Origin of the sequence: Nocardioides sp. NBC_00850 (genome assembly GCF_045207335.1) — a bacterium.
Taxonomy (GTDB): domain Bacteria; phylum Actinomycetota; class Actinomycetes; order Propionibacteriales; family Nocardioidaceae; genus Nocardioides.
In genome coordinates, this window is the sequence record NZ_CP108845.1 from 4060846 (window position 1) to 4118516 (window position 57671).

General features: G+C 70.7%; 52 protein-coding genes (2 of these 52 only partly in view). 13 read left to right on the forward strand and 39 right to left on the reverse strand.

The annotated features are described in order from the left end of the window. The 8 genes from OH802_RS19755 to OH802_RS19790 all read right to left on the reverse strand — a co-directional run. Positions 1–157 carry the 5' portion of an FHA domain-containing protein gene (locus tag OH802_RS19755; protein ID WP_160023650.1) on the reverse strand. It extends 326 nt beyond the left edge of the window, so the window shows 157 of its 483 coding nt (coding positions 1–157); it begins with the start codon at positions 155–157; its stop codon lies beyond the left edge, outside the window. Between the two features lie 101 nt (positions 158–258). Further along, entirely contained in the window at positions 259–645 is a 387-nt protein-coding gene (gcvH, locus tag OH802_RS19760; RefSeq protein WP_378833691.1) for a glycine cleavage system protein GcvH, read from the reverse strand. A gap of 93 nt (positions 646–738) precedes the next feature. Continuing rightward, on the reverse strand, positions 739–2085 hold the full coding sequence (locus OH802_RS19765) for a DUF881 domain-containing protein (protein WP_406021291.1): 1347 nt from the start codon (positions 2083–2085) through the stop codon (positions 739–741). Between the two features lie 19 nt (positions 2086–2104). Next, positions 2105–2437, reverse strand: coding sequence for a small basic family protein (locus OH802_RS19770; protein ID WP_008359542.1), 333 nt, complete (start codon positions 2435–2437; stop codon positions 2105–2107). Beyond that, positions 2434–3363, reverse strand: a complete 930-nt coding sequence (locus OH802_RS19775) for a DUF881 domain-containing protein (protein WP_406021294.1) — start codon at positions 3361–3363, stop codon at positions 2434–2436. The genes OH802_RS19770 and OH802_RS19775 overlap by 4 nt, the downstream gene beginning before the upstream one ends. Further along, positions 3356–4078 (reverse strand): CDP-alcohol phosphatidyltransferase family protein, encoded by a 723-nt coding sequence (locus tag OH802_RS19780; RefSeq protein WP_406021296.1) that lies wholly within the window; start codon positions 4076–4078, stop codon positions 3356–3358. Before OH802_RS19780 ends, OH802_RS19775 begins: the two co-directional genes overlap by 8 nt. 9 nt (positions 4079–4087) lie before the next feature. Next, entirely contained in the window at positions 4088–5146 is a 1059-nt protein-coding gene (locus tag OH802_RS19785; RefSeq protein WP_406021298.1) for a hemolysin family protein, read from the reverse strand. Then, positions 5146–6489, reverse strand: a complete 1344-nt coding sequence (locus tag OH802_RS19790) for a hemolysin family protein (protein WP_406021300.1) — start codon at positions 6487–6489, stop codon at positions 5146–5148. The genes OH802_RS19785 and OH802_RS19790 overlap by 1 nt, the downstream gene beginning before the upstream one ends. A 288-nt stretch (positions 6490–6777) precedes the next feature. Between OH802_RS19790 and OH802_RS19795 the strand changes: the two genes are divergently transcribed. Next, positions 6778–8391, forward strand: a complete 1614-nt coding sequence (locus OH802_RS19795; RefSeq protein WP_406021302.1) for a GMC oxidoreductase — start codon at positions 6778–6780, stop codon at positions 8389–8391. 164 nt (positions 8392–8555) lie between these two features. Here OH802_RS19795 and OH802_RS19800 read toward each other — a convergent pair whose 3' ends face one another. The 8 genes from OH802_RS19800 to OH802_RS19835 form a co-directional block, all read right to left on the reverse strand. Then, positions 8556–8891 (reverse strand): DUF1048 domain-containing protein, encoded by a 336-nt coding sequence (locus OH802_RS19800; RefSeq protein ID WP_406021304.1) that lies wholly within the window; start codon positions 8889–8891, stop codon positions 8556–8558. Positions 8892–9016: 125 nt separating this feature from the next. Further along, positions 9017–10309 (reverse strand): DUF222 domain-containing protein, encoded by a 1293-nt coding sequence (locus tag OH802_RS19805; protein ID WP_406021306.1) that lies wholly within the window; start codon positions 10307–10309, stop codon positions 9017–9019. 539 nt (positions 10310–10848) lie between these two features. Beyond that, complete coding sequence (locus tag OH802_RS19810; protein ID WP_406021308.1) at positions 10849–11598, reverse strand: GntR family transcriptional regulator; 750 nt, start codon at positions 11596–11598, stop codon at positions 10849–10851. After that, entirely contained in the window at positions 11579–13159 is a 1581-nt protein-coding gene (locus tag OH802_RS19815) for a dipeptide ABC transporter ATP-binding protein (protein WP_406021310.1), read from the reverse strand. Before OH802_RS19815 ends, OH802_RS19810 begins: the two co-directional genes overlap by 20 nt. A gap of 1 nt (position 13160) precedes the next feature. Further along, positions 13161–14945 carry a gamma-glutamyltransferase family protein gene (locus OH802_RS19820; protein ID WP_406021312.1) on the reverse strand — a complete coding sequence of 595 codons (1785 nt, stop codon included), beginning with the start codon at positions 14943–14945 and terminating at the stop codon, positions 13161–13163. Continuing rightward, entirely contained in the window at positions 14942–15838 is an 897-nt protein-coding gene (locus OH802_RS19825; RefSeq protein ID WP_406021314.1) for an ABC transporter permease, read from the reverse strand. The genes OH802_RS19820 and OH802_RS19825 overlap by 4 nt, the downstream gene beginning before the upstream one ends. Continuing rightward, a complete protein-coding gene (locus OH802_RS19830) occupies positions 15835–16788 on the reverse strand; it encodes an ABC transporter permease (RefSeq protein WP_406021316.1) in 954 nt (317 codons plus the stop codon). The genes OH802_RS19825 and OH802_RS19830 overlap by 4 nt, the downstream gene beginning before the upstream one ends. Then, positions 16788–18428: an ABC transporter substrate-binding protein gene (locus OH802_RS19835; RefSeq protein WP_406021318.1), complete on the reverse strand. Its 1641-nt coding sequence runs from the start codon at positions 18426–18428 to the stop codon at positions 16788–16790. Before OH802_RS19835 ends, OH802_RS19830 begins: the two co-directional genes overlap by 1 nt. A gap of 135 nt (positions 18429–18563) precedes the next feature. Between OH802_RS19835 and OH802_RS19840 the strand changes: the two genes are divergently transcribed. After that, positions 18564–19685 (forward strand): calcium:proton antiporter, encoded by a 1122-nt coding sequence (locus tag OH802_RS19840; RefSeq protein ID WP_406021320.1) that lies wholly within the window; start codon positions 18564–18566, stop codon positions 19683–19685. A 4-nt stretch (positions 19686–19689) separates the two neighbouring features. Here OH802_RS19840 and OH802_RS19845 read toward each other — a convergent pair whose 3' ends face one another. The 3 genes from OH802_RS19845 to OH802_RS19855 are packed head-to-tail and all read right to left on the reverse strand — an operon-like array spanning position 19690 to position 25291. Continuing rightward, positions 19690–23049 carry an ATP-binding protein gene (locus OH802_RS19845; protein WP_406029350.1) on the reverse strand — a complete coding sequence of 1120 codons (3360 nt, stop codon included), beginning with the start codon at positions 23047–23049 and terminating at the stop codon, positions 19690–19692. 2 nt (positions 23050–23051) lie between these two features. Next, positions 23052–23723: a DUF4194 domain-containing protein gene (locus tag OH802_RS19850; RefSeq protein WP_378834646.1), complete on the reverse strand. Its 672-nt coding sequence runs from the start codon at positions 23721–23723 to the stop codon at positions 23052–23054. Between the two features lie 56 nt (positions 23724–23779). Next, positions 23780–25291 (reverse strand): DUF3375 domain-containing protein, encoded by a 1512-nt coding sequence (locus OH802_RS19855; RefSeq protein WP_406021322.1) that lies wholly within the window; start codon positions 25289–25291, stop codon positions 23780–23782. Between the two features lie 99 nt (positions 25292–25390). Here OH802_RS19855 and OH802_RS19860 point away from each other — a divergent pair, with 99 nt between their 5' ends. Next, complete coding sequence (locus OH802_RS19860; RefSeq protein WP_406021324.1) at positions 25391–26569, forward strand: Ig-like domain-containing protein; 1179 nt, start codon at positions 25391–25393, stop codon at positions 26567–26569. Here OH802_RS19860 and OH802_RS19865 read toward each other — a convergent pair. The 3 genes from OH802_RS19865 to OH802_RS19875 all read right to left on the reverse strand — a co-directional run bounded on the left by OH802_RS19865 (position 26566) and on the right by OH802_RS19875 (position 29261). After that, the gene (locus OH802_RS19865) at positions 26566–26991 is read right to left on the reverse strand and encodes an SRPBCC family protein (RefSeq protein WP_406021326.1); all 426 of its coding nucleotides are present in this window, start codon (positions 26989–26991) and stop codon (positions 26566–26568) included. The two genes, OH802_RS19860 and OH802_RS19865, sit on opposite strands and share 4 nt — an antisense overlap. 44 nt (positions 26992–27035) lie before the next feature. Further along, positions 27036–27488, reverse strand: a complete 453-nt coding sequence (locus OH802_RS19870; RefSeq protein ID WP_406021328.1) for a hypothetical protein — start codon at positions 27486–27488, stop codon at positions 27036–27038. Between the two features lie 96 nt (positions 27489–27584). Then, positions 27585–29261 (reverse strand): putative PEP-binding protein, encoded by a 1677-nt coding sequence (locus OH802_RS19875; protein ID WP_406021330.1) that lies wholly within the window; start codon positions 29259–29261, stop codon positions 27585–27587. A 106-nt stretch (positions 29262–29367) separates the two neighbouring features. On the opposite strand from OH802_RS19875, the gene OH802_RS19880 reads away from it, so the two are divergent. The 5 genes from OH802_RS19880 (at position 29368) to OH802_RS19900 (ending at position 34097) form a co-directional block, all read left to right on the forward strand. Further along, on the forward strand, positions 29368–30150 hold the full coding sequence (locus OH802_RS19880) for a DeoR/GlpR family DNA-binding transcription regulator (RefSeq protein WP_406021332.1): 783 nt from the start codon (positions 29368–29370) through the stop codon (positions 30148–30150). After that, the gene (locus OH802_RS19885; RefSeq protein ID WP_406021334.1) at positions 30147–31100 is read left to right on the forward strand and encodes a 1-phosphofructokinase family hexose kinase; all 954 of its coding nucleotides are present in this window, start codon (positions 30147–30149) and stop codon (positions 31098–31100) included. The genes OH802_RS19880 and OH802_RS19885 overlap by 4 nt, the downstream gene beginning before the upstream one ends. After that, positions 31097–33157: a fructose-specific PTS transporter subunit EIIC gene (locus OH802_RS19890; RefSeq protein WP_406029352.1), complete on the forward strand. Its 2061-nt coding sequence runs from the start codon at positions 31097–31099 to the stop codon at positions 33155–33157. The genes OH802_RS19885 and OH802_RS19890 overlap by 4 nt, the downstream gene beginning before the upstream one ends. 29 nt (positions 33158–33186) lie before the next feature. Next, on the forward strand, positions 33187–33444 hold the full coding sequence (locus tag OH802_RS19895) for an HPr family phosphocarrier protein (RefSeq protein ID WP_406021336.1): 258 nt from the start codon (positions 33187–33189) through the stop codon (positions 33442–33444). A 77-nt stretch (positions 33445–33521) separates the two neighbouring features. After that, entirely contained in the window at positions 33522–34097 is a 576-nt protein-coding gene (locus OH802_RS19900; protein WP_406021338.1) for a DUF5134 domain-containing protein, read from the forward strand. Between the two features lie 20 nt (positions 34098–34117). On the opposite strand, the gene OH802_RS19905 is transcribed toward OH802_RS19900, so the two are convergent. The 8 genes from OH802_RS19905 to OH802_RS19940 form a co-directional block, all read right to left on the reverse strand. Beyond that, positions 34118–35395, reverse strand: coding sequence for a pyridoxal-phosphate dependent enzyme (locus tag OH802_RS19905; RefSeq protein ID WP_406021340.1), 1278 nt, complete (start codon positions 35393–35395; stop codon positions 34118–34120). 2 nt (positions 35396–35397) lie between these two features. Next, positions 35398–36777 (reverse strand): alanine racemase, encoded by a 1380-nt coding sequence (locus OH802_RS19910; RefSeq protein WP_406021342.1) that lies wholly within the window; start codon positions 36775–36777, stop codon positions 35398–35400. After that, entirely contained in the window at positions 36774–37991 is a 1218-nt protein-coding gene (locus OH802_RS19915) for a copper chaperone (protein ID WP_406021344.1), read from the reverse strand. Before OH802_RS19915 ends, OH802_RS19910 begins: the two co-directional genes overlap by 4 nt. A 3-nt stretch (positions 37992–37994) precedes the next feature. Then, on the reverse strand, positions 37995–39179 hold the full coding sequence (locus OH802_RS19920) for an aminotransferase class V-fold PLP-dependent enzyme (protein WP_406021346.1): 1185 nt from the start codon (positions 39177–39179) through the stop codon (positions 37995–37997). An 18-nt stretch (positions 39180–39197) separates the two neighbouring features. Beyond that, positions 39198–39362, reverse strand: a complete 165-nt coding sequence (locus OH802_RS19925) for a hypothetical protein (protein ID WP_406021348.1) — start codon at positions 39360–39362, stop codon at positions 39198–39200. A 281-nt stretch (positions 39363–39643) separates the two neighbouring features. Beyond that, positions 39644–40600 (reverse strand): formylglycine-generating enzyme family protein, encoded by a 957-nt coding sequence (locus OH802_RS19930; RefSeq protein ID WP_406021350.1) that lies wholly within the window; start codon positions 40598–40600, stop codon positions 39644–39646. Beyond that, positions 40546–41883: a threonine aldolase family protein gene (locus OH802_RS19935; protein WP_406021352.1), complete on the reverse strand. Its 1338-nt coding sequence runs from the start codon at positions 41881–41883 to the stop codon at positions 40546–40548. Before OH802_RS19935 ends, OH802_RS19930 begins: the two co-directional genes overlap by 55 nt. Continuing rightward, on the reverse strand, positions 41867–42013 hold the full coding sequence (locus OH802_RS19940; RefSeq protein WP_355225610.1) for a hypothetical protein: 147 nt from the start codon (positions 42011–42013) through the stop codon (positions 41867–41869). Before OH802_RS19940 ends, OH802_RS19935 begins: the two co-directional genes overlap by 17 nt. Before the next feature lie 144 nt (positions 42014–42157). Between OH802_RS19940 and OH802_RS19945 the strand changes: the two genes are divergently transcribed. From OH802_RS19945 to OH802_RS19965, 5 genes are all read left to right on the forward strand, one after another. Continuing rightward, a complete protein-coding gene (locus OH802_RS19945) occupies positions 42158–43258 on the forward strand; it encodes a flavin-containing monooxygenase (RefSeq protein ID WP_406021354.1) in 1101 nt (366 codons plus the stop codon). Between the two features lie 32 nt (positions 43259–43290). After that, a complete protein-coding gene (locus OH802_RS19950) occupies positions 43291–44913 on the forward strand; it encodes a LuxR C-terminal-related transcriptional regulator (RefSeq protein WP_406021356.1) in 1623 nt (540 codons plus the stop codon). A gap of 115 nt (positions 44914–45028) precedes the next feature. Then, on the forward strand, positions 45029–45703 hold the full coding sequence (locus OH802_RS19955; protein ID WP_406021358.1) for a hypothetical protein: 675 nt from the start codon (positions 45029–45031) through the stop codon (positions 45701–45703). Beyond that, positions 45700–47076 carry a glutamate decarboxylase gene (locus OH802_RS19960; RefSeq protein WP_406021360.1) on the forward strand — a complete coding sequence of 459 codons (1377 nt, stop codon included), beginning with the start codon at positions 45700–45702 and terminating at the stop codon, positions 47074–47076. The genes OH802_RS19955 and OH802_RS19960 overlap by 4 nt, the downstream gene beginning before the upstream one ends. 97 nt (positions 47077–47173) lie before the next feature. Continuing rightward, positions 47174–49168, forward strand: a complete 1995-nt coding sequence (locus OH802_RS19965) for a HelD family protein (RefSeq protein WP_406021362.1) — start codon at positions 47174–47176, stop codon at positions 49166–49168. 15 nt (positions 49169–49183) lie between these two features. On the opposite strand, the gene OH802_RS19970 is transcribed toward OH802_RS19965, so the two are convergent. The 9 genes from OH802_RS19970 to OH802_RS20010 all read right to left on the reverse strand — a co-directional run. Next, the gene (locus OH802_RS19970; RefSeq protein ID WP_355017292.1) at positions 49184–49693 is read right to left on the reverse strand and encodes a flavin reductase family protein; all 510 of its coding nucleotides are present in this window, start codon (positions 49691–49693) and stop codon (positions 49184–49186) included. Between the two features lie 10 nt (positions 49694–49703). After that, entirely contained in the window at positions 49704–50429 is a 726-nt protein-coding gene (locus tag OH802_RS19975) for an alpha/beta hydrolase (protein WP_406021364.1), read from the reverse strand. Between the two features lie 12 nt (positions 50430–50441). After that, complete coding sequence (locus OH802_RS19980; protein WP_406021366.1) at positions 50442–51566, reverse strand: LLM class flavin-dependent oxidoreductase; 1125 nt, start codon at positions 51564–51566, stop codon at positions 50442–50444. A 67-nt stretch (positions 51567–51633) separates the two neighbouring features. After that, positions 51634–52635, reverse strand: a complete 1002-nt coding sequence (locus OH802_RS19985) for an ABC transporter ATP-binding protein (protein WP_406021368.1) — start codon at positions 52633–52635, stop codon at positions 51634–51636. After that, entirely contained in the window at positions 52632–53681 is a 1050-nt protein-coding gene (locus OH802_RS19990) for an ABC transporter ATP-binding protein (protein ID WP_406021370.1), read from the reverse strand. Before OH802_RS19990 ends, OH802_RS19985 begins: the two co-directional genes overlap by 4 nt. Continuing rightward, complete coding sequence (locus tag OH802_RS19995; protein ID WP_406021372.1) at positions 53668–54537, reverse strand: ABC transporter permease; 870 nt, start codon at positions 54535–54537, stop codon at positions 53668–53670. Before OH802_RS19995 ends, OH802_RS19990 begins: the two co-directional genes overlap by 14 nt. Next, positions 54534–55589 carry an ABC transporter permease gene (locus OH802_RS20000; RefSeq protein ID WP_406021374.1) on the reverse strand — a complete coding sequence of 352 codons (1056 nt, stop codon included), beginning with the start codon at positions 55587–55589 and terminating at the stop codon, positions 54534–54536. The genes OH802_RS19995 and OH802_RS20000 overlap by 4 nt, the downstream gene beginning before the upstream one ends. Further along, positions 55586–57154, reverse strand: a complete 1569-nt coding sequence (locus tag OH802_RS20005; RefSeq protein ID WP_406021376.1) for an ABC transporter substrate-binding protein — start codon at positions 57152–57154, stop codon at positions 55586–55588. Before OH802_RS20005 ends, OH802_RS20000 begins: the two co-directional genes overlap by 4 nt. 74 nt (positions 57155–57228) lie before the next feature. Next, positions 57229–57671: the 3' end of an LLM class flavin-dependent oxidoreductase gene (locus tag OH802_RS20010; protein ID WP_406021378.1), read on the reverse strand. The gene runs 904 nt beyond the window's last position; 443 of the gene's 1347 nt are visible here — the last part of the coding sequence; its start codon lies beyond the right edge, outside the window; its stop codon occupies positions 57229–57231.

Below are 57671 nucleotides of genomic sequence, written 5' to 3' on the forward strand. Positions count from 1 at the left end.
CCGCCTCGACCGGGCTCAGCACCCGGTCAGAGGTGTCGGCGTCAGCCCCGAGCTGAATCGTCGAGGTCTGGTCGGTCCCGGTCAGGCTTACGCCACACTGCGAGCAGAACCGCGCTTCGTCGGGGTTCTGGCTGCCGCAAGCGGGGCACACGGACATTTTTGAGCTCCAGGTTCATCGAGGGCCGGGCACCTACCCTCAAGTGAACGTTGAGGGATGGTATCCGCAACCTATCAGGTCGGCCCAGGTGTTCGGTTGAGTTACGCGTCGAGTGATGCCTCGTACGCCGCGGCGTCGAGGAGGCTCTCCAGCTCGGCAGGATCGGACGGAGTGACCTCGAACAGCCAGCCCCCGCCGTAGGGGTCGTCGTTGACCAGCTCGGGCGTGGCGTCGAGCGATCCGTTGACCGCGACGACCTCGCCGGAGATCGGCGCGTAGATGTCGCTGACCGACTTGGTCGACTCCAGCTCGCCGCAGCTCTCGCCGGACTTGATCGTGTCGCCGAGGGCGGGCATCGACACGTAGACGATGTCGCCGAGGGCGTCCTGGGCGTAGTTGGTGATCCCGATCCGTACGGAGCCCTCGGTCTCGCCAGGGTTGCGCAGCCACTCGTGCTCGCTGGTGTACTTCAGGTCCTCGGGGTACACGGCCATCTCCTCATCAGGCGTACTGGTCTGGCCGCGGAAGATCGTCCCGCGAGCCGGTTGTCGAAACCCTACTGCGCCCCACCGACGAAACGGTCAGCGGGACACGGTGTGAATCGACTCGATGTCGATCTTCTCCTCCGACTCCACCTTTACCTCGGCGCCCTGCTCCTCGAGCTGGTCCTGCGGGCCCTGGTAGAAGTCGATCGCGCCGGCCAGCGTGTCGGGCGGGCCGATCACCTGGAGGCGGTAGGGCGGGCTGATCAGCTCGCCGCCGACGTTGAGTCCCTCGGCGGGCTGGCTGACCTCGATCGAGGACGACGCGACCAGGCGTACGGCCTCGCCGTCGGCCCCCTCGATCTCCATCGCCTCGGCACCGCTCGTACGCAGCTCCTCGATCAGGTCGAGGAGCGCGGTGAGCCGTATCGGGTCGGCGCCGGGCTCGATCTCGATCGTGATGCCCGGACCGCTGACCGGCACCGTCCCGGCGATCACCCGGAGCGTGTCGACCTGCTCCTCGGCACGCTGCAGCGCGGTCTGCTGCTGGAGGGTCTGGTCCTCGAGCTCGTCGCGGGTCGCCTCGAGCTCCTCGATCTGCTCCTGGGCCTTCTGCGTGGTGCCGGCCAGGCCGGAGAGGATGTCGATCAGCTCCTGCTCGCGCAGACCGGCGTACGTCGAGTCCTCGGTGTTCGTCTGGACCTGCACCACGGCGGCGTAGCCGAGTACGCAGAGCAGGACCGCCACGGCCACCTGGCCGCGCCGGAAGTGGGTGAGCGCGTCGAAGAGCCGCGCCCGGCCGACCAACGGCGCAGGCTCCTCCTCGGGCTCGTCGGACTCCTCGGGCTCGTCGGACTCGTCGGGCTCATCCGACTCAACCGAATCATCCGACTCGTCAGTCTCCGCGGCCTTCTCGTCTGCAGCCGTGTCCTCGACCTCGTCGAGCTCTGTGACCTCAGCGACCTCGTCGCCCTTCTCGACGTCATCGGCGGCCGGCTCCTCGGCCTCCGCCGACTCGACAGGCTCTACAGGCTCTACAGGCTCAGCGGGCTCGACGAAGTCGACGGGCTCGACAGGCTCGACATCGTCCGCCTTGTCGGTGGGCTCGACCGATTCGTCCTCCGCGACCCCCGCGTCGTCCGACTCTTCGGGCTCCTCCGCGGCGCTGTCCTCGGCCACCGGCTCCTCAGGCTCGTCGACAGCCTCATCGGACGCGGATTCATCGGACTCAGCCTCAGCGGGCGCGTCCGCCTCCGGCGGCTCCTCGTTCTCGGCAGCGTCGGTCGTCTCGACAGACTCCGCCGGTGCCTGCTCAGCAGGCGGCGTACCAACGTCTGAGGCCTCGGGCGTGGCGACGTCCTCGGTGACGGTCTCCTCCGGAGGCGTGGCGGGCTTCTTCGCCGGTGCCTTCTTCGCAGGAGTCCGCTTGGCCGCGGTGCGCTTCACCGGTGGCCTCCTCTTCCGGTCAGGCATGGAAGATGTGCCTCCGGATGGCTGCGACGTTCGTGAAGATGCGGATGCCGAGGACAACGATGACGCCGGTGGACAGCTGGCCGCCGACGCCGAGGCGGTCACCGAGGTAGACGATGCCGGCGGCGATGACGACGTTGCTGATGAACGAGACGACGAAGACCTTGTCGTCGAAGATGCCGTCCATGAACGCGCGCAGCGCACCGAAGACGGCGTCCAGCGCGGCGACGACGGCGATCGGCAGGTAAGGCGCCAGGCCGACAGGCACCTCGGGCTGGAAGAACAGTCCCAGCACGATGCCGATCACTAGGCCGATGACGGCGATCATTCTTCGCGGTCCCCTTCGCTGTTCTCTTCGGAGTCTTCGTCGGTGTTGTTGGTGGGCTTCTCGGAGCCCTGGGTGCCCTTGTCCTTGGACTTGGCCCCGAGGTGGGTCAACTCCAGCAGATCAGGAGGCGCCGCGGGAAGGGTCAGCCGGTCGATGTTCTCGACGTCGTAGGGCATCCCGTAGTCCTGCGTCGTGGTGTGAATCATCGCGCCGGAGACCGTCTCGGCGAAGCGTGCGGCCAGCGTACGCGTGTCGCCGACGGCCGACACCTCATAGGGCGGCGAGAGCGAGACGTCGTTCATCCGGAGGGTGGCACCGGAGGTGATCACGCCGCTGCGCGGGGTGACCCGCTGGCCGTCGACGGCGACGGCGGTCGCACCCGCCTGCCACAGTCCGTTGACGATCACGGCGAGATCGTAGTCGCGGACGGTGCCGCCCTCGCTGCCGTCGGCGGCGTTGTCGATCGTGATCCTGATCCCCGAGCCGGTCACCGGGGCGAACCCGGTCTCCTCCGCGGTCGTCGCGGCGGACGAGGATGCCGACTCGGCCCGCAGGCCGAGCGCGTTGAGCGCCGCCTCGCGGCTCTGGTTGCTCTCCCGCAGCTCGGAGATCTGCTGGTGCAGGTCGGAGATCCGGTCCTGGCGCTGCTCGATGCGGTCGACCAGGACCTGCCTGCTGGTCTGGCGGATGTCCTCGTTGCGGGAGGTCTGCACCGCGGCGGTCGTGGCCAGCAGCGCGAAGAGCCCGACGACCACCATCGCCCACAGGCCCGGCCGGCGACGCCGCGTCGGCTCCTCCCCCGTGGGCTCGCGCCGCGCGGCGGCGGCCATGTAGTCGGAGTCGATCGCCTGGTCGGTGATGCGGTCGAGCAGTGGCTTGGTGACGTAGGCCCGCAGGTCCTCGGAACCGGGGATCTGGTCAGGCACGGGTCGCCCCGCCCTTCTCCAGCGGCGGCGTGGTGGCCATCAGGCGCCGCGCCTCCTGGGCGTAGAGCACCAGGCTCCACCACAGCAGCAGGATCCCCCACAGCGCGAAGGCCCAGCCGAACGCCTGCGCCACCTGGATGGGCAGGCTCGGCTCCAGGCCGAGATCGAGGGTCTCGGGGATGTCGTGGCTGAGGTAGAGCAGCGGGAAGGAGGCCAGCATGCAGAAGGCGGCCACCTTGCCGAGAAGATGGACGGGCAGCGTACGCACTCCGCGGCTGCGCAGCGCCGGGATCATCGCCAGCAGGCCGACGAGCCGCAGCGGCACCAGCAGCGCGATCGGCCACGGGATCACGTCGATCTGCCAGAGCGCGAGCGTCGCCGCCAGGACGAAGACGGTGTTGGCCACCACGTCGAGCAGCTCTCCCGAGCGGCGGCTTCCGAGCTGCTTGCGGTTCAGCCAGCTGTCGAGGAGGTCGGTGACGATCGCGAGACCGAACGCGGACAGCGCGATCGTGTCGTCCCCGGCGATCATCACCGCCCACAGCATCACCGGCGCGTAGACCAGCCGCAGGATGCTGAGCAGCTTGCCGAGCACGGGCTGGTTGCGGTCGGCCGAGCCCTGCGGTCGCCGCGCGTCCCGGCCATGTTGCAGGCGGGGATCACCGGATCGACGGTTGGGCATCTGCGGGCTCTCCTTGGTCACCAGACGCGGCACGAGCCAACCCTAGTCGGTAGCCGTTGAGTCGTCGGCGTGGGCGGCGTCGCGGATCTCGCCGACCAGCTCCTCGATGACATCCTCCAGCGTCGCCAGCCCGATGGTGCTGCCGTCGTCACGGACGACCCGGGCCAGGTGGGCGCCGCGGCGCTGCAGGGTCTCGAGGGTCTCGTGGAGCGCGTCGTCGGGAGTGACCGTCGCGAACGGGCGGATCCACTTGTTCTGGACGGGCTGCCGGCGGCGTACGTCATCGGGCTCGAGTACGTCCTTGATGTGCAGGTAGCCGACCAGGTCACCGTTGTCGCCCGCGACCGGGAACCGGCTGTAGCCGGTCGAGGCGCACACCGCCTCGATGTCGGAACCCGAGGCACCCCGCGGCACGATCGTCCAGTCCGAGATCGGGATGGTGACCTTGGCGACGGTCTTCTCGGTGAAGCCGAGCGCGCCGGCCAGTCGGCCGTACTCGTCCTCCTCCAGGAGCCCCTCGCCGCGGGACTCCTCGACCATGGCGGCCACCTCCGCGCGGGTGAAGGCGGAGCTCACCTCGTCCTTGGGCTCGATGCCGAGCGCTCGGACGCAGACGTTGGCGGCGTAGTTGAAGGCGACGATGATCGGGCGCAGCACGTAGACGACCGCGTAGATGGCCGGGCCGAGGACCAGGGCGGCCTTGTCGGGGCCAGCCAGTGCGATGTTCTTCGGCACCATCTCGCCGACCACCACGTGCAGGTAGGTGACCACGAGCATCGCGATCACGAAGGCGACCGGGTGGTGGAACGCCTCTGGCAGTCCGATCAGGTCGAAGCCGGGCTCGAGCAGGTGGGCCAGCGCCGGCTCGGTGATCGCCAGCAGCAGCACCGAGCAGACGGTGATGCCCAGCTGAGCACCGGCCATCATCAGGCTGATGTTCTCCATCGCGCGCAGAGTGATCCTGGCCATCTGCGAGCCGGCCTGGGCGGCGGGCTCGATCTGGCTGCGCCGGGCCGAGACCAGGGCGAACTCCGAGCCGACGAAGAAGGCGTTGGCGAGCAGCAGCACCAGGCCGAGCACGAGTCCCATAGTGGTGCTCATCAGCCGATCACCTGCATCGAGATCCGGTCGATCCTGCGCCCGTCCATGATCTCCACGGTCAGCTTCACGTACCTCGCGTAGACGTCGTCATCGTCGGAGTCGGGCGGCGGAGTGCCGGGCACCGTCAGCTCGGCGCTCGCTCCCGGCTCGGGGATGCGGCCCAGCAGGCTCAGCATCAGACCGGCGACGGTGTCGTAGTCCTCGCTCTCCGGCAGCGCGACACCGGTGATGTCCTCGACCTCGTCGGGCCGCAGCAGGCCCGACAGCGACCAGCCGCCGTCACGGCGCAGCCGCGCGCGGGCGCTGAGCGGGTCGTGCTCGTCTGCGATATCGCCCACGATCTCCTCGATCACGTCCTCGAGGGTGACGATTCCGGCCTGATCGCCGTACTCGTCGAGCACCACGGCCAGCTGGAACCCCTCGGCGCGCAGCAGCGCCATCAACGGGTCCAGGCGCAGCGAGTCGGGCACGACCACCGGCGGCACCATCAGGTGCTTGACCTTGGCCGTCGGCCGCTCGTGCACCGGCAGCGCCACTGCCGCCTTGACGTGCACGGTGCCGACCACGGCCTCGTTGTCGTCGAGCACCGGGAAGCGGGAGTTGCCCGTACGCCGGGTGAGCTCGATCAGCGCCTCGGCGCGGTCGTTGTGGTCCAGGCTGTGGACGCGTACGCGCGGGGTCATGATCTCCCCCGCCGTGCGGGTGCCGAACTCGACCGAGCGCTCCATCAGCTCGGCGGTGTCGGCGTCCAGGGTGCCCTCGTGGGCGCTGCGCTGGATCAGCGAGGAGAGCTCGGCCGAGCTGCGCGCCGAGCGCAGCTCCTCCTGCGGCTCCATGCCCAGGCGGCGCACGATGGCGTTGGCGGTGCCGTTGAGCACCTTGATCGGGCCACGCATGAGCCGGGTGAAGGCCCGCATCGGGCCCTGGGTGACGCGCGCCGTCTCCAGGGGCAGGGCCAGCGCGAGGTTCTTGGGGACGAGCTCACCGAAGAGCATCGTGACGATGGTGGAGAGGGTCAGCGCGATGGCCACCGCGATCCCCGCCACCGCGGCCTCGGGCAGGCCGGTGGCGAGCAGCGGGGCGTCGATCAGCTCGGCGATCGCCGGCTCCGACATCCAGCCGATGCCGAGGTTGGTCACGGTGATGCCGACCTGCGCGCCGGAGAGGTTGCTGGAGAGCTCCTTCATCGCGCGGAGCACGCCTTGGGCGCGCTTGTCGCCCTGCTCGGCGGCCATCTCCACCTGGGAGTGGTCGACCGTGACCAGAGAGAACTCGGCAGCCACGAACACGCCACACGCGGCCACCAGCAGCAGCGCCAGGAGGATGAACAGGACCTCGGTCATCGCACCAACCTCGACGGGCACGGCTGCGAATCACTCAGCGGGCATGGATATTGGCCGGGTTGCGGTCCGTCCATCGGGGTTCAGATCGTCCTTAGCTGTTGGAAGTGCGGTCAGCCTACATGGCTGTGGTTGCGCCTCCTGCGTTGCTGTGCCGGGCTCTCCGGGACGTGTCGCGTTCCGGACACAGTTGTCCAGAACGGGGCTGTGAACCTTGACACACCTCGCCCGTTCGTCAACTCTTACGCGGCAGTAACCGACGATTCACGAGCCGAGGGAGTCCCCTTGACCATGTCCTCTGCCTCACGACGTACGTTCCTGGCCGGTGCTGCCGGCGCCGCCGGTGCCGCCGCGACCGGGCTGCTCGCCGGGCCGGCCGCAGCCACCTCGCCCCGTCGCGTACGACTGGTGCGGGAGGAGCACCGGGCGGTCGTCATCGGGTCCGGGTTCGGTGGCGGGGTGGCCGCGCTGCGGCTGGCCGAGGCCGGCGTACCGGTGACGGTGCTCGAGCGCGGCCGCCGCTGGCCGACGGGGCCGGACGCGCAGACCTTCCCGACGGTGCGCTCGCTCGACAAGCGGGTGCTGTTCCACACCACCGCACCCGAGGCGCTCAAGCCGCTGCAGAGGCTGCTCGGCACTCCCCTGAACTTCGGCCCGTACGTCGGCCTGCTCGAGCCCGTCCTCGGCCAGAACATGCTGGCCATGTGCGCGGCCGGCGTCGGCGGTGGCTCGCTGGTCTACCAGGGCATGACGCTGCAGCCCTCCGCCGAGGTCTTCAACACCTGGTTCCCGAACGAGCTCGACTACGAGCTCATGGACAGGGTCCACTACCCACGCGTGGCCAAGATGCTCGGCGCCGCGACCGCACCCGACGAGCTGATCGCCTCGGACAACTACCGGGTCTCGCGTACGTTCGGCGAGCGCGTGGAGGCTGCCGGCTATGACCTGCGGAAGATCCCGATGCCGATCGACTGGTCGTACGCGCTCGCGGAGCTGCGCGGCGAGATGGCTCCCTCCTATACCAACGGCGACTGCGCCCTGGGCGTCAACAACGGCGGAAAGCACTCCGTCGACGTCACCTACATCGAGCAGGCCGAGGCCACCGGCCTGGTGCACGTCGCCACCCGCCACAACGTGACGAGCGTGGCCCGGGCCGCCGACGGCCGCTGGGAGGTCCACGTCGACCGCACCAACGACGCCGGCGACGTGGTGGAGCAGAAGATCCTGACCACCCGCGCACTGGTCATGGCGGCCGGCTCGCTCAACACCAGCAAGCTCCTGGTCCGCGCCGCAGCGACCGACACCATCCCGGATCTTCCCGAGAAGCTCGGCCAGGGCTGGGGCACCAACGGTGACCGGATCTACATGTGGCGCCCGTTCGACGAGAACCTGACCGGTACACAGGGTGGTCCCGTCGTCTACCAGAGCCAGGACTGGGCCGATCCGACCACGGCCAACACCGTCATCCAGGCATCGCTGCCACCACTCCCCCTCGGCCTCGACCTGGGCGCCACGATGCTGGTCGGCTTCGGCGTCAGCGCCGACCGCGGCAGCTTCCGCTACAGCTCGCTGACCGACTCGGTGAGCCTGCGCTTCCCCTTCAGCGGCGACTCGGCGAGCTATCGCGCCATCCACGAGCGGGTCTCGAAGATCAGCGGCGGCCTCGGCGCCCTGATCGACACCAACAGCATCGTCAACAGCACCTGGCACCCCCTCGGCGGCGCCAACATGGGCACCGTCTGCGATCTCGACGGCCGGGTACAGGGCCAAGACGGCCTCTACGTCCTCGACGGAGCGCTCATCCCCGGCACCACGGGAGCGTGCAACCCGTCGATGACCATCGCCGCCGTCGCCGAGCGCGCGATGGACAACATCGTCGCCAAGGACGTCGGGGCGGTCATCTGACGGGTGCCGCGTGGAGCCGTTTCGGTCTCGCCAGGATCTTGCAATGCAAAATTCTGCAGTTTTTGCCGAAAGGGGGTGACAACCCCTTGGGTGATGCGGCAGCATTGTTCTTGCCCCGCTGGTGACCCGAGACGCCAGCGGGGCTCTTACGTTTTCCCGCCACCTCATGCCAGCTTCTGGGCGATCTTGTTGAGGTTGGTGCGGAGCTTGGTGCGGTAGGCGTCGTGCTGCTCGGGCAGTCGTGCGTCGCAGAAGGCGGCGAGGTCGGTCCCGGTGACCTCGATGACCGAGGTTCCGTTGGCGGCCTCGGTCTCGAAGAGGTCGAGGATCTCGCGGAGGATGGCGACGATGTCCATGCCGTCGCCGGCGGTGAAGCGCCACATGTAGCTCTTCATCTCTGCGTAGACGGTGCGGTAGTCGGCGGGTAGTTCGGCGGCGCGGGCTTCCATGCGCTTCCAGTCCTTCTTGTCCCCTACGAGGCGGCTCAGCAGGTTGTTCATGGTGGTGCTCCCTTTGGATCGGTTGGTGTGTTTCCGGGCCCCTTGTGTGGGGCCGTGAAAGAAGCGTGCAGCCCTGACGTAGCGTCAAGGTCAAGCACCGATCCGAAGAAAGTTTCTCGGAAGCCTCAGGCTGCGAGGATGTGATCGCGGAGTACGCGGCGCAGCCTGCGTTCTGCCGGCGACAGTGGTGGGTCCGGTGGCCAGGTGTCGGGTGGTGGGCTGATGTAGGTGTGCCCGGTGGGTGTGGTGGTGATGATGGTGCCGTCGGGTTCTGGTCTGGCCTGCCAGCCGAGGGCTTCCTTGGCCTGATTGCATCTTTCGCACAAGCCCTGCAGGTTGTCGGCGCTGGTGGTGCCGCCGTCTGCGTGGCGTTTGACGTGGTCGATGTTGCGGATGGGGGCGTCGCAGCCGTTGGTGCGGCAGATCCCGCCGTCGCGGGTGGCGATGAACTCGGCCAGCCCGTCGGGTGCCTTCCTGGAGCGGGATTCCATCGCGACCAGCCGTCCGGCGGGGTCGGTGAACAGTCGTCGGACGAACACCTCCGCATCAGCCAGCGCCTCGCGGGCCCAGGCGGCGGGGACGGGGCCGTAGCCCTCGACCATGGCCGGCTGATCGGCGTCATTGGTGAGCGTGTCGGCGGTCATTACGATCTTGACCTCGATCCGAGGCTTGGCTCCGGTGGTGCTGCGGCCGGTGATCCGGTCGACGAGGGTGTCGGCCATGACCTGGCCCCGGGTCCGCTCGTCGCCTGCTGCGTGGGCAGCCTTGGCCGCTTGATCGAGGGCAGCGAAGACGGCGACGCCGTCCTTGACCGGGAGCAGGGCGCCGAGCCAGGTCATCGTGTCGGGTGCCGGCCGCAGGCTGACCCGGCGGTCCTTCTCGGCGTTCGCGGCCCTGGCGACGACGGATGCTTGGTCGAGGGTGATGGCGAGCTTCTTGGCTGCGTTCTCGAGCTGGCGTAGCCCCATAGCCACCGCCTTGGCAGGCTCACCATCCGGACCGGCGGCGCAGAGCTCGTGATCGATGACCCGCCGGTCCTCGACCGACAAGCAGGCGGTTTCGCGGGCCAGGATGGTGGCCTGCCATTGCGAGAACAGCCCGGCCTTCATCAGGGCGAAGGTGTGCGGCATCTCGTCGGTCAGGATCTTCGCCAGCCCGAGCAGCTTGGCGCCCTTCTCGGGCGAGACCCGCCGTGCCAGCGCGACCTGGGAGGCCACCCCTTCGCCAAGCCTCCGGGCAGGAACCCCGGCCTCGGCCTGGCGGGCCCGGACGGCCTCGTCGAGACGTACCGCCGCTTCTGCCTGCACGGCCTCAGCGGTGCACTTCATCGCTTCGAGACGCGAGATCCAGTCCACCAGCTCACTCTCGGACGCGCCCGGAGGCGGCCCTGCGAGGAGGTGGTCGATGGTCTCGTACATGCGCCTTATTATATGCGATCGAGCACCCAGCCGCGACCTATTTACGCAGGTCAGATGACAGTTACGCAGTCAGCGAACAAACACATGAACTCCGCGCCACTCTCTCGCCGCCGCCCCGATACAGGCGAAATCTTTCTCGATCGGGTGCCGAGTCAAGGACCGCGAAGCGGCCGGCGAAGCCGGCGCCCGAAGGGCGTCCTTGACGCGGCGCGCGATCGAGAAACACTCAAAGACCGGGTCGGCGGCGAACCCTGAAACGAAGAACAGCCGCTAAGCGAGCCTTCCCCAACAAGAACCGTGTTGGTCTCGACACGCCTCCGCCTAGCGGCTCCGGCGGCTCGACCAGCAGAGCAACGGCGGCTCGACCAGCAGAGCAACGGCGGCTCGACCAGCAGAGCAACGGCGGCTCGACCAGCAGAGCAACGGCGGCTCGACCAGCGGAGCAACGGCGGCTCGACCAGCGGAGCAACGGCGGCTCGACCAGCGGAGCAACGGCGGCTCGACCAGCGGAGCAACGGCGGCTCGACCAGCAGAGAGCCTCAGCCAGGCGGACGCCCAGCACCCGGCACTGGCGGAAGGGTCCTCAGCTCCTTGACCTTATCCGGCGGAGCGCTGCGCAAGGCGTACCCGATCCGCGACTCCCGTACGTGCCAGCCCATCAGCTCGGCGGCGCGGTCGCAGTCACCCGCGTCGATGGCGGCCAGGATGCGCCGATGGTCGGGCCAGAGCCGCTTGCCGCGGGAGAAGGTGTCGAGGGCGTAGAGCCACTCGATCTTGTGGGAGAGCTGACGCAGCAACGTGGCCAGGGTCTTGCTGCCGCTGAGCTCGGCGACCAGGATGTGGAAGCGGTCGTTGAGCGCGACCAGGGGCTCCAGATCGTCACGGGCGACCCACTCATCCCCCTCGTCGAGGATCTGCGCGAGCTCGCGCCGGATCTCGAACCAGGCCTGGTTGGGCTCGGGCTGGTCGAAGAGACCTCTGGCCCGTTCCGCGGCACGGCGTGCGGTCGCGATCTCGAGCGCCTCACGGACGGCGAAGAGGTCGTCGGCCTCGTCGAACGGGACGTGGCCGACCTTCGACCCGATGTGCGGCGTGGACTCGATGAACCCCTCCGCCTCCAGTGCTCGCAGAGCCTCACGCACCGGCACCCGGCTGACGCCGTAGCGCTGCGCCAGGAACGCCTCGGTCACCCTGGTCCCGGGGGTCAGCTCCCCGGCGATGATGTCGCGGCGTACGGCTGCGGTCAGGGCACCGGCCGGGCGACCTCCCTCAGCCTGCGAGAGCCGCACCGGGGATCGCTTCCAGCAGCTCGGCGGTGTAGGCCGAGGTCGGCGCGGTGAAGATCTGGTCCACGGTGTCGTGCTCGACGACCCTGCCCTTGTGCATGACCACGACTCTATGTGCGATCTGGCGTACGACGGCGAGATCGTGGGTGATGAACAGGTAGCTGAGACCGAGATCGCGCTGCAGGTCGGCCAGCAGGGTGAGGATCTGGTCCTGGACGAGCACGTCGAGGGCGGAGACCGCCTCGTCACAGATCACCAGCTCCGGGTCGAGGGCCAGCGCGCGGGCGATCGCGACCCGCTGCCGCTGGCCCCCGGAGAGCTCGCTGGGTCGTCTACCGGCGACGGACTCAGGCAGCGCAACCTGGTCGAGGAGCTCGCGTACGCGGCCCCGCCGGTCCTTCCGCTCGCCGACCCGGTGGATGTGCAGCGGCTCGGCGACCAGCTGGGCGACGGTGAAGGTGGGGTCCAGGGAGCTGTAGGGGTCCTGGAAGACCGGCTGTACGCGTCGGCGTAGATCGGCCCGCTCCGCGCGCGATGCCCCGGCGATGCTGCGGCCGTCGATCCGCGCGGTGCCGGAGGTCGGTGTCTCCAGGCCGAGGACCATCTTGGCGATGGTCGACTTGCCCGATCCCGACTCCCCCACGACCGCGGTCGTGGTGCCGCGCTCGACGGAGAAGGAGGCATGGTCGACGGCACGGAAGGTCCCGCTGCGACGGCCGCGGAGCCTGAACTCCTTGACCAGATCCTCCACCACGAGGATCGGATCGGTGCCCTCCCGACGTGGCGGCGTGCTGCCCTCCCGCTCCAGCGACGGGGACGCCGCGATCAGCCGCCTGGTGTAGTCGTGCTGCGGGTCCCTGAGGAGCTGGGCCGCCGGCCCGGTCTCGACGATGCCGCCGTCGTGCATCACGACCACCCGGTCGGCCCGGTCCGCCGCGAGCCCCAGGTCGTGGGTGACGAAGAGCAGCGAGGTGCCGTGGGCGCCGACAAGCGTCTCGAGGTGGTCGAGGATGCGCCGCTGCACGGTCACGTCCAGCGCGCTGGTGGGCTCGTCGGCGATCAGCAGCTTCGGCTCGCGGGCCAGCGCCATCGCGATCAGGACGCGCTGACGCATACCCCCGGAGAACTCGTGCGGATACTGTCCCGCCCTGCGCTCCGCCTCGGGAATTCCCGCCTCGGTGAGCAGCTCGAGTACCCGCGCCTCGACCGCGGCGCCGCGCAGCCCGGCGGCGACGAGCGCGTCGGCGATCTGAGCACCGACCCTCATCGCGGGGTTGAGGTTGGTCATCGGGTCCTGCGGGACCAGGCCGATTCGCTCGCCCCGCAGCCCCCGCCAGGCCTTCTCCGTACGTCCCGTCAGCTCGTCGTCGCCGAGCCTGATCGAGCCGCCGGTGACATGCCCCGTTCCGGGCAGCAGGCCCAGGATCGCCGCGACCAGCGTCGACTTCCCCGAGCCCGACTGGCCGACGACGGCGACCCGCTCGCCGTGACCGACGGTCAGGTCGACGCCATGGAGCACCTCGGTGCGGCCGAAGGCCACCCGGAGGTCGGTGACAGACAGCATCTCAGCGTCCGACGGCATAGCCCTGTGCCCCTCTCGGGTTGGCGGCGGCCGAGAGCGTCCCGGTCGCCGGGTCCCTGGTCACCGCGGAGAGCCGGCCCAGCGACCAGTCGCCGGCCGCCTCGACAGCATGGCCGCGCTCGCGCAGGCTCGCGATGAGTGCCTCGCCGAGCCTGTCCTCCACGACGGCTCCCGCAGGCGTCCAGGTGCGCGGCCAGAAGGACCCGGGGAACGAGGTCGAGTGGAGCGCGGGCGCGTCGATCGCCTGCTGCGGCGTGTAGCCGCCCACGAGAGTGCGCAGCAGGTAGAGCAGCTGCCATTGGTCCTGCTGGTCACCGCCGGGAGAACCCACCGCGGTGACCGCCTCACCGTCGCGCAGCACCAGCGTCGGGGTGAGCGTCGTGCGCGGTCGGCGCCCGGGCTGCAGCGTGGACGGAAGACCGGGCTCCAGCCAGGTCATCTGCAGCCGGGTGCCGAGGCAGAACCCGAGAGCCGGGATCGTCGGCGAGGACTGCAGCCAGCCGCCTGACGGGGTCACCGCGATGATGTTGCCCCACCGGTCGGCGACATCGATGTGGCAGGTGTCGCCGCGTACGTCCCCGGTCGGCGAGACGGTGGGCTCACCGACGCCGGCCGCCGCGGCGGCCGGATCGTAGGTCTCCCTCAACGGCGGGAGCTCCTTGGCGTCCAGGCCGGGACGGACCTCCCGGCTGGCCACGTCGCCGATCAGGGCACGGCGGGTGGCGGCGTACTCCTGGGAGAGCAGGACCGCCATCCGCTCCGCGTCGGCGCCGTCACCGTAGTGGGCGTCGCGGTCGGCGAAGGCCAGCTTGGTCGCCTCCAGGATCGTGTGCGCCCCCTCGGGCGTGCACGGGTCGAGCAGCGCGTCGTCCAGCGGGTCGAGCAGGTTGAGGATCTGGAGCAGGACAGGCCCCTGCGTCCAGGCCCCGGCCTTGGCGATCGTGTGACCCCGGAAGGACGTACTCACCGGCGTCTCGTACGCAGCGGAGAACCCGGCCATGTCGGCTGTTGTGATCACCCCGGAATGATCGGTTCCGGAGGCGTGGCGGTGGGGGGTGCGCACGAACTCCTCGATCGCCTCGGCGACGAAACCGCTCCCCCAGGCCGCCCGGGCGGCATCGATCCGCGCCTGTCTGGTCGCGGCCCCCTCGCCCGCGGCGACCAGCCGATCCAGCACCGAGGCGTAGGCCTCGTTGCGGACCATCGTGTCGGGCTCCGGCAGCTCGCCGTCGACGAGCCAGTGGTCGGCCGAGGTGGGCCAGTGGTCGCGGAAGAGGTCGGCGACCGTGGCGATCGTCGAGACGGTGCGGCCCAGGATCGGGTGACCGTTGCGGGCGTAGTCGATCGCGTAGGCGAGGATGTCGCCGAGCTCCCAGGTGCCGTGGTCGCGCAGCAGCATCAGCCAGGCCTCGACAGCACCGGGGACGGCGGCAGCGAGCGCCCCCGCCCCGGGGACCAGCTCGAGCCCCTCGGCGCGCATGTGCTCGACCGAGGCTCCCGCCGGAGCGGGCCCCTGACCCATCAGGACCGTCGGCTCGCCGCCGGAGGTCGCGAAGATCCCGACGAGATCACCGCCCGGTCCGTTGAGATGGGGCTCGACGACGTGCAGCACGAAGCCACCGGCCACGGCAGCGTCGAAGGCGTTGCCGCCACGCTCCAGCACCGCTTGCGCGGCCCCGCTGGCCAGCCAGTGGGTCGAGGCGACCATCCCGAACCTGCCGAGCAGGTCTGGTCGGGTCTTGAACTCGGAGGCAGGTGTGTAGGTCATGACGTCCTCTCGTCGTTGGCCGGGTCGAGGCTGTCGCGCAGCCCGTCCCCGAAGAGGTTGAAGCTGAGACAGATGATCGCGATCAGCGCACCGGGGAAGACACCGAGCCACGCGTCCTGGGCCAAGTATTGCTGCGCGTCCGAGAGCATCACCCCGAGGCTCGCCTCGGGCGGCCGGATACCGAGCCCGAGGAAGGAGAGCACCGCCTCCCCCAGCACCGCGGAGGGCATGATGATCGTCGCCTGCACGATGATCGCGGACATGGCGTTGGGCAGGATGTGTCGTCCCATGACGCGCAGGCTGCTCGCGTTCATGGTCACCGCGGCCGCCACGAAGTCGGTCGTCCGCAGCCGCAGCGCCTCGCCGCGTACGACCCGGATCATCTGCGGCACGTGCGCGATCCCGAGCGCCAGGACCGCGTTGGACAGGCTCGCCCCACGGATCGCGGCGAGGCCGACCGCCAGGATCAGGAACGGGAACGCGAGCGCCACGTCGGTGAACCGGGACACCAGCGCGTCGGCCCAGCGCCAGGACCCGGCGATGAGGCCGAGCGGCACCCCGACGACCGTCGCGAGCAGCACCGACAGCACCCCGACCTGCAGGGACGCTCGAGCCCCGTAGAGCATCCGCGAGAGCGTGTCGCGGCCCAGGTTGTCGGTGCCGAGCGCGAACCCGATCGTGCCGGGCCGTTGGAACGGTGCGTCGAAGTGGGTCGTCGTCGGGCCGTAGGGCGCGAGCACCGGCGCCAGCACGGCGGCCAGCACGACAAGACCGAGGACCACGCCGCCGGCCATGGCGGTCCGGTTGGACCGCATCCGTCGCCACCAGGTGCTGGGCCCGGCGTACGCCTGTGTCGTGGTCACGGTCTTGGTCTTGGTCACGGTCGTGGTCATGCGGCACCTGCCACGCGGATCCGGGGGTCGAGGACGGAGTAGAGCACGTCGACGGCCAGGTTGATCAGGACATATCCGACGGTGATGATCACGACGACGGCCTCGATGACCGGATAGTCGCGGGTGAACACGCTGTTGAGCGTGAGCTTGCCGAACCCGGGCAGCCCGAAGATGCTCTCGGTGACCACCGCCCCCGAGATCAGCCCGCCGAGCTGCAGCCCGACGATGGTGACCACGACCAGGAGCGAGTTCCGCAGGCCGTACGCCAGCAGCACCCGCCGCCCGCCCAGCCCCTTGGCGCGGGCGGTGCGGACGAAGTCCGAGCCCATCGTCTCGATCATCGAGGCACGGGTCTGCCGCATCACCGCGGCGGCGATCGCGAGCGAGAGGATCAGCGCCGGCAGGGTCAGGTGGTAGATCGCATCCACCGGGTTCTCGAGCATCGGCACGTAGCCGGAGGCCGGGAAGAGCGAGAGCCGCACCGACAGGTAGAGGATCGCCAGCAGCCCGAGCCAGAAGCTCGGCACCGAGAGCCCCACCATCGCGACCCCGTTGGCCAGGAACTCCGGCCACCGGCCGCGGCGCCGCTCCGCGACGACCCCGAGGGCGAGCCCCACGACGACGGCGATGAGCAGCGCGTACGCCGCCAGCCACAGGGTCACCGGGAGCGTGCTGCCGAGCAGCTCGGTCACCGGCGTGCCGGTGCGCAGCGAGCGCCCGAAGTCACCGTGGACGTAGTTCTGGACCCAGGTGGCGTACTGCACCCAGAGCGCCTGGTCGAGGCCGAGATCGGCGCGGACCGCGGCGACCCGCGCCGGGCTCGCCTCCTCCCCCGCCATCGCCAGCGCGGGGTCGCCGGGCAGCATGCGTACGCCGGCGAAGATCACCACCGAGGAGAGCACGATCGTGAGCAGCGAGTGCCACGTCCTGGTGAGGAGATAGGCCCCCATCAGCCGGCCAGGTAGGCGGCGCCGCTGATGCGCACCACGCCGTCGGAGAAGACGGAGACGCCGGCGATCTGCTTCGACAGCCCGGTCAGGTTCCGCTGACGGTAGAGGTAGACGATCGGGTTGTCCTCCTGGACCTGGGCGATCGCCTTGCCATAGAGATCGGCGCGCTTGGCGGTGTCCGTCTCCGAGGACGCGTCGGTGAGGAGCTCGTCGACCTCGGCGTTGCTGTAGCCCATGGTGTTCTGGCCCGCGCCGGTGGTGAGGAAGTTGAAGGTGTTGCCGTTGGGGTCGACGCGGCCGGACCAGCCCAGCTGCATGGCCTCGAAGGCACCGCGGTCGTTGTTGTCCAGGAGCGTGGTGTACTCCACCGGCTCGATCCGCAGGTCGAAGCCCGCCTCCTTGACCTGGGCCTGGAGCGCCTGCGCGAACTGCAGGCTGCTGGGGGTGTTGGAGGTCTGCATCGTGACCTTCAGCGGGGTCGTGACGCCCGCCTCCTCGAGCAGCTTCTTGGCTCCTGCCAGGTCGTGCTCCGGGCACGCCTGGGATGCGTCGGTGGCGTACTCGCTGCTGTCGGCGATCGGCGAGCAGGTCGGGTCGTAGTAGCCGTGGAAGACGCTCTGGACCAGCTGCTCGCGGTCGACCGCCATCGAGAACGCCCGGCGTACGTCCTTGCTCTTCGCGATCGGGGTGCCGATCTGCGCAACCGGGGTGCCGACACCGTTCTGGTTGCCGATGTTGATCTGGACGCCCTGGTAGCCGAAGGAGCCCACCTGCATCATCGACAGTTCGCTGTCCTTGCGGAGGTCGGCCATGTCCGCCGGCGCGAGCGAGTCGGCGACCTGGACGTCGCCCGACTTGAGGTTGGCCGCCCGGATCGAGGCGTCCGTCATGATCCGGTAGACGATCTTGTCGAGGTGGACGTTCTCAGCGTGGTAGTAGCCGGGGTCCTTCTCGACCGTGATGGAGGTGCCGGGCACCCGGTCGACGAACTTGAACGGCCCGACACAGGTCGGGTGGTCGGCGAAGTTGTCGCCCAGGTCCTTCAGCGCTGTGGGCGACATGATCATCCCGGCACGGTCGGCAAGGGAGGCCGTCAGCGGCGAGAACGGCTCCTTGAACGTCAGCCGCACCTCGTACGGCCCGCTCGCCTCGACCTCGCTCAGCGTCCCGAGCTCGCTGGCACGCGAGGAGTCCGGCTTGGTGAGGTTCCGCTTCAGCGTGGTCACCACGGCTGCCGCGTCGAACGGCGTCCCGTCGGCGAACTTCACGCCTTCCTTCACCGGGAAGGTGGCGACCAGCCCGCCTTCGGAGAGCTCGGGCAGCGCGGTGGCCAGCATCGGCACGATTCCGCCGTCGGCGTCGATGTCGTAGAGCTTCTGGCAGACGGTCTCCATCACGTAGCGCGTGTAGAGCGAGGACGACGTGGTGGGATCGAGCGCGTCCGGGTCGGCGGAGAGGCCCATGGTGAGCGTCCCACCCTCCTTGATCTCCTTGTCGCCGATCCCGATCGTGGTGACGACGTCACCCGCGACCTTGTCGGAGGACTCGGTCGAGGTCTTCTGGACCTCGCTGCAGGCACTCGCGCTCAGGGCGAGGGCGAAGACGGCGGCGTACGCAGCAAGGCGGGGTATCCGAGGCATGGCTGCTCCTGGGGGGGGTGGGGGAACGCGGGCAACGAACTGAATGCAATCATCAAGGATTCACCACGGTTGTATACAACGTGTGCCGATTGGGTAAATCCGCCGAAGCGACCCCCTGGCGGTTAAGGTCGCCCCATGAGTGCGCCAGCGGTCCGGGGCCGCCTGCAATGGTCATTGGTCGTGCCGATCCTCGCCCTGGTGGTGTTGGCCTTCGCGTGGCTACGCCACGACCATTGGACGATCCTGGCTGTGGTGGCGGCGGTGCTGATCGGTGCGGTGCTGGGCGCGGTCCACCACGCCGAGGTCGTCGCTCACAAGGTCGGCGAGCCGTTCGGCTCGCTGATCCTCGCGATCGCGGTGACCGTGATCGAGGTCGGCCTGATCGTGATGCTGATGACCAGCGGTGGCGACAACACCAGCACCTATGCCCGCGACACCGTCTTCGCCGCGGTGATGATCACCCTCAACGGCATCGTCGGGCTCTCGCTCATGGTCGGTGCCCTCAAGCACGGGTTGGTCAGCTTCAACGCCGCCGGCACCGGGTCGGCGGTCGCGACCGTCATCGCCCTGGCCGGTCTCACCCTGGTGCTGCCGAGGTTCACGACGTCGGCGCAGGGCCCGCAGTACTCGACGTCGCAGCTCGTCTTCGCCGCCATCGCCTCGCTGGCGCTCTACGTCGCCTTCCTCTTCACCCAGACGGTCCGCCACCGCGACTTCTTCCTCCCCGTCACCAGCGACGAGCACGGCCGGATGACCGGGCTGGTCGACCTCGACAAGGACGGTCACGCCGACCCGCCCTCGGCGGGCGAGGCCGTCCTCAGCCTGGCCCTCCTCCTGGTCTCCCTCGTCGCCGTGGTCGGCCTGGCGAAGGTCCTATCCCCCACGATCGAGAGCACCGTCAAGAGTCTCGGGTTCCCCTACGCGGTCGTGGGCGTCGTGATCGCTCTCCTCGTCCTCGCTCCCGAGTCGATCGCCGCGGTCCGCAACGCCTCCCGGGACCGGGTCCAGACCAGCCTCAACCTCGCCTATGGCTCCGCGATGGCATCGATCGGACTCACCATCCCGGCCCTCGCCGTCGCGATGATCTGGCTCACCGGCCCTCTCGAGCTGGGCCTCGAGCCGACCCAGATCGTGCTGCTGGTCATCTCCGTCTTCGTCACCGGGCTCACCGTCGTCCAGGGCCGCGTCTACGCCCTGCAGGGGTTCGTCCACCTGGTCCTGCTGGCCGCGTTCCTGTTCCTCTCGATGCAGCCCTAGCCGGTCACGAGGCCGGGACCTCGTCGAGGCCGACCTCGAGCTTCGGGAACGAGTGGCCCTCGGCGTCCTTGAGCACCGTGTACTGCACGTCGACGTGCGGCTCGATGGCGCTGTGCTTGTCGTTGGGGGCGCCGATGATGAGCTGGAAGCCGAGGCCCCGCCACGCGCCGATCGCGCGGCCGGTGAAGCGGGCGTCGGCCTTGATCAACGCCTCGTCGAGGAAGACCGGTGCGTAGCGCGGCCGGTCGGCTCCGGCGTCGCCGAGCTGGTAGCGAAGCGCGGCGCCGACGATGAAGGCGACCAGCTCCTGCGACTCGCCGCCGGACTTCTCGCCGATGTGGTCGTAGAGGGCGACGTGCTCACCGGTGTCGGCGGTGACCTTCTCGGCGCTGACGCGGACGTGGTTGCGTACGTCGATCAGGTCGGCGAAGTCGGGTGCCGTCCGCCGCATGCGGTCGATGAGCCGGGACATCCGGGTGTAGGCCTGCTCCCGGGTCTCGTTGGACGAGGACTTCTCGATCAGGTCGCGCACGGCGCGGAGCTCCTTGCGGAAGCGGCCACGCACCGCCGACTGGCCCTCCTGGGTGTCGATCCGGAGCCGGTGGCCATCGTCGTTGAACGGCAGCTCGGCGAGGATCTGGTTGATCGGGTCGATCCGGTCCCGGATCTCACGCACGGCCCGCGACAGGGTCGAGTCGAGGTTGGTCAGGTCGTTGCCCGACAGCTTGAGCAGCGAGTCGCGCCACTCGACCTCGAGCTCGTGCAGGCCGCTGGTCTGGAGCTCGTCGAGGAGACGGTCGAAGTCGGCGTAGGAGGCATCGGGATCGGTGTGGAGGTTGGGGTTGGGCCAGCGCTCCAGGAACGCCTCGAAGGTCTGCCGCAGCTGGACGCGGGCGGCCCCGATCGTCTCCTGTGCGGCGTCACGGTCGGTCTCGAGGCTCTCGCCCGCGCGGGCGAAGACGGCGTCGAGCTCGGCGAGCGCGTCCTCGCGCCGGCCGGCCTCCTCGCCACCTGCCGCCTTGAAGAGCTGCTCGAGATAGTCGGCCTGGGCCGGGGCGACATCGGTGCCCGACGCCGCCGCGTCCTCCAGCGCGTCCTTGGCACGGTCGACCTGCTCGACGACGTCGCTCCAGCGCACGTCGAGCTCCTTGACGGCGCTCTTGGCGGCACCGATCCCCTCGCGCAGCGAGTCGACCTTGGCGCGGGCGCTCTTCAGCCGCTCCTGCAGCGTGGCGATCTCCGGGTTGTCGGCGGTGACCTCCTCGATCACCGAGGCCCACCGGTCCCGCTCGGCCTCGGCACCGGCGACGTCGACCTGGTCCCAGGTGAGCGCGGTGACCGCCTTGAAGGACGTACGCCGCAGGTCGAGCTCCTTGATGGCGCGCTCGGCCTCGGCGACCGCCATGCTCGCCGTCTCCGCATCCTTGCGCGCCGTCTCGAGGAGCTCGGTGAGCTCGGCGACGCGGCGGGTGTTGGTGAAACCGAGCACGTTGCCGGCCCCGTGACCCCCGTGGGCCCCGCGCGTCCCCTGCGAGACCTGGCCGGTCACGGTCAGCGCCATCCGGTGCTGAGCGAGCAGCGCGGGCGTCTGCACGCACACGTAGCCGTGTCGCTCCGTCAGCCGCTGCTTGAGCCAGCCGGTGAACACGCCCCGGCGGTAGTCGAGGCGCCCCGGAAGAGTGCCCTCGTCCAGACTGTGCACACCGTCCTGCATGCCGGTGCGGACGGCCTCGTAGCGGATCCGGGTGCGCTGCCGTACCGACTCGATCGCCGCCCGGAAGGCGCCGACATGAGCGGCGTCGACGAGCATCGTGGTGGCGAACCCGCCCAGGGCCAGGTTGAACGCCTCGCGCCAGGCCTCGTGCTCGGTGCGCACCTCGACCAGCTCGCCGACGAACGGCATCTCGGCCGGGCTCAGCCCGGCCGCCTCCGCCAGCACCGCACGGGCCGCGCGCAACGGCTCGGGGATGTTGTTCTTGGTCTTCTCGGCATCGGCGAGCTCGCTCTCGAGCCGGCCGACCAGGCCGATCGCTTCCGCCTCGGCCGAGCGGGCGGCGGCATAGGCGTTGAGGGCGGTCGTGCGAGCGCCGTCGTCGACCAGCGCCTCCTGCGCGGTCGCCTGAAGGGTCTCGAACTCATCCGGGGTCGTGGCCACCGCACCGAGGACGGCGAGCTCCTTGTCGAGCGCCTCGCGGGCGCGGCGTACGTTGTCGACCCGGGTCTCGGCGGACCTGATCTCGCGGGTGGCCTCCTCGAGGCGCCGGCCGCCGGAGGCGGCGACCGTGACCGCGAGGCCGTCACGCTCGGACTCGGCGGCGTCGATGAGCGCCTGCTTCTCCGCGACCGCCTTCTCCGCGGCGTTCTTGCGGGCGCTGAGGTCCGACTCCAGCTCGCTGAGCAGGTCGACCCGCTTGCCGGCCCGCCAGAGCCCCGCGGGGGTGGCCTCGTCATCGAAGACGCCGATCCCGTCGATCACCTCGAGCCTGGCGGCGGCGTCCTCGATCGCCGACCTGTGCTCGCGGATCGGCGTCAGCGCACGCACCTGCTGCTGCGCGGTGACCATCCGGTCGCGGGTCGCGGAGAGCTCGTCGAAGTGGGCGACGACCCCGTCGGCGGTCGCGAGGGTCTCGGGCTCCTCGAGCACCATCTTCTTGTAGAGGTCGTCGACCGTGGTGATCTGCTGCCCCGCCTGGATCCGGCCGAGCAGGTTGACCGCCTTCTCACCGTCGCCGGCGGCACCGATCCCGAGCGCAGAGTGGATCCGGGCGGTGAAGTCGCGGTCGGTGTCGATCGGGGTCAGCCCGACCTCGGAGACCGCGGTGCGCGTGAACCGGTGGGCTGCGACCGGCTCCAGATCGCGTACGTCGAATCCCGCATCGGCCACGGCGCGGAGCTTCGTCACGTCGTCGAGATTCTTGGCGGACGCGGGGACGTACCAGGCGCGGACCGCGGTGAAGCGGGCCCCGGTCTGGTCCTCCCAGGTCATCGCGATCGCCGACCAGGTGTCGCGTCCGTCGCCACGCAGCACCCGGATCTTGGTGCCGTCGGCGGTCTTCGCCTCGTCGATCTTGCCGCGCGCGTAGGAGAGGATGTTGCGCTGGTCCTGGCCACGAGGACGGCCCACGACGCCGCCGTTGGAGGCACCGTTGAAGGGCGTCGTGTGGGGCATGATCAACGCGATGTAGGCGTCCATCAGCGTCGACTTGCCCGACCCGGATCCTCCGGTGAGCAGCGTCGCACTCGGCGAGAACCGCACCCGGTGGGCGCCGTCGTAGCCGCCCCAGTTGACCAGCTGCAGCTCGCGCGCGACCCACTGCCGGCCGTTCGAGCGGGCGGGGATGAGGCCGAAGAGGCTGTCGATCATGTTCACTGCTCGGTCTCCTCTTCGTCGTCGGCTCTCACGGCTCGACCTGCGGATTCCTTCAGCCACGCCTTGAGCTCGGCGAGCTTCTCGACGCTCAGCACGATCTCGACGAGCGGGGTGATCCGGTAGCGGTCCTCGGACTCCTCCTCGATCAGCCCCTCGCGGGCGAGCCGGTCGACCGCCCGGCGGATCTCGCGGCGCGCGGCGGCGTCGCCGCTGGCGACGTCGAAGTAGGTGAGCACGGTCTGCTCCAGCTCGTCGGCGTCAACCCGCGCGGAGTTCTCCCCCGCACCACGCTCGCGCTGGAAGACGGTGCGGAGATGGACCAGCACGAGCGTCTCGGCCCGTGAGTAGGCGTCGTCCTTGAGGAGCACCGGCACGTCGAGCTCCTCCGAGCGCACCTGTCGCTTGTAGGCGATGCCGCGGTCGTGGTCGACGACGAGCCGGATGAACAGGTCATGGAGCCGGGACTCGATCACCGCCTGGTGGTCGAGCAACGTACGCCACTGCCGCGGGCTCTTCTCAGCCGTGATGAACCGGCGGCGCAGCAGCTGGACCAGCACCCGGCGGATGTCGGCATCGAGGACGCCGCGGTCGCCGACGAAGAGCTCGGTCGGGTCGTCCTCCATCGAGACCGGCTCGATGAAGCCTTCCGGCTCGCTGCCGTAGGCCACAGCCTCAACCTCAACCTGAGGGTCAACCTCAGCCTCGGCCGGTTTCACGGTCTCACTCAACGCCCATCCCCTTTGCCATCCGCCGCCATCAATGCGCTGAGCCTCACTGCGCCGAACGCGAACCGTCGCCGCACCCCGTCGGCCCGGACCGCCTCGATCGTGGAGATCTCCCCCGTCTCGGCCATCCCGCGGCGATGCGCGATCTCGAGCAGCCCGAGCAGGTCGACCGGTCGCCGGATCTCCTCCGGCGCGGCCGCGAAGACCTCGGCCAGGTCGACCGGCTCCTCGGGACCTCGGGCCGCGAGATAGGCGTCCAGGTGGGCCTCGATCGCCCGGTAGCCCGGACCACCCCAGGCCTTGGTGTCCTCGACCGCGCTCTCCACGTCGCCCCAGTCGGCGAGCGGCGCCGGCGGCTCGGGCGGTCGCAGCTCGCTGACCGACTGGCGCAGGTGACCGAGGTCGGCGACGGGCAGCCGGCGCAGCGGCTCGACGGACTCCGCCGGCCGCGAGGTCGGCATCCAGGCCTGGAAGCCGACCATCACATCGCGCAGCAGGTCGTCGACCTGCCGGTCGCGGGCCGGGTCGTGCGTACGCACCTGGGTGGTGATCACGTGGGAGGCGGTCTGCTGGGCAGCCAGGACCTCGGCGACGCCCGTCTCGATCCGGCGTCCGACCGCGGCCAGCTCGGCCCGCTCGGGCGGACCCATCTGCCTGGTGAACCGGTGTCGCAGCACGGTGTGCAGGTTGGTGGCGAGGTCGTCGAGGCGACGCGGGTCGCCGATCATCCGCAGCGCACCGGCGAACGCCTTGCCCTCCGGCGTGGAGGCCATCACGTCCTTGCCGCGCTGCAGGTACTCACGCAGGACCTCGCCGGCCGGGCGTACGTCCTGGCGCAGGTCGGTCACCACGTCACGCTGCATCGCCCGGATCGACTCGACCACCCGCGCGAAGTCGGCGGGGAGCTCACGGGTCAGGTGGAGGATGTTCTCGGCCTGCTCGAGCAGGGTGTCGTCATCGACGGTGTCGACGACACCGGTGCGGTCCAGGCGGGCGATCTCGGCGCGCCGCTCGGCGATCTCCTCGGTCAGCCGCGCCACCCGGGTCAGTACGTCGGGGTCGGCGTCCAGGGCGAGCCGCTCGACCGCCTCCAGCAGCGTCCTGACGCGTGACTCGGAGACCCGTGCCCGCGACCCGCTCGCCCGGCCGGCGATCTCGAGGGCGCCCACCGCATGCGCGGAGAGCCGGTAGACCTCGTCCTCGCCCTCGATCTGGCGCAGCAGCCACCCGGCGCGCACCCACTGGCGGCACAGCTCGCGCGCCGTGCCGACCGGCAGCATCACCTCGCCACCCTCGCTCTCGGCGTGGCCGGTCGCCCGGAGCCGGTCCAGCATGTCGCCGATCTCGGCGTGCGCGTCCACCACGGGCACGGCGGCCCGCTCGGAGGTGAAGGTCACCGAGAGCACCGCCACCACGAACGGCGCGAACCGGCCGTGCAGGAGGTCGAGCATCGGGTTCTTGAAGGCGGCCAGAGCCCCGGCGTACGCCGCCTCGACGCGAGTGTCACTCATCGGCAGATACCGTACGTGGCAGCACCGACAACACCACAACCTTCAGCACACGCGCGGACACGCCGAGAATTCGGTTGCCGCCTACCGCATAGTTATCCCATGCGGGTTCGTCCTTTTCCTGTCGTAGTGGCCGTGGTGGCCCTGATCGCACTCTCCGGCTGCGCCGGGAACTCAGAGAGCCCGGAGTCCGCCGCGAAGGGCGAGTCGGCCAGCGCCTCGCCCTCGGCGAAGCCCCTCACCGCCACGATCTCCCCCGCCGACGGCGCCAAGGACGTGCCGGTCGACAGCACCGTGACGGTGACCGCGACCTCGGGCGAGTTCACCAGCGTGAAGGTCGCCAAGCCCGACGGACGCACCGTGCCCGGCTCGCTCTCCGAGGACAAGAAGACGTGGACCGCCAACGACCTGCTCGACCCGGCGCTGCGCTACACGGTCACCGCGACCGGTGAGACCGGCAAGGTCACCAGCAGCTTCACCACCCGCTCGCTCTCCCTGGCCCAGCAGACCTTCGCCACGATCGTCCCCGTCGACAAGTCCGAGGTCGGCGTCGGGATGCCGGTCGCGGTCTACTTCGACGTGCCCGTCAAGGACCACGCCTCCTTCGAGAAGCGCATGCACGTCACCTCCACCCCGGCCCAGACCGGGTCCTGGTACTGGGTCTCCGACACCGAGGCCCGCTACCGCCCGCAGGCCTACTGGAAGCCCGGCACCACCATCAAGGTCGACCTCGACATCAACGGCGCCTCCGCCGGCGGGGACGTCTACGGCCAGCACAGCCGCACCGCCACCTACAAGGTCGGTGACGCGCACGTCTTCAAGGTCAACGCGCGTACGCATCAGATGAAGGTCTTCAGCAACGGCAAGCTGCTGCGTACGATCCCGATCACCACCGGCAAGCCCGGCTTCACCACGCGGTCGGGGATCAAGGTCATCTCCGAGAAGCACCGCGTCAAGGAGATGCGCTCGGAGACGATCGGCATCTCCGACCAGGGCTCGAGCGACTACTACTCCCTCGACGACGTCGAGTACGCCATGCGGATCAGCAACTCCGGCGAGTTCATCCACGCCGCGCCGTGGTCGACCGGGTCCCAGGGCTACGCCAACGTCTCTCACGGCTGCACCGGCCTCTCCACCGCCAACGCCGCCTGGCTCTACGGCCTGGCCCGCATCGGCGACGTCGTCGAGACCACCGGCACCGACCGGAGGATGGAGTGGGACAACGGCTTCGGCGACTGGAACCTGTCGTGGGCCGAATACCAGAAAGGCTCGGCGCTCTAGACCGCTGCGACCAGCCCCTCTCGGCAGCCGAGCATCATCTGCCGGTGGTTCCAGGCCAGCACCGGCCTCAGCAAGGACGAGGCCAGGCCGAGCAGGCCGTCTACGACGACCTCCTGCTCGAACACCATCCGGCTCCCGCCCGGCGCCGGCGTCAGCGTCCACCGCGCGAACCCGTCCAGGTCGCCGCCGAGACCGACCTCCAGCGTCGGCAGGTCGCGGCTGACCGCGTGCAGCACGATCTCCAGGTCGTACGGCAGCGCCGAGCGGCACACGAGCAGGGCATCGTCCTCCCCCAGCTTCGCCACCGCCCGCACCTGCGGCCACCACTCGGGATAGCGCTCCAGGTCGACCAGTACGTCGCGCACGACCTCTGTCGACATCGGCAGGTCCCAGGTCTCGGCGAACGCGTAGCGGGCGGGCACATCCACAAGTGTGCCAACACCGCCCGAAGTCCGTTCGAGATCGGTCACATGCCTGCTGTGCGCGACTGCGTTCTGCCGGATGCGACGAGGCTTACTACGGCTATGGCTCCGAGCGCCATCACTGCCGGCGTGACGTACGCCGGGACGACGGGAATCTCAACGCTCGTGCCGTCGGTGAGCTCGCAGCTGAACCCGGGCGGGATGACGTCGACGTCATATCCCGCAACCTGCAGCGCACGTGCTTTGTCGAGGTGATCGCGGCACGGAGGCGGTGGCGACGAGCTCGTGCCTCCGTCCGCCGCGTCCAGCCAAGCTCCGGCAACATGGACGAGGCCCCAGGCGTACATGCCCAGCGCAAGCCCGCCAGCCAAGAGGCCGAGAGCACGCAACGCCGCACCCGGCACCGTCCAAGTCGCTGGCGTGGCCACGTCCACTGCACCCCGCAGGATCATCACGACAATGGTGAGCAAGCCGACCAGAGCCAGGAGCACGATCACGGGAACTATCCACACGAGCCCGGACGATAGCCCCGCCAGGCGGGCGGCGCACCGGCTTTGGTCGGAGCCACCTCCAGCGATGCGGTCGCCGGCCGGTCACCCCAGGATCTTCGCGACCGCCTCGCGGCCCTGCTGCGGTGACAGCGCGCCAAGCGCGGCCTCGGCGGCTTCGTCGCACAGTCCGGCGGTCACGGACTCGAGCCGGGCACCGACGGCAGCCACGGCCGCGGGGGCCATCGACAGCGAGGTGACGCCCAGCCCGACGAGCACGGGCGCGAGGAGCGGGTCGGCGGCGGCCTCGCCGCAGATGCCGACGGGGTTGCCGGCCGTACGCCCGGCCTCGGCGGTGATGGCGATGAGCTGCAGCACCGCCGACTGCCAGGGATCGGTGAGGTGGGCGAGGTCGGTGGCGAGCCGGTCGGCCGCCATGGCGTACTGGGTCAGGTCGTTGGTGCCGATGGAGAGGAAGTCGACCACCTCCAGCATCCGGTGGGCCATCAGCGCGGCCGCCGGCACCTCGACCATGACGCCCGGCTTGAGGCCGCGGGCGCGGACCAGGGCGGCGAAGTCGGCGGCCTCCTGGACGGTGGCGACCATCGGCGCCATCACCCAGGTGTCCGCTCCGGTGCGCTCGGCGGCGATCGCGATGGCGTCGAGCTGGCGCTCCAGCAGGCCGGGGTTGTCGGCGGCGAGCCGCAGGCCGCGTACGCCCAGGGCCGGGTTCTCCTCGCCCTCATGGGTCGCGAAGGCGATGGGCTTGTCCGAGCCCGCGTCCAGGGTGCGTACGACGACGTGGCCGCGGGCGGCGAACGGCGCGAGCACCTCGGCATAGACGTCGGCCTGCTCGGCCACGGTGGGCTCCTCGCGACGGTCGAGGAAGCAGAGCTCGGTGCGGAAGAGGCCCACGCCCTCGACCTGGCCGGCGGCCGCGTCGCGTGCCGAGGAGCCGTCGGCGACATTGGCGAGGAGCGCCACCGGATGGCCGTCGGCGGTACGTCCCGGCCCGGTCCAGGCGGCCACGGCCTGGCGCCGAGCGAGGTCGGCCTCGGCGCGGGCGGCGGCGTCAGGGCCCGGCTCCAGGTCGACGATCCCGGCCTGGCCGTCGACGAGCACAGGGGTCCCCGCGACGATGCCGGTCGCGCCGGCCACGCCGACCAGGCACGGGATGCCGAGCTGGCGCGCGATGATCGCGGTGTGGCTGGTGGGGCCGCCCCGCTCGGTGACCAGCGCGACCACGCGGGCCGGGTCGAGAGCGGCGGTGTCGGAGGGCGCCAGGTCGGCGGCCACCAGCACGCACCGCCCCTCGGGCACGTCCACGCCGGGCTCGGGCTCGCCGGCGAGGTGGGCGAGGACCCGGCGCTCGATGTCGCGCAGGTCGGTGACCCGCTCGGCCATCAGGCCACCCATCCCGCTGAACAGCGTGGCGAACTGCTCCACCGCCGCCACCACGGAGGCGACCAGTCCCTCCCCCGCGCGCAGGTGCTTCTCGACGGCGACCCGCAGCCCCTTGTCCCGGGCCAGGCCCGCGCTCGCGCTCAGGACGGAGGCTGCTGCACCGGAGGCGGTCTCGGCCCGGCGGGCGTACCCGTCGGCCACGGCGGTGGCGGCCGCCTCGTAGGCCGCGAGGGCGTCCTCGGGCTGATCGAAGCCGTGCCGCTCGAAGGCCTCCAGTGCGGCGGGATCTACCTCGGTCCGCACCACGTGGACGGGCGCCAGCACGATCCCCGGGACCACCGGAGTGCCGGAGAGGACAGATGAGTGAGACGTGACCATGACCACAAATATCTGCCCTAACCCCTTGACGAGTCAACACATTCGGGCCTAAAACAACATATGTGGGCATTCACAACGCCGAAACCCACCTGAAACCACACCGATCATGAAGGAGGCCGCGATGTACGCCGAGGAGCGACAGATCGCGACGGCCCGTCTCGTCGCCGAACGCGGGCGGATATCCGTGGCCGACATCGCCGAGCGGTTCGAGGTCACCACCGAGACCGTGCGGCGAGACCTCTCCACCCTGGAGCGACGTGGCCTGGTCCGCCGGGTCCATGGTGGCGCGGTGCCGGTGGAGACCATGGCCGTGCTCGAGTCCGCGCTCGGCGAGCGCGAGCAGACCTTCACCGCACAGAAGGACCGCATCGCCCGGGCCGCGCTCGCGCTCCTCCCCACCGCCGGCGGCACCATCGCGATCGACGCCGGCACGACGACCAGCAGGTTCGCCCACGCTCTCCCTCGCGACCACCAGCTCACCGTGGTGACCCACGCGGTCCCCGTCGCGGCCATGCTGGCCGGCAGCCCTCAGATCGAGCTCCACCTGCTGCCCGGTCGCGTCCGTCCGGCCACCCAGGCCGCGGTCGGCGCCGAGACGGTGGACGCGCTGAGCCGCCTGCGGGTCGACGTCACCTTCGTGGCGACCAACGGGCTGACGCTGGCCCACGGCCTCTCCACCCCGGACCACGAGGAGGCCGCGACCAAGCGCGCGCTGGTCAACGCCGCCCGCCGGGTCGTGTGCCTCACCGACTCCAGCAAGATCGGCGTCGAGACCACGCTCCGCTTCGCCGCGCTGGGCAACGTCGACGTGCTCGTCACCGACAGCGACATCGACGACGACGTCGCCGACGAGCTCCGTGAGAGCGGCCTGGAGGTGCTGATCGCATGATCGTCACCCTGACCGCCAACCCGAGCATCGACCACACCGTGATGCTCACCAGCCCGCTGCGCCGCGGCGAGGTGCTGCGCGCCCACACGACGACCTCGCAGCCCGGCGGCAAGGGCGTGAACATCTCCGGAGCCGCGTACGCCGCGGGCGTTCCCACCCGCGCCGTGCTTCCCTGCCCCGACCTCGACCCGATGGTCACCGAGCTCCGGGCCTCGGGCCTCGACGTGGTCACCGTCGGACCCGCCGGCCGGCCGCGGATCAACACCACCGTGACCGAGCCCGACGGCACCACCACCAAGCTCAACGGACCGGGCGCCACCGCGACCCCGGCGCTGCTCGACGCCCTGGCGGCCCGGCTCGTCAAGGAGGCCGAGCAGGCCCGCTGGGTCGTCCTCGCCGGATCGCTGCCGCCCGAGGCGCCCTCCGGTTGGTACGCCGAGGTCGTGAGCGCGCTCCGCGCCACCGGCACCCGCATCGCCGTCGACACCAGCGAGGCACCCCTCGAGGCGCTCGCCGCCGGGCTCCCCGCCGGCGCGCCCGACCTGCTCAAGCCCAATGCCGAGGAGCTGGCCTCGATCACCGGTTCCGACTCCCTCGACGACCCGGCCGCGGCAGCCGCGGCGGCCCGGACCCTGGTCGACCGCGGCGTCACCGCCGTGCTCGCGACCCTTGGCGGAAACGGTGCCGTCCTCGTCTCCGAGGAAGGCACCTGGCACGCCACGCCGCCGCCCACCGAGGTCGTCAGCACGGTCGGTGCCGGCGACAGCTCGCTGTTCGGCTATCTCCTCGCCGACCTGCGCGGACTCTCCGCCTCCGAACGTCTCGGGCTCGCCGTCGCGTACGGCAGTGCAGCCGCCGGCCTCCCCGGCACCACCCTCCCCACCCCACCCCAGGTCCGTGCCGACCTCGTGTCCGTACGCGACCTCGACCCCATCACCGGAGGACTCTGATGTCCGCACTCATCGCCCCCGAGCTCGTGGCCCTCGACGCCGATCTCGGCCATGACAAGCACGACGTCATCCGTGCCCTGGCCCAGCGCGTGGCCGACTCCGGCCGGGCCGCCGACCTCGACGCGCTCGTCGCCGACGCGCTGGCCCGCGAGGAGGTCTCCGCCACCGGCCTCCCCGGCGGCCTGGCCATCCCGCACTGCCGTACGTCCGGGGTCGACGAGCCCGTGGTCGCCTTCGCCCGGCTCTCACCCCCGGTCGACTTCGGCGGCAAGGACGGCCCCGCCGACCTCGCCTTCCTGATCGGGGCACCGGCGGGCGGCGACGCCACGCATCTGACCATCCTGACCAAGCTGGCCCGTGCGCTGGCCCGTCCTGAGTTCGGCCAGACCCTCCGGGAGACCGACTCGGCCGAGCACGCTGCCCAGACCATTCTCGACGCGGTCGGCGAAGTGCCGGTCGCCGCTCAGAAACCGGCGCCGGAGCCCGAACCAGCCCAGACCGCGACAGAGAAGCGCACCCTGGTCGCGGTGACCGCCTGCCCCACCGGCATCGCCCACACCTACATGGCGGCCGAGGCCCTCGAGGCCGCGGCCGCGCGGGCCGGCGTGGAGATCGCGGTCGAGACCCAGGGCTCGGCCGGGGCGACGCCGTTGCCCGCCGAGACGATCGCCCGCGCTGACGCCGCCATCTTCGCCGTCGACGTCGGTGTCCGCGACCGGAGCCGCTTCGCCGGCAAGCCACTGGTCTCCTCCGGCGTGAAGCGTCCGATCGACGACGCCGACGCGATGATCGCCGAGGCGCTCGCCGCCGCCGCTGACCCGAACGCCGCCCGCGTGGAGTCCGGCAGAGGCGACTCGTCGGAGTCCGCCGGCACCGCCTCGGAGAGCTGGGGCGGACGGACCCGCCGAGTCCTGATGACCGGCGTCTCCTACATGATCCCGTTCGTCGCCGCCGGCGGCCTGCTGATCGCGCTGAGCTTCCTGCTCGGCGGCTACGACATCACCGACGTCTACGGCGCGGTCATGGTCGACAACACCCTGACCAACCTCCCCGACGTACAGGCCCTCGGTCTCGACCACGCCCTCTTCGACAGCGGCCTCGCGGTCTACCTCGGCGCCCTGTTCTTCGTCATCGGCAAGACCGCGTTCATGCTGTTCATCCCCGCGTTGGCGGGCTATATCGCGTACGCCATCGCCGACCGCCCCGGCATCGCCCCGGGATTCATCATGGGTGCGCTGGCCGCCAACCTGTTCGGCGTCGTCAACGCCGACGGCGTCGCGGCGCCGGCGACCGGCTTCCTCGGCGCGATCGCGGGCGGTGTCCTCGCCGGCGTGATCGCCCACTGGGTCAGCGGATGGCGCGTCCCGAGCTGGGCGCGCGGTCTGATGCCCGTGCTGGTGATCCCGCTGGTGACCTCGATCCTGGCCGGCCTGGTGATGATCATCGTCCTCGGCAAGCCGATCAACTGGCTGATGGAGCAGCTCACCGACGGCCTCGCCGCCCTGGACGGCACCAGCGCCGTCGCCCTCGGCGCCGTGCTCGGCCTGATGATGGCCTTCGACATGGGCGGCCCGCTCAACAAGGTCGCCTACAGCTTCGCCGCCACCGGCGTCGGTGCCGCCTCGCTCGCCGCCGACTCCCCCGAGCTGCGGATCATGGCCGCGGTCATGCTCGCCGGGATGGTCCCGCCGATCGCGCTGGCGCTGGCCACCGTCGTACGCCCCCAGCTCTTCACCCCCGCAGAGCACGAGAACGGCAAGGCCGGCTGGCTGCTCGGCGCCTCGTTCATCACCGAGGGAGCGATCCCCTTCGCCGCTGGCGACCCGATGCGCGTCATCCCGGCGATCATGGTCGGCAGCGCGGTGACCGGCGGCCTCTCCCAGCTCTTCGACGTCGGCGTCCGCGCACCGCACGGCGGCATCTTCGTCCTCTTCGCCGTCACCAACGTGCTCGGCTACCTGATCGCGCTGGCCGCCGGTGTCATCGTCGGCGCCGGCATGGTGATCGCCCTCAAGTCCGTCGGCCGCGCTCCGGTGCCGGCCGCCGCGACCAGCTGACCCCTTAAACACACCACCGAAGGAGCATCATGCCCACCCAGACCGTCACCGTCGGCTCCGCCGTCGGCCTGCACGCCCGCCCCGCCGCGATCATCTCCGAGAAGGTCGACGAGCTCGGCGCCGAGGTCACCCTCGCCGTTCCCGGTGGCGAGCCGGTCGATGCGGCCTCGTCGCTGCTGATCATGACGCTCGGCGCCGCCAACGGCGACAAGGTCGAGGTCACCGGCCCCGACCAGGCCGCGGTCGACACCATCGCCGCGCTCGTCGCGCAGGATCTCGACGCCTGAGCCAGCCGTTTGCCGCACCGCGGCACCGATATCGGCGACCGGCCTCCTCGGCGGCGTTGCGGTAGTACGTTGTGGGTGTGGTCGATCCTCCCTGGGACCTTCTGCTGACCGTCGCGTTCGTGCTCACCGGCACCGCAGGGATCTGGATCCTCGTGGTCTGCCCACCGTCGGGCACGGAGACCGTTCTCCACCTCAACCACGCCGTGATGAGCGCGGCGATGATCCTGATGATCTGGGTGATCGTCTCGGACGTCGCCGTCTGGGCGCAGGTCGCGCTCTTCGCGGTCCTGGCCCTGGCGCTGCTCCCGGCCCTGCGGGGCGCGAGCGACAGGGCCCGGCGCGCGGACCTGCTCGGTCATCTCGGCCTCAACGCCGCGATGATCTGGATGCTCGCCGCGATGCCGCTACTGATGGCTGACGTGGGCGGTCTCGAGGGTCATGCGGGTCATGGCAGCGCGGTGGCGATCGCACCGGCCGGCCACCCTCCTGGCTGGGCGATCGCGGTCAACTCGCTGTTCGTCGTGGTCTGCGCGGCCGGAGTGCTGTGGTGGCTGGTGCGGGCGACCGCGGTGCGCGAGCACCGCCTGCCCGCCCTCGGCCACGGGCTGATGGCCGCCGGGATGGGCACGATGCTCGTCCTCCTTCCCGCGTGAGGGTGTGACGTACCGACGGATCAGACTCCCGCGAGCGGGCGGCCGCTGTCGCGCCAGCCGAGGACGCCGCCCTCGAGGTTGTAGGCCCGACGACCCGTCGCGGCGGCGCGAGCCGCGAACCGCGCCGACCGGTCACCCGTCGGGCAGACGAACACCACCCGGGACGCCTCGGAGAACGGCATCCCCGCCGCCATGACCTGCTCGAGCAGGTCGTCGCGGAGGTTGATCGCCCCCGGGATGTGACCGGCCTGGAACGCCAGCGCCGTGCGTACGTCCACCACGACCACATGCTCACCCGCCGCGGTCCACGCCTCGATGTCCTCAGGCACCGCTGAAGGCGCCTCCTCGGCAGGAGCGGGGCTCGCCGCGCCGAACAGGTCAGGACGACGGTGGCGGTAGTAGGAGAGGTACGGCTCCATCCGGTCGCACGCGATGACGACCGCCGTGACCGGGCCCCCGGGGCCGGACAGGAGCCGTTCCCGAGCGGCGGCATAGGCCGCCCCGGTGGTGGGGCCGGCGAGCACGCCGTGCCGGGTGGCGAGCTCGAGGCTCGCGGAGATCGCGTCGGCCGAGTCGACGGCGGCGATGGCGTCGTAGAAGCCGGGGTCGAAGAGCCCGACCTCCCACATCTCGGCCGCCGAGCGGATGCCGGGGATGAAGTCCCCCTCCGCCGCGACGACGCCGACGACGGCGGTCTCCGGGTTGCGCTCGCGCAGGTACGTCGCAGCTCCTCGGGTGGAGCCGGTGGTGCCGAGCCCGCCCACGAGCAGGTCGACCGGGCCGGCGTCGCGGTAGATCTCGCGACCGGTCTGCTCGTAGTGGGCTCGCAGGTTGTCCTCGTTGGTGTACTGCGAGGTGTGGTGATAGCGGCCGGGCTCGCCCGCCATGAGGTCGCCGATCACCCCGAACACGTCGTTGGGCGCGGTCGGGTCCGGGCACTCCGAGAGTCCGGGCATCTCGGTCACCTCGGCGCCCAGCAGCGACAGCATCTCGCGGACCTCGCGCACCCGGACCCGGTTGGTGAAGGCCCTGAACCTGACCCCGTGCATCGAGGCGATGATCTGGAGCGCCTTCGCGGTGTTGCCGCTCGATGCCTCCAGGACGACCTGATCCTCCTCGACGATCGTCCCGATGTGGTCGCGCAGCAGCGCCCAGGCGACCCGGTCCTTGACGGAGCCGAACGGGTTCGCCGACTCCAGCTTCAGGAAGATCTCGGCCTCGGGCACTCCATGGGCGGCCGGATCGAGCCGCAGCAGCGGGGTGTCGCCGATCATGTCGAGCACGCTGTCGTAACGCATGGTCAGCTCCCGTGGTGGTCGTCTGCGACGAAGGCGAACCGTTCGCCGTCCCAGACCGCCGCGACCTTGGGCGGCGGCGGATGCCCGCCGGCGGAGGAGGCCGACAGGTCCATCTGATAGGCGGCGGTGTTGACGAACGCGAGTACGTCGCCGCTGCTCGGTTCGGACTCCAGGAACACCTTGCGGCGGCTCACCAGGTCGGACTCCAGGCACAGCCGGCCGGCGAGGAACACACCCTCCGCCGGAGGCTCACCACTCCCGCCGACGAGCACCGGGTCCAGCAGGACCTCCTGGTCGGCGGGGGTCACCTGGTTGCGGGAAAGGTCCAGCACGACCAGGTCGCGCCCGGCGGCGCGCTTGCGGTAGAGCACCGAGGCCAGGGTGACTCCGGCGTGGTCGACCAGGGCCTTGCCCGGTTCGATCCACAGCGTCAGCATGCACTCGCGCAGGACCTCGGCGACGGGTCGCCGCTCGATCTCGGCGGCCAGGAACCGCTCCAGGACGTCGGTGGCGGGGCGGTGGTTGCCGTACTTGTGCGCGGCCGGTGCCCCGGCCACCGCTCCAGCTCGCCGGAGCCCGAGGTCGTGACCGGGCCACACCAGCTCCCCCGGTGCGGTGGCAACCGCCTGCGAGTAACGCTGGAACGGCTCGGGCTCCTCGACGAAGCGCTGGCGGAATCCGCCGCCGATGTCGATCACCGAGGGCCGCAGGCCCTTCCGGTGGGCGGCCGCCACGACCGCCATCGACTCGGTCAGCGCGTCCACCCGGGCTGCCGGGTCGGCCGTGTCGAGATGGAACGCGACACCGCGCAGATCGAGGCCGGGGGCACGGCGTACGGTCTCTAGGGCGGCGTCGGCATCGGCGAGTTCGATCCCGAACCGGGACTGCGGCACCGCCGGCGAGGCGAACCCGGAGAGCCGCAGAAGGACCGGGACGGCGCTGCCGGCCGGCGCGGCAGCGGCGAGCCGGTCGAGCTCCCAGAGGTCGTCGGCGTTGGCGGTGACCCCCAGCGTGGCGACCCGCTCGATGAACGTCGGCGACTTCGGACCTGTCGCCTCGATCCGGTCCGGCGTGAACCCCGCGGCCAAGGCCCGGTCGAGCTCGGCCGCGGAGGCCACGTCCGCACCGAGCCCGGCGGCGGACGCCTCGGCGAGCAGTGCGGTGGAGGCGTTCACCTTGTGCGCATAGAAGATCTCGTACGGCACGCCGTGACGCCGCAGGACGCCCGCGAGCGCAGTGGCGTTCTCGGCCATGACCTGGGGAAATACCACGTGGAGCGGTGACCCGAACCGCTCGATCGCCTCGGCCACGGCAGCAGCGTCGGCGAGGAAACGGGCGGCGATCGGGTGCCGCGCGGCCGGGAGCGGGAAGCGTTGGCTCACCCGTCGGCCACCGTGTAGCCGGAGTCGCGCAGGTCGGCGAAGACCCGGTCGCGCTGCCCGGCGTCGGTGAACCTGGCCCGCACCCGCTTCCCGTGCAGGTCCACCTCGATCAGCTCGGCCGCCTGGGCGTCGAAGACGGCCGTGATCGTCACCCGACAGTGCCGGCAGGTCATGTCAGGGACCCCGAACTCGTGCTCCCCCGCCGCGAAACGTACGTCCCTCGCGGCGGACTCGGGGATCTCGGCGATCCGCACCGACTCGACCGCGGACCGGAACGCCCCGGTGAGCGCCTCGGCGACGGCCGCGAGCGGCTGGACGCGCTGCCCGTCGACCTGATGGGCCCGCTGCCCGAGGCAGACGGGCCGCTCCCCCGCCGGCAGCAGGGCGTACTGTCGCGAGATCTGGTCGAGCTCGACGTGGTAGCGCTGGATGGCGGCACGCACCCCCAGCCCCTCTTCGCGGGCTCGGTCCATCACGTCGTGGGCGTCGGCGATGGTGCGGCGCTTCATCTCGGCGAGCAGCGCGACGGTGTCGGCGGTGTAACGCAGCCGGCCGCCGGTCCCCTCCAGGCTCGCGGGGATCATGCCTCTGCGGTAGGTGGAGGCCTGCAGCTCCCAGAACCAGGTCGAGGCCACCGTGCCGTAGAGCCCGGAGTCCCACATCGCCTCGGCGAACTCGACCGGGTCCTCGATCCCGACCTGTCCGGCGAGCATGCCGTGCTGGACGAGCGCTCGGCCGGCGGCCTCGGCTCCGACGCGGAAGATCTCGGCAGGCTCCTGGTCGGTGGTCGTGTCGGCCAGGACGTCGAGCGCGTCGTCGTCGAGCGCGTCCGAACGCGCGGTGACGGGATCGGCCTCGGCGATCGCGTCACCGACGGCGATCACGGCCTCTCGGGCCGCGATCGGCAGGATCGGGCCGAGCGGGCCCGGCCCGATGTGGCCGCTGTTCGCGATCCCACGGGAGTCGCGCCAGGTGATGCGGTGCGTCGCGCTGACGACCTGGTCGGGTCGGCACGGCCGCATGTAGGACTCCAGGTAGCGCCGCTGTCCGGTCGTCAGCGGTCCCCCGGGTTCCGGGCTGAGCTCCTCGACGCGGTAGTCGACCGACACCTCGGCGACTGCCGGGGCCGGGCCGGCCAGGAAGTCGGCACCGGCGACCTCGGCCAGGATGCGGGCGGCGTCGGCGCGGTCGTACCTGATGCCTTCGTTCTGCACGTGTCAGTCCCTTTCGGCAGCGGCGGCGAGGCCCTGCAGGAGTCGGTCGACGTCGTTCTCGTCGTTGTACAGGTGGAAGCTCACCCGGACCGCGTCCTCCCGCGGCCCGTCCAGACAGTGGTCGCCCGCGCGTACGTACACACCGTGGCGTTCGAGGGCGAAGGCCACGTCGGCGCCCGCCTGGCCGTCGAGGGAGAAGGCGGCGATGCCGCTGTGCGGTCGGCCAGTGTCGACCGGCGGCCCGAGGAGGGCGACGCCTCCGATCCGGGCGGCGCCGTCGGCGAACCGGGCGGTGAGCATGGCGAGGTGGCCGCCGACGCGGTCGAGGCCGATGGTGTCGAGGAACGCTGTCGCGCTCGCGAGCGCCGCGGCGCCGGCGCCGTCGAGGCTGCCCTCCTCGGCGGCGTCGGTGAGCGGCGAGACGTGTCGCGCCGGCCCGCTCCGCGCGGCCGCCCGGTCGACCGCGATCCGATGATGCTGATCCCGGCGTACGTAGACCGTGCCCGTGCCGGGAGGCCCGAACATCTTGTGGCCCGAGACGACGGCGAGGTCGGCCCGGGATTCGGCCAGACGCAGGGGCAGCCGCCCAGCGCTCTGGGAGCAGTCGAGACAGACCGTCGCTGCCGGCGGGATCGCCAGGGCGTCGAGGTCGGCCCGGGTGCCGTGGAGATTGTGTACGTCGGTGACGACGACGACCGAGGTGCGGTCGCTCGCCGCTCGGGCGAAGTCGTCGGGGTCGATGCGCCCCAGCCGGTCGCGACGGTACGCCACCGCCCGGACGCCCTGGTGTCGCATCCGCTCGGCGAGCCGGAGCCACGGCCGAACCGTCGAGAGGTGGTCGCCGGGGCAGTAGAGGATGTCCCCACCGTTCGCTAGAGCCGCGGGTCCCCAGCGGTCGGCGAGGAACGCCATCGCGCCGGTGGCGCCGCGGGTGAAGGCGACCTCGTCGGCGAACGAGGTGCCGAGGAACGCGGCGACGGTGGCGCGTGCCTCCTCGAAGCGGCGCAGCGCGTCCCGGGCCCACGGGTGTCCGCCCCTGCCGGGGTTGGCGACGGGCCCGCGCAGCTCGGCGGTGAGCTGGGCGATGACCGGCTCGGGACAGGGGGTGCCGGACGCGGCGTCGAGGTAGACGAGATCAGGTTCGGCGGTGAGGGCCGGAAAGTGCTGACGGGAGCCGAGGCCGGGCACGGACGACTCCTCGGCCGGTCAGGGTTCGCGAGCGATCGTGAATCCGGCCTTGGCGAGCGTGGATCTGACGACCCTCGGCTCAAGCGGTCCGTCGGCGGTGACGCGGGCGCTCGACACGGCACCCGGGTTCAGGTCGACCACGACCCCCTCGACGCCCTCCAGGCCACCGAGAGCGCTCGTCACGGTCTCGACACAGCGGTGACAGGTCATTCCATCGATGCGCACTTCGAACTGAACCGACATGAAACTGCCCTTCAGTAGGACTTCGGTGGTCGCCCAAAAATATCACCGAACGAGTGGCCGCGAGGTCGGTTCGCGTCGGTCGGCGCTCAGGCTGTGACCTGTGCGAGCCCGCGACCGACGAACAGCACGCCGAAGGCGAGGAGCACCACGATGCTGATGACGTGGTTGTGGGCGAGGAGCCATCCGGTCGCGGACCGGAGCCATCCCCGGGGGAAACCGGTTCAGTCGCCTGTGCGCGCGACGCAGCGGAACCCGACGTGCGAGGTCGTGTCCCGCACCCCGTGCCCCTGGCGCGCGGCGGGCCGGTAGCGGCGGCAGTACTGCGGCGAGCACAGGTGCGACCCGCCCTTCGTCACCATCCGATCGGTCTCCTTGACCTTCTCGGCGCCGGTGCCGGGGCGCTGGCTTCCGCCGCAGCAGGAGGGCGCAGCGACGTCGACCTGCCGCGAGGGCGCACCCGCCCCGGCCCTGCCGTGAGGTGGGGCGATGAGGTCACGGTGGTCGGGCGTCCACGGAGTGCGGGTCCATTCCCACACGTTGCCGACCATGTCGTAGAGACCATGCCCGTTCGGCGAATAGGAGGCGACCGGGCTGGTGCGGTCGTGGCCGCGCGGGTCTTCGCTGCGCCACGGCCACTGTCCCTGCCAGGTGTTCGCCATCAGGCGCCCGCCCGGGGCGAGCTCGTCACCCCACGCGTAGTCGGCGCCGACGAGGCCACCGCGGGCGGCGTGCTCCCACTCGGCCTCGGTCGGAAGCTCCTTGCCGGCCCAGCGGGCGTACGCCACGGCGTCCTCCCAACCGACGTGCACGACCGGGTGGTCCGGGACCTCGGTCCAGTCCGCCACCTGGCGTCCGGGCCGGCTCCCCACGTCGGCTGCGGGGCCGTCGGGGTGGCGCCACTGGGCACCGGGCTGCCAGCGCCACCACCGGGTCCAGTCGTGCAACGGGACCGGACCCGGCGCCTGCGTGAACACCTGCGAACCGGGCACCAGCAGTGCCGGGTCGGCACCCGGGAAGTCGGCGGGGTCGAGATCGCGCTCGGCGACGGTGACGTACCCGGTGTCGTCCACGAAGGCCGCGAACTGCGCGTTCGTCACCGGGTGCGGATCCCACCACACATCACTCACGGCGACCTCGACCACCGGGCGCTCCTCGGGGTAGAAGCGATCGCTGCCCACCAGATCCAGGCCGCCGGGGACGAGCACCTGCCCGGTCCTGGCGGTCGGTGAGGTCTCGACCTGATGGGAGCCCATCTCTCAACATCCTCCGGTAGAAGCGTGGGGTATCGCGATGCGTCGAGCGTAGGAACGGGGCGGTCCCCGACGCACCACCCGAGACGGGTGAGGCGCCGGGCAGGGCCGGGGCCGCAATCCAGCAGCGCGGCGAGGTGGCCGGCTACGGTCGAGGGATCCAGGCCGAGGGCGCCCTGGCCGACCGTCATCTCGGTCACCATCCGACCCGGTTCCTCGGCCGCCGTCCAGGGTCTGCTGAATGCGAGCGACTGCTCCTCCAGCTCGGCGAGGAGACGGGTGTTGACCTGGTCCGGGTCGCCCGCTGCGTACAGCAGGAAGGTGTTGGTGTGCGGCACGGGTGGCTGGACGGTGATGTACGCCGGAAGCGCGGCGGCCAACGCCCTCCCCCAGATCACGCACTGGCCGATGTGCGGGAGCCGGTCCCGCAGGCCGACCAGCGCGGCGACCGCCTCGGCGGTGGACCGGTAGAGGGTGCCACCCATGCGGTGGCGCCACAGCCGGGCCTGCGCGACGAAGTCCTCATCGCCCAGCAGCGCGGCGCCGGCGAGCCCGCCGAGACCCTTGTAGAAGCTGGTGTAGACGGTGTCCGCGAGGCCGGCGATGTCAGCCAGCGGCTTGCCGAACCACTGCTGCGACTCCCAGATCCGGGCGCCGTCGAGATGGAACGCGGTCCCGCGCTCACGGCACGCCTCGGCCAGCTCCGCGAGCTCGTCGAAGGTCGGCAGCAGGCAGCCCGCGTCGCGCAACGGGATCTCGACCAGACACGCAGCCAGCGGCCCCGGGATGGCGTCCAGGTGAGCCTTCGTGGGAGTCGTACGCCCGGTGGTGAGGTGTTCGATCAGCAGGTCCTGGAGGATCCTCGGCCCGTCGTCCTCGTGGACGAGCAGGTGCGAGAGGTCGGGCATCGCGACCCGTCGGTTGCCCGCGTTGTCCGCGTGGATCCGCAGCGCCACCTGCTGCGCCATCACCCCCGAGGGGAAGTACGCCGCCGGCTTCCCGAGCAGCTCGCCGACCTCCGCCTCGAGCCGCGCGACCGGCCCCCGCTCGGCATAGACGTCCCACTCCTCGATCCCCAGCTCCCGGCACGCCTCAGCCAGCCCGTCGAACACCTCCGCCGGGCTCGCATACGCCGGGAACACACTCTCGCGGCAGGCGATCATCGCCGCCCGTAGCCGCTGCTCCAGAGACTGCTCAGTCGCCGTCCCCACCGCCGTCGACCGCCTCTCCGCCACCTTCGGGGCCGCGCGGGATCACATCCTCGAGCTGGTAGGCGATCGTCTCCTCCAGTGGCACCGACGGCGGGAGCTTGCTGAAGTCTTCCGGGGGCTGGTTCGTCATCCTCCGAGTATCGCCCCAACTCGGCGCTCCGTGCCCGGAATTCCCGGCAGCTGCCCCATGGGTAGATCGACCCACTACCCACCGCAGGCGAATGCGCCATTCGACCGACGCGGAGCCGCGACGTGCGGACCTAGCGTCATCAGCATGGACACCACACACATCGAGACGATCATCATCGGCGCCGGGCAGGCCGGCTTGGCCACCGGCTACCACCTGCGGCGCCGTGGCCGCCCGTTCGTGATCATCGACGCGAACGCGCGGGTCGGCGACAACTGGCGGCGCCAGTGGGACTCGCTCCGGCTCTACTCCCCTGCCAAGTACGACTCCCTGCCGGGCCTGGCTTTCCCGGCGAAGAGATGGTCGTTCCCCGGCAAGGACGACGTCGCCGACTACCTGGAGACGTACGCCCGGACCTTCGAGCTGCCGGTGCGGCTCGAGACCCGAGTCAGCGGACTCGAGCGGGACGGTGACGGCTTCCGGGTGACGACGGACCGGGGCACCTGGACCTGCGACAACGTCGTGGTGGCGACCGGCTCCTTCGGCCGTACGCCGAACGTCCCGGCCATCTCGGCGCAGCTCGACCCGTCGATCCTGCAGCTCCACTCCAGCGAGTACCGCCGCCCCGGACAGCTGCGCGAGGGCCCGGTGCTCGTCGTCGGCGCCAGCCACTCCGGCTGCGACATCGCCTTCGAGGTCGCCGAGTCCCGGCCGACGATCCTGGCCGGCCGAGACTGCGGCGAGATCCCGCCGCGTCTGGACTCGCCGGTGATGCACGTGATCTTCCCCGTGCTGCTCTTCGCGTGGCGGCACGTCATCACCCGGCGTACGCCGATCGGCCGCAAGGAGATGCCCGAGGTGCGGCGTCACGGCGGGCCGATGCTGCGGGTGAAGCGCTCGGACCTGGCCGACCGCGACGTCGAGCGGGTCACCTCGAGGGTCGAGGAGGTCCGCGACGGGCTTCCCGTGGTCGACGGCGCTCCGCGCGAGGTCGCCAACGTCGTGTGGGCCACCGGCTTCCGGCAGGCCTTCGACTGGATCCATCTTCCGGTCCTCGACGAGGACGGCTGGCCGCGAGAGATGCGCGGTGTGGTGGCGGAGGCCGACGGGCTGTTCTTCTGCGGCCTCAGCTTCCAGTACGCCTTCAGCTCGATGCTCCTCGCGGGCGCCGGCCGCGACGCGGCCCTGGTCGCCGACCGGGTCACGGCCCGGATGCGGCAGGCCGCACCCCACTCGCTGGCCGCCTGATCCGAGTACGCTCTCCAGTGGAGGTGCCTGCCGTGGCCGACATCCTGCTGGAGAGCGCCCGCGCCGACTTCGTCCGCGGTGACTGGGGCGCGGCGTACGCAGCCTGGTCGGGAGCCGACCCGGAGGTGCTCTCGGCCGAGGAGCTCGAGGACTTCGCCGTCGCCGCCGAGCTGACCGGACACCACGACGACACCGTCACCGCCCTGCACCGGGCCTTCCGCAAGAGCCAGGACGCCGCCGACCTCGGCCGCTCGGTTCGCTGCGCCTTCCGGATCACGATGACCGCCCACGTCCACGGGGAGAGTGCCCTGGCCCGCGGCTGGACCTCGCGGGCGGAGAACCTGGTCGCCGACCTCGACGACGGCGTCGAGCTCGGCTGGGTCGACTTCCTGCGGATGTTCCGGGCGCTGAGCGCCGGCGACTTCGCCACGGCGGGCGGCTTCGCCGACAAGGTCGCCGAGCGCGGCCGGCGCTACGACGACCCCGACCTCACCGCGCTGGGGCTCTGCTCCCAGGGCCGGATGGCGCTCTACTCCGGCCGGGTCGCCGAGGGCCTCGCCCTGCTCGACGAGTCCATGATCCGGGTGATCGCGGGCGAGGCCTCCCCGGTCGTGGCCGGGCACGTCTACTGCACCGCGATCGAGGGCTGCCAGGAGATCAGCGACTTCGGCCGGGTGGCGGAGTGGACCGCGGCCCTCGAACGCTGGTGCGCGGCTCAGCCCGGGCTGCTGACGTTCACCGGCCAGTGCGCGGTCCACCGTGGCCAGCTGCTGCGGCTCCACGGCGAGTGGCAGCAGGCCCTGGAGGAGTTCGAGCATGCGACCCGCCGCTACCAGGAGGTGAACGCACCGGATGCGGCCGGGCTGGCGGCGTACGAGGCCGGCGAGGTGCTCCGGCTGCGCGGCGATCACACCGAGGCGGACGCCGCCTACGAGCGCGCGGCCGACCGGGGGTTCGACCCGCAGCCCGGCCTCGCGCTGCTCTGGTCGGCTCGCGGCCAGGGCGCGGCGGCGCTCGCCGCCGTCGAGCGGCTGCTGGTGGAGACCGATGGTCCCGTGCAGCGATGCCGGCTCCTGCCGGCCGCCGTCGAGGTGCTGCTCGGTGCCGGCGAGGCCGACCGGGCCCGACAGGTCGCGGACGAGCTGGACGGGCTCGCCGGACACTTCGGTTGCGTCTGGCTCGAGGCCGCCGCCGCGCACGCGCACGGCGCGGTCGAGGTCGCCGCGGGAGACCCCGCCGGTGCCCTCCCCTACCTGCGCAAGGCCCAGCAGCTGTGGGCCCGGGCCGAGGCCACCTACGAGCGGAGCCAGGCGCGGCTGCTGACCGGGCGCGCACTGGCCGGCGTCGGCGACACCGAGTCGTCCCGGCGCGAGCTCGAGGCGGCTCGTACGGTCTTCCGCCAGATCGGCGCCCGGCCCGCCGCCGACGAGGCCGACGGTCTGCTCGCACCCGCGTCCCTGCCCGCCGGCCTCACCGCCCGCGAGGCCGAGGTCTTGCGCCTGGTCGCCTCCGGCCGCAGCAACGCCCAGATCGCCGCCGACCTGGTCCTCAGCGAGAAGACCGTCGCCCGCCATCTCTCCAACATCTTCACCAAGCTCGACGTCCGTTCCCGCACCGCCGCCACGGCCTTCGCCTTCGAGCACGGCGTCGTCTGAGCACGAGGGTTTCCGGCAGCCGGTGCAGTTGGATTTCACCCGGACCGGATGAGGACGCCACGACCTGGCCCGTCGAGGATGACGGTGCCTAGGAAGAGGGAGGGTGGCCGCCGCCATGGACCAGGTACTGACGCGTCGGTCGACCCGGCTCAACCGCGTCGCCGCCGTCGCCTTCGTTCTCGGTGGCTCGTTGTTCGCCCTGGGGGCGGCTTTCGCCCAGCTCGGCGTGACCAGCCTGCCCACCGTCAACATCACGTACCTGGTCGGGGGCTGCTTCTTCTCGCTCGGCGGCTACGTCTCGATCCTGCTCGCCGACAACGCCGACACCGATGAACGCATGCGCCCGCGGGGCCTCCGGTCGCGCCCGCGCAGCTGGCTGAGCGCGTTCGTGCTGTTCGTGGGGACCCTGTTCTTCGCCGTCAGCCTGATCGCCGCCTTCGCCGCCGGCCTGACGCCCCGTCAGTCCGACGGGTGGATCTGGTTGCCCGACATGACCGGCTGTGTCTGCTTCCTGGTCTCCGGTCACCTGGCGATGCTCGACGTGGGCGCGGGGCACGTTCGGGTGCTGACCCACCTGGTCGGCTGGTGGGTCGTCGCGGTCAACCAGGTCGGGTCGGTCCTCTTCTTCCTCGCCGGCATCGCCGCCTTCACCCGCCCGGCGACCTCGAGCGCGATCGATACCGGGCTCGTCAACTGGGGGACGTTCGCCGGAGCAGCGTGCTTCGCGGTCGGCGGGGTCATCCAGGCATTCGACACACCCACTACGACAAGAACGGTGGTTCAGCAATGACACGACTCAGCGACACAGAGGCCGAAGGGCTCTACGGCAACCGGTTCCTGACCGAGGCCGCCCCGTCGACCGTCTTCCCCGAGACCGGAATGCGCCCCGTCGAGGCGATGCGCCTGATCGGCGAGGACCTGGTCATGGAAGGTGACCCGCAACGCAACCTCGCGACGTTCGTGACCACGTGGATGGAGCCGGAGGCGCAGCGGATCATCGCCGAGAACCTGCACCGCAACTTCATCGACCACGCGGAGTACCCGATCTCCGCCGAGATCGAGCAGCGCTGCGTACGGATGCTCGCCGACCTCTACCACGCCCCCGGCGAGACGACCGGCTGTCGCACTCAGGGCTCGTCCGAGGCGATCATGCTCGGCGCCCTGTCCTTGAAGTGGAAGTGGAAGCAGCGCCGGCAGGCCGCGAACGCCTCGGTCGACCGGCCGAACCTGGTGTTCGGCGGCGACGTCCACGTCGTGTGGGAGAAGTTCTGCCGGTACTTCGACGTCGAGCCGCGGATCGTCCCGCTCGAGGAGAAGAGGTACACCATCGGCCCCGATGACGTGGCGCCCCACCTCGACGAGAACACCATCGGCGTGGTCGCCGTCCTGGGCACGACGTTCACCGGACACATGGACGACGTCGTCGGGATCAACCAGCTGCTGCTCGACGTCAAGAACGACAAGGGCCTGGACATCCCGCTGCACGTCGACGCGGCCAGCGGTGGCTTCGTGTGGCCGTTCCTCTACCCCGACTCCCCCTGGGACTTCCGCCTCGAGCAGGTCCGCTCGATCAACGTCTCCGGACACAAGTACGGGCTGGTCTACCCCGGGATCGGCTGGCTGGTGTTCCGCGAGAAGTCCGACCTCGCCGAGGAGCTGGTGTTCTACGAGAACTACCTCGGCAAGACCGACGCGACCTTCACCCTGAACTTCTCGACGGGTGCGGCGATGGTGCTGGCGCAGTACTACAACTTCGTCCGGCTGGGTCGCGACGGCTACACGTACGTGATGAAGCAGATGCAGCAGAACGCCAAGGCGCTGGCGAAGAACCTCCGCGACAGCGGCCGGTTCGAGGTGATCGGCGACGACCTCGAGCAACTCCCGCTCGTCGCGTTCCGGCTCACCGGTGACCGCACGACGTACGACGAGTCCGACATCGCCTGGCAGCTCTCGGCCGAGCGCGGCTGGATGGTCCCGGCGTACACGCTGCCGCCCAACGCGGAGAACGTGAAGATCATGCGCGCGCTGGTCAAGGAGACGATGAGTCGCGAGCAGGTCGAGCGGCTCACCCGCGACCTCGCCGACGCCTGCGCGACGCTGGACGAGAAGGGCGGCGCCCATCCGTCCGAGCGGGCGCAGGTCAAGCGAGGGACCGGGTACTGAAACTCGGTCAGAGGCCACGGATCCGGCAAAAGATCAACGTTGTCTTTACCCAGGCCGCCGCTCATAGTTGACCCCCGGAAACGGAAGGCGGGGGTACGTGGGCGAGCAGGGCAGGGTCGGTCAGGTCGAGGAGGAGCAGCGGTCGGTCGACGCGATGTACGCGCTTCTCCACGCCGAGGTGAGCGCGAGACGGGCAGCACAGGATCGGGCGGTCGCGGCGCCTGTCGATGGGCCTAGTGAGCGGTATGCCAGGGATCTCGAGGTCGCGCAGCTGACCGAGAGCATCCGGCAGCTGCAGGCCGCGGAGCACTCGCTGTGCTTCGGGCGGATCGACCGCTCCGATCAGGGCGAGTCGCTGCACATCGGTCGGATCGGGCTGCGCACAGAGGCCGGCAACCCGCTGCTGATCGACTGGCGGGCCGAGGCCGCGCGCCCGTTCTACGCGGCGACGATGGCCGCACCGATGGGCGTACGCAGGCGCCGGCACCTACGGCTCGACGGGCGCGAGGTCGTCGACGTCAACGACGAGATCCTCGACGGTACGTCGCCGACGGCCGTGGACCTCGTCGGAGACAGCCCGCTGGTCGCCGCGCTGAGCACGGCACGGACCGGACGTATGCACGAGGCCGCGGCGACGCTTCAGGCCGAGCAGGACGAGATCGTACGGTCTCCCCATCGCGGGGTGATGGTCGTCGACGGCGGTCCCGGCACCGGCAAGACCATCGTCGCCCTGCACCGCGCGGCCTACGTGCTGTACGCCTTCGCGTCGATCGCCGACCAAGGTGTGCTCGTCTTCGGGCCGAACCGGCGGTTCCTCACCTACATCTCCGAGGTGCTGCCCTCGCTCGGCGAGAACGACGTACGGCTCGCGACCATGTCTGATCTGGTGGGCGTCGAGGCGACGCGGACCGAGCCGGACCACGTCGCGCGGATCAAGGGGCGCGCGGCGCTGGCCGATGCCCTCGCCCGATCGGTGCGGGACCACCAGCCCCACGGCGTACCGCTGGAGCTGAAGACCACCCATGACACGGTGAGACTCGACCCGGCCGTGGTCGACGCCGCCCGGCGCCAGGCGCTGCAGGGCGACATCGGGCACAACCGCGCTCGTGAGCTCTTCATCGAGTACGTCGTCGACGACCTGGTCAACGAGCTGGAGCGGCGTACCGCGAAGGAGGTCTCCGACTTCGAGGAGGAGCTGGAAGCGCACCTGGGCATCGATCTCGACCGCTTCACGGGCAACGATCCCTCCACGGATGATCTGGACATCGACTGGGACAGCATCCGCGAGGATCTCCTCGGCGACCCGTCCATCGATCGAGCGATCACCAGGATCTGGCCCCGACTCGCCGCCGACGATCTCGTCCGCGACCTGCTGAACGAACTCGGCGTCGGCCCCAGCGACGGGTGGAGCGACGCAGACCTCGCCCTCCTGGACGAGGCCCGCGCCCTCGTCGACGGGGCCCCGGAGAGCAGCTACGGCCACATCGTGGTGGACGAGGCCCAGCAGCTCACCGAGATGCAGTGGCGCGCGCTGATGCGCCGCTGCCCGAGCCGGTCGATGACGGTCGTCGGCGATCTCGCCCAGGCGGGCCCTTCGACCACCCTTCGGACCTGGGACGAGGCCCTGAAGCCATTCGTCGGCGAGCGGTTCGCTCACCACAGACTGACGGTCAACTACCGTACGACGACCGAGATCCTGCTTGCCACCGAACCGCTGCTGGCCGAGATCGCCCCGGATCAGCAGCTCTCCAGATCCATCCGGCACGGAGAGCAGCCACGCATCCTCGACGTGACCGAGGAGAGCCTCCGCTCCACGCTGAGCACCCTGATCACCGAGATCGCCGACGAGCACCCGGGCGACCTGATCGGAGTCATCGCCACCACCGAGCGCTCGCTCGCCATGGAGGCCGATGTGGACGGGGCCGGCGCCACCATCGTCGCCGCGCCCGAGGCTCGTGGGCTGGAGTTCGACACCGTGATCATCATCGACCCTGCGGGCGTACGAACCGCCGGTGACGCCGGTCCGCGCGACCTCTACGTCGCTCAGACGCGCGCGACCAAACGCCTCCTCAGCCTGCAGCTGCACTCTTGATCGTGAAGCGGCGGCTCACGCCGTGTCGGCGAGCCTCCCGAAACCGCTGCGGTGGAAGATCAGCGGGCTGCCGGCGTCGGGGTGAGCCACCGCGTGCAGTCGAAGCAGCACGATGATGTGGTCACCCGCCTCGACCTCGCGGTAGATCGTGCAGTCGAAGAGGGCCAGCCCGTCATCGAGTGCGACGGCGCCATCCTCGGTCACGGTGTACGCCGCGCCGTCGAAGCGATGCTCGACAGGTCCCGCCAGCCGGCGGCAGGCGTCGCCCTGGTGCTCGGCCAGCACGGTGACGCCCAGATGCGAGGCCCGGCGTAGGTCGGGCCAAGTCTTCGATGTCGCGGCGACCGAGAACGAGACCAGCGGTGGATCGAGGCTCACGCTCGTGAAGGAGGAGGCAGCCAGGCCGGTCGGCCGACCATCCACCTGCGCGGCCACGGCGACCACCCCGGTCGGGAAGATGCCGAACGCCTTGCGCAGGGCAGCGGGGTCGAGGTCCTGGTTGGTGGGCAGGGGCGAGACGGTCATCGGAAGTCTCCTACGCCTTGTAGACGATGGCAGGGAGGTCGCTGCCGAGCTTGAGCGACTCGAGGAAGGTGACGATCGTGGCCGCGACGGAGCGGTGCGAGAGGTCGTTGAGGATGTCGTGGCGCCCACCGGCGACGAGCCGGCGGTGGACGGCGGGGGCCTCCGCGTACGTCTTGATCACCTGCTCGGCGGGAGTGACCGGGTCGGCGTCGCCGTGCACGACCAGCACAGGTTTCTCGGGGACCGGGAGGCTCAGGTCGGACCACTCGCCGGGAAGGTTCGCGCTCAACGCTCCCCTGCCGAAGCCGTCGTCCTCCCCGATCACTTTGCGGTGGACCGGGCAGGCGCTGCGGGCCTCGACCTCGTCCTCCCAGCCGTCGATGGTGGCCGAGTCAGGCAGCGCGATCCCGGCGATGACGGCGGCGTCCGCGGTGACGTCGTTGATCACGGCCGCGGCCAGGGTGGCTCCCGCATCGCTGCCGACCAGCACCTTGGGCGCCGGCAGGGACGCGTCGGCCAGGTGTCCTTCGATCTCGGCGCGTGCCGCGCCCAGGTCGCGCAGGTCGGTCTCGACGAGCCGCACCTTGTAGGCGTCGGCGGAGAGTCGTCTGCCGAAGCGCTGGTAGGTCGCCGCGGTCTCCCCGCGTCCGGTCAGGACGATCAGGGTGCCGCGCGGGGTGCCCCCGGGCGGCTCGTCCCATGCGGTGGGGATGGTGGTCTCGGTGACGATGGTCATGTGTTGCTCCTGTCAGATCGCGACGCGGGTCCGGGCGGCGCGGTGGGCGAGCTCCTGGCGGACCAGCGGGAGCAGGTCGCGGCCGTAGTCGATGGCGTCCTGGAGCGGGTCGTAGCCACGGATGAGCACGGTGTTCACGCCGATCTCGACATAGTCGAGGATCGCGGCGGCCACGGTCTCCGGTGACCCGACCAGGGCGGTGGAGTTGCCGCCTCCACCGACGGCCTTGGTGGTCGGAGTCCACAGGCAGCGGTCGTGGAGGTCACCGGTCTCCGCGACCGCGAGCAGCCGCTGCGAGCCGGCGTTCTCCGGGGCGGCCCCCTGCGGATGCAGCTTGTTGACCTTCTGCTTGAACTGGGCGCCGATCTCGCCGTTGACCGTGTCCAGGATGCTGTGGGCGCGCTCCCAGGCCGCCTCATCGGTCTTGCCGAGGATCGGCCGGAAGGAGACCGAGACCCTGGGGCGCTGCGTACGTCCGGCCCCGGCGGCCTTCTCGGTGATGGTGGCGATCTGCTCGCCGGTCTGCTTCAACGGCTCACCCCAGAGCATGTACGTGTCCGCGTGCTTGGCCCCGACCCCGTACGCCGCCGGGGAGCTGCCGCCGAAGAAGAGCTCCAGGTGGCGCTCCGCGTAGGGGAAGACCTGGGGCGTGAATCCCTCGAAGCGGTAGTAGGTGCCCTCGAAGTTCCGCGGGCCCTTGGTGTCCCATGCGGCCCGGAGGATCTGGAGGTACTCGTCGGTGCGGGCGTACCTCTCGTCGTGGGGGACGAAGTCGCCCTCGCGTCGCTGCTCGATGTCGCTGCTGCCGGTGACGATGTTGAGCGCGACCCGGCCGTTGGAGAACTGGTCGAGCGTGGTGAAGGTCCGCGAGGCCAGGGTCGGGTGCACGACTCCGGGCCGGTGGGCGATCAGCAGGCCGAGCCGCTCGGTGCGGGCGGCGGCGTACGCGGCCACCTGGGTTCCCTCGGACCAGCCGGAGCCGTAGCCGATCAGGACGCGGTCGAAGCCGCCGTCCTCGTGTGCCTGGGCGAAGCGGGCGGTGTAGTCGGGGTCGATGACGGTGCCGTCGGACGGACGGATCTCGGAGGCGTCGGCGGTGCCGATCATGCCGAGGATCTCGACGTTGTCGTAGGTCATGCTCGGTCCTTTCGTCTGCCGGCGGAGTGCCGGAAGGTCGCTGACGGTGAGTTGGTGGTAGGACGGCTCAAGCCGGTTCCCTGGCGAGCCAGGTGGCGGCGACGTGGCAGGCGGCGCTCCGCTCGGCGGCACCCGGCAGCGGCAGGGTGGACGGCTGCTGCCGGCAGGCGTCGTGGGCGAACCGGCACCGGGTGGCGAACACGCAGGCCCCGGGTCCGTCGGGGAAGGGATCGGCGTCCGGCGCGGGCCGGATGTCGGCCGGACGGAGCCGGTCCTCGTGACCGACCGAGGGCGCGGAGGCGGTGAGGAGCCCGGTGTAGGGATGCGCCGGGCGGGTCAGGACCTCCTCGACGGGGCCGGTCTCGACGAGCCGGCTGCGGTAGAAGACAGCGATCCGGTCGGCGATCCCGGCCAGGGAGGACAGGTCGTGGGCGATGATCACGACGGCGAGGCCGAGCTCACGGCGTAGCCGGTCCAGCAGGCTGAGGACGAGGTTGCGGTTGGAGACGTCCAGGGCGCTGACCGGTTCGTCGCAGAAGAGCAGCTTGGGGCGGGTGACGATGGCGCGGGCCAGCGCGATGCGCTGCCGCTGACCGCCGGAGAGCTGGCGCGGGAGCCGGTCGCCGATGGCAGCGGGGTCGAGGCCGACTAGCCCGATGGCCTCCTCGACCCGGGCGCGCTGCTTGCTCCGGGGTACGCCACCCACGGCCAGCGGCTCCGAGACGATCTGGTTGACGGTCAGGTCGGGGTCGAGGGAGCGCAGCGGGTCCTGGAAGAGGAGCTGGACCTGGCCGCTGCGACGGAACCGGCGCTGCGCGGCCCCCGTCAACCCGCCGATGTCGGCCCCGTCGAAGACGATCGACCCGGTTGCCGGCGCGACGAGGCCGACGGTGGCGCGGGCGAGGGTCGTCTTGCCCGATCCGGTCTCGCCGACGATGCCGAGGATCTCGCCGGTGCGGACCTCGAGGCTGACGTCTCGCAGTGCGGCACCGGTGCCGAGGTGCGTGCCCTGGCGCGGAGGCGCGTAGGTGACCGAGAGGTCGGTGATGCTCAGCAGCGGCGTACTCATGCGGAGGCCTCGATTCGATCCGGGATGGGAGAGGCGTCGGTGACCAGCTCGTCCAGACGTACGCAGCGAGCACTGCGCCCGGGCCCGATCTCGGTCAGGGGCACCGGAGCCCCGAGGCACGCCTGGGCCGCGTACCGGCAGCGCGGGGCGAACCGGCAACCCGGCATCCGCTCCCCCGCTGCCGGCGGCTGGCCGGGGATGATCTCGAGGGTGCGACGGGACCAGTCGCCGATGGTGGCCACCGAGAGCAGGGCCCGGGTGTAGGGATGGCGAGGGTCGGTGAGCACCTGCTCGGTCGGACCCGACTCGACGATCTCCCCGCCGTACATCACCAGGATCCGGTCACAGGTCTCGGCGACGACCGCGAGGTCGTGGGTGACCAGCAGCAGGGAGAGCTCGTGGTCGCGGCGAAGCCGGGCGATGAGCTCGAGGATCTCGGCCTGGATGACGGCGTCGAGGGCGGTGGTGGCCTCGTCGGCGATGAGCAGCTCGGGATCGCAGGCGACGGCGATGGCGATCAGCACGCGCTGGAGCATCCCGCCCGAGAGCTGGTGGGGGTAGTGGTGGAAGACGCCCGCGGGGTCGTGGAGGCCAACCTCGCCGAAGAGCTCGACGGCACGTGCGCGGGCCTCGGTCCTTCCGAGTCCGCCGCGGACACGGAGCTGCTCGACGAGCTGGCGGCCGACGCTGATGCTGGGGTTGAGATAGGAGCCGGGGTCCTGGAAGACGGCGCCGATGCGGGTGCCGCGGACGCGGTCCCAGGTGGGGCGTGCGGCGCCGGTGAGGTGGACGGCGGCGGCTCCCTCGCCGAGGGTGATGGTGCCGGCGTCGACCTCACCGGTCTCGGGCAGCAGCCCGAGGACGGCGCGGCAGGTGAGGGTCTTGCCGCTGCCGGACTCGCCGACCAGGCCGACGGCCTCGCCGCGGCGGATCTGGAAGGAGACGCCCTTCACGGCGACGAGGTGGTCGCCGACGCTGACCTGCAGGTCCTCGACGGTGAGGGTGCGGGGGCTGGTGGCGTACGTGTCGAACTCAGACTGCGACATCGACGGTCTCCTTCCGCGAACGTGCCCGGGACGGGCGGCGGCGCTGGGTGCCGGCGTCACGGATGCCGTCGGCCAGGATGTTGAGGGAGCCGACGGTCGCCATCATCAGGAGCGCCGGGAAGATCGGTGCCCAGCTCTGCTGGGCGAGGTAGCCGAGGTCGGCCGAGAGCATCCCGCCCCAGGTCGGGGCCGGCGGCTGGACGCCGATCCCGAGGAACGAGAGCGAAGCCACGACCAGCAGGCTGGCGCCGGTGGCATGCGCGGCGGCGACGGCGACGTTGGGAAGCACCTTGCTCCAGATGTGCTTGCGCAGCGTCCACCACTGGCTCGCACCCATCAGCTCGGCGGCCTCGACGTACTGCGTCCGGCGAAGGCCGAGGGCCACCGCCCGGGTGACCCGGAAGAAGATCGGGCTGATCAGGACGCCGACCGCGACCATCGCCTGCTGCAGCCCGTTGCCGATGGTGCCGGCCACGGCGATGGCGAAGACGGTGAACGGCAGGATCATCAGGGTGTCGGCGATCCGCAGCGAGACCCACTCCCCGACCCTGCCCATCCAGGCCGAGGCCAGCCCTGACGGGACGCCGAGCACAGCCGCGATCGCGACCGCCTCCAGGGCGCCGACCACCGAGAGCCGGGTGCCGGCCATGAGCCGCGACAAGACGTCGCGTCCGACATAGTCGGTGCCGAGCAGGTGCTTCCCGGACGGGGCCTGGAGCACCTCGTCACTGAACTGCCGCAGCGGGTCGTACGGCGCCAGGGCGCCGCCGAAGACGACCAGGAAGGCGATCACGGTCAGGACCGCGAAGGCGAACCGGCTGGCGGGCTGGGCCCACAGGGCCTTGAGCGTTCTCATCGCCTCCCGCCCTTCGTGCCGCGGGCGGCCGGGTCGAGCGCGGCCTGGGCGACGTTGACCACCAGGCTGGCGATGACCACGACGACTGCGGTGACCAGCAGGGTGCCGAGGACCACGGGTACGTCCCCCTTCTCCGAGGACTGCAGGGCGAGCTGGGCGATGCCGGGCAGGCCGAAGAGTTTCTCGGTCATGACGGCACCGCCGATGACGAGCGGGATCGCCAGGCCGATGACGGCCAGCGTGGGGGCCGCGGCGTTGCGCAGGACGTGACCGAACAGGACCCGCCGGCGACCGAAGCCGCGCATCTGGGCGCCGATCGCATAGTTCTCCCGCAGCGCCCCGACCAGCGAGGTGCGCAGCTGCCGGGCGATCGAGGCCGCCACGTCGAGGCTGAGCGCGAGGGAGGGCAGGATCGCGAAGCGGAGCCACTCGGCCGGGTTCTCCCCGATCGGTACGTAGCCGCCGGCGGGAAGCAGCTTGACCTTGACCGCGAACACCACGATCAGCGCCATCCCGATCACGAACGGCGGCAGCGTGCCGAGCAGGGAGCAGACGACGGTGACCGCTCGGTCGACGACTCCCCCGTTGCTCAGCGCCGCGCCGATCCCGGCCGCCCCGCCGATCAGGATCGCCAGCACGATGGCGAGCAGGGCGATCGAGAGGTCGACCGGCAGGGCCTGGGCGATGCTGTCGGCGACCGGGACGGTCGTGAACCAGGAGACCCCGAGGTCGCCCTGCAGCGCTGAGCCGAGCCAGTCGGCGTACTGGACCACGAGCGGGCGGTCGAGACCGAACTGGTGGTCGAGCCGGGCGATGTCGGCCTCGGTCGCGGTCTCGCCGAGCACCGCCGCGGCCGGGTTGGTCTTCGCCATCGCCCCGAGCGCGAAGGTGATGACCGAGGCCAGCAGCAGCACGGCTGCGGTGATCGCGACCAGGTTGAGGATGCGGCGGACCCAGCCGCCGACCGCGCCGGCGGTCGGTCGTGCCGCTGCTGCGTCCGAATGCGAGTCGGCGTACGCGGCGTTGGAGGAGGCGGCTTGGGCCACGCTCACGAGGTCGTCACCCCCTCGAAGCGCTGCAGGCTCGGCGAGGCGGGCAGCGCGGAGGCGTTCTTGCGGGCGATGATCCGCGGCGCGTTGTAGAGGAAAGTGTTGGGGAAGCTGGTGATCGCGATCTTCGTCGCCTCCTGCAGGACCGAGGGGTAGGCGGGGTCGTCGGTCGGGGTGGCCCGGACCTTCTTGAGCTGCGCCTCCAGGTCGGGGTTCGTGGCCCGGTTCGGGTTCATCAGGCCCTCCTTGCCGAAGAGGACCTGGAAGGCCTGCACCGGCGACTCGCGGCCGGCGAAACCGTCGTAGGTGAGCGCCTGGGAGTGCTCGATGTAGACGAGCTGGGTGTGCTGGGTCTGAGGGATCGACTTGATCGTGAGCTCGATCCCGATCTCCTTGAGCTGGGCCTGGATCAGCTCGACGGCGGCCGCGGCCTGGCCGCTGCTGGTGAACTCGCCCTTGACCGGGCCGGTGTGGCCGGCGTCCGCGAGGACCTGCTTCGCCTTCTCCGGGTCGTACTCGTAGACGCCCTCGAGCTCGGGGTTGTAGCCGACGTACCCCTTGGGGAAGGGCTGGTAGTTGACCTCGCCGATGTCGAAGTTGGCGACCTTCTTGATCTTCTCCCGGTCGATGCCGAGCTTGAGCGCCTCGACGACCGCGGGGTCGTCGAAGGGCTTCTTCCCGGCGTGTACGTCGAGGCAGGAGACGAACATCGAGTCGAGGATCTGGACCTCGAGGCCGGCCTGCCTGGCCTGTTCGACCTGGGCGCCGGAGATGCGGGCGACGTTGTACTGGCCGGACTGGACCGAGGCGACCGCGGTGGCCGGATCGGGCTGGGGGTAGAGATGGAACTCGTCGACCTCGATCTCGTCGGCGAGCTGGAAGTGGGCGTTCTTCACCAGCTCCGCGTGGTCGTTCTGGACGTACGTGGTCAGGCTGAACGGCCCCGAGCCGGCCGGCTTCGTGGCCAGGGAAGCGGCGTCCTTCTCGAAGGCGGCCGGGTTGACGACCATGCCCGTCTTGCCCGCGAACAGGGCCGGGATCTGGTAGTCGACCTCGGCCAGGTCGAGCACGACGTCGAGGTCGCCGGAGGCGGTCACCTTGGTGATCCCGACCATCTGGGGCGCGATCAGGGAGCCGTCGGTGGTCCGGCCGCGCTCGATGGACTTGACCACCGCCGCGGCGTCCAGTGGGGTGTCGTCGCTGAACCTCAACCCCTTCTTCAGGGTGAAGGTCACCTGGGTCCCCTGGGAGTTGTACGTCCACTTCTCGGCCAGCCACGGCACCGGGTTGCCCTTCTCGTCGAGGCCGGTGATGGCCTCGTAGACGAGCGCCAGCATCTGGACGTCGGAGCCGGCCGAGGAGGTAACCGGGTCCCAGGTGGTGGGCAGCTGCCAGGCCCAGGTGATCCGTCCACCGGACGTACTGGCGCCGGTTTCGGAGCCGCAGGCCTCCAGGGCGAACACGGCCGCGGCGCCGAGGGTGAGGCCGAGCAGGCTGCGCCGGCTCAGGGTCGGCGTGGATGACGTGGTCGAGAGCTTGCGCGTGGGAGCGGGTGCCTTGTTGGCCATGGGAGTGATCGGTCTTCCTGTGTCGTCTCTGGCGGTGAGGTGGGTGTGGGGTCGGCGCCCGAGCGCTCTGGAGGTCAGCTCGTCGCGGTGCGGCGAGCGAGGGTGTAGCGGTTCTCCGGGACCGGAAGGCCGAGGTTTCCGCGCAGGGTGGTGGCCTCGTACTCGCGGCGGAAGACGCCGCGCTCGGTCAGGATCGGGATGACCTCCTCCACGATCCGCTTGAAGTTGGCCGGGTGATCGACGCCGATGTTGAAGCCGTCGCAGGCACGCGCCTCCCACCACTCCTGCAGCTTGGTGGCGACGGTCTCGGGGCTGCCGACGAACTCCGACTTGCGAAAGACCCGGGTGGCCTCCACGGTCTGGCGCAGCGTCCAGCCGTTCTCGACCGCACGCTGAGTGACCTTCTGGGCCTGGGTGAAGAAGGACCGCTCGCCGTGCTCGAGCGCCTCGGCCGGGAACGGTGCGTCGAGGTCGTACTGGCGGAAGTCGTGCCAGCCGAAGGGGCGGCCGAACTCGG

Bases quoted from the DNA above. Each gene is read 5' to 3' on its own strand.
- OH802_RS19790 (WP_406021300.1), bottom strand. From the start codon at position 6,489: ATGACCGAGGTCCTGTTCATCCTCCTGGCGCTGCTGCTGGTGGCCGCG.
- OH802_RS19785 (WP_406021298.1), bottom strand. From the start codon at position 5,146: ATGAGCACCACTATGGGACTCGTGCTCGGCCTGGTGCTGCTGCTCGCC.
- OH802_RS19835 (WP_406021318.1), bottom strand. From the start codon at position 18,428: ATGCCTCGGATACCCCGCCTTGCTGCGTACGCCGCCGTCTTCGCCCTC.
- OH802_RS19940 (WP_355225610.1), bottom strand. From the start codon at position 42,013: ATGACGAACCAGCCCCCGGAAGACTTCAGCAAGCTCCCGCCGTCGGTG.
- OH802_RS19840 (WP_406021320.1), top strand. From the start codon at position 18,564: ATGAGTGCGCCAGCGGTCCGGGGCCGCCTGCAATGGTCATTGGTCGTG.
- OH802_RS19875 (WP_406021330.1), bottom strand. From the start codon at position 29,261: ATGGTCACGTCTCACTCATCTGTCCTCTCCGGCACTCCGGTGGTCCCG.
- OH802_RS19985 (WP_406021368.1), bottom strand. From the start codon at position 52,635: ATGAGTACGCCGCTGCTGAGCATCACCGACCTCTCGGTCACCTACGCG.
- OH802_RS19815 (WP_406021310.1), bottom strand. From the start codon at position 13,159: ATGCTGTCTGTCACCGACCTCCGGGTGGCCTTCGGCCGCACCGAGGTG.
- OH802_RS19800 (WP_406021304.1), bottom strand. From the start codon at position 8,891: ATGAACAACCTGCTGAGCCGCCTCGTAGGGGACAAGAAGGACTGGAAG.
- OH802_RS19995 (WP_406021372.1), bottom strand. From the start codon at position 54,537: ATGAGAACGCTCAAGGCCCTGTGGGCCCAGCCCGCCAGCCGGTTCGCC.
- OH802_RS19820 (WP_406021312.1), bottom strand. From the start codon at position 14,945: ATGACCTACACACCTGCCTCCGAGTTCAAGACCCGACCAGACCTGCTC.
- OH802_RS19945 (WP_406021354.1), top strand. From the start codon at position 42,158: ATGGACACCACACACATCGAGACGATCATCATCGGCGCCGGGCAGGCC.
- OH802_RS19825 (WP_406021314.1), bottom strand. From the start codon at position 15,838: ATGACCACGACCGTGACCAAGACCAAGACCGTGACCACGACACAGGCG.
- OH802_RS19770 (WP_008359542.1), bottom strand. From the start codon at position 2,437: ATGATCGCCGTCATCGGCCTAGTGATCGGCATCGTGCTGGGACTGTTC.
- OH802_RS19975 (WP_406021364.1), bottom strand. From the start codon at position 50,429: ATGACCATCGTCACCGAGACCACCATCCCCACCGCATGGGACGAGCCG.
- OH802_RS19895 (WP_406021336.1), top strand. From the start codon at position 33,187: ATGCCCACCCAGACCGTCACCGTCGGCTCCGCCGTCGGCCTGCACGCC.
- OH802_RS19980 (WP_406021366.1), bottom strand. From the start codon at position 51,566: ATGACCTACGACAACGTCGAGATCCTCGGCATGATCGGCACCGCCGAC.
- OH802_RS19830 (WP_406021316.1), bottom strand. From the start codon at position 16,788: ATGGGGGCCTATCTCCTCACCAGGACGTGGCACTCGCTGCTCACGATC.
- OH802_RS19955 (WP_406021358.1), top strand. From the start codon at position 45,029: ATGGACCAGGTACTGACGCGTCGGTCGACCCGGCTCAACCGCGTCGCC.
- OH802_RS19795 (WP_406021302.1), top strand. From the start codon at position 6,778: ATGTCCTCTGCCTCACGACGTACGTTCCTGGCCGGTGCTGCCGGCGCC.
- OH802_RS19855 (WP_406021322.1), bottom strand. From the start codon at position 25,291: ATGAGTGACACTCGCGTCGAGGCGGCGTACGCCGGGGCTCTGGCCGCC.
- OH802_RS19970 (WP_355017292.1), bottom strand. From the start codon at position 49,693: ATGACCGTCTCGCCCCTGCCCACCAACCAGGACCTCGACCCCGCTGCC.
- OH802_RS19845 (WP_406029350.1), bottom strand. From the start codon at position 23,049: ATGATCGACAGCCTCTTCGGCCTCATCCCCGCCCGCTCGAACGGCCGG.
- OH802_RS19905 (WP_406021340.1), bottom strand. From the start codon at position 35,395: ATGCGTTACGACAGCGTGCTCGACATGATCGGCGACACCCCGCTGCTG.
- OH802_RS19805 (WP_406021306.1), bottom strand. From the start codon at position 10,309: ATGTACGAGACCATCGACCACCTCCTCGCAGGGCCGCCTCCGGGCGCG.
- OH802_RS19885 (WP_406021334.1), top strand. From the start codon at position 30,147: ATGATCGTCACCCTGACCGCCAACCCGAGCATCGACCACACCGTGATG.
- OH802_RS19960 (WP_406021360.1), top strand. From the start codon at position 45,700: ATGACACGACTCAGCGACACAGAGGCCGAAGGGCTCTACGGCAACCGG.
- OH802_RS19860 (WP_406021324.1), top strand. From the start codon at position 25,391: ATGCGGGTTCGTCCTTTTCCTGTCGTAGTGGCCGTGGTGGCCCTGATC.
- OH802_RS20005 (WP_406021376.1), bottom strand. From the start codon at position 57,154: ATGGCCAACAAGGCACCCGCTCCCACGCGCAAGCTCTCGACCACGTCA.
- OH802_RS19880 (WP_406021332.1), top strand. From the start codon at position 29,368: ATGAAGGAGGCCGCGATGTACGCCGAGGAGCGACAGATCGCGACGGCC.
- OH802_RS19990 (WP_406021370.1), bottom strand. From the start codon at position 53,681: ATGTCGCAGTCTGAGTTCGACACGTACGCCACCAGCCCCCGCACCCTC.